Raw genomic sequence first — 57,671 nt, 5'->3', positions numbered from 1 at the left:
TGCTCAAAGGAATGGTGGGAAAGGCTGGTGTAGTGTGCGTGGGATGTGGTGTGCCAGAGTTGCTCATCTAAGACCTTCTGAGTTGGGTGTGTTATATAGGGCCATGGCTTGCGCAAATACATCGCCGTCGGGTGTCATAGGAATAAATTCATTGCCCAGGTGCATTTCTACCTCATCGCCCTTGGCAAGTAAGCAGATAATGCTGTCTTGCTCCTCGTTTTGGGCTACCTGTACTGCGCGTTGGATGGCGGCAGTACGGTCAGGTATGACTTCGTATGCAACTCCACAAGGCGTGTGAGCTGCCATTTCTGCACAGATTTTCTCGGTAGGCTCATTCCAGGGGTCCTCAGAGGTGTAAATGCTAAGGTCACACCATTTGGCAGCTTCTTCGGGTAATTCCTTGCGGCGCTCAAAGGCTTTGCCACCAGCACAACCATATACAGCAATAATCTTGCGGCCTGCAAACTCCTTTTTTACGGATGAGAAAAATTTTTGGAATGACAGGCGGTTGTGAGCATAGTCAATTAAACCTACAACATGCTTGGTAGAAGCAGGAGAGATTTCCATATGTCCAGGCACATGGCAGTTAGCTAAGCCATCACAAATTTCTTGCTTGCTGTAGCCCATGTGCTGAGCCATGCCAATGGCACACAGTGCATTATCCACATTAAAAAGCCCCGCCATGCTTAATAACACAGTGTCTGTCCATTGAGGGGTATGACATATAAAACGTATGCTTCCAAAGCTCGGTGCAATAGCTTCTGCCCAAATACTAGGAGCAAGGGCGTGTGTGCTGCCGTTAGCAGAGGTATAACTGTGGGCAGCGGGTCCTTGTGCGCTAAAGCCTGTGAGCTTCTGTACGTTTGACGCTGCATCCAATACGCGATCAAGCTGGTCTGTTTCTAGATTAATAACAGCGTTGTTAGTGAGCGAGAAGAGCTTGAGCTTGCTAGTAAAGTAGTCTTCAAAATCTGCGTGCTCGTTAGGAGAGATGTGGTCGCGACCAATATTAAGCCAGCCTGCAACGCTGAGGTGTAAGCCTAGCACGCGATCATACTTAAGAGCTTGGCTGGATACTTCCATAATCATAGGACTATGGTTAGATGTTTTGGCGTTAGCAAGATGACGCCACAAATCTGGTGCCTCAGGCGTGGTATTGTGGCTTTCTTCCCGCTCGATGCCATCATAAGTTTCTATAGACCCCATAATTGAGGTACGGGAGTAGGGGGTACCCTTATCGCAAATGCTGCGTAACATGTAGGCTACGGTGGACTTTCCCTTAGTGCCCGTTATACCAGCAATGTTAATGTCTTGGTCTGGGCTGCCCCAGGCAGCAGCAGAGACATAGGCCATGGCACGACGTACGTCATTAACCACTAAAGCAGGTACGTTGGGAGCAAGAGGAGCAAGCTCGTTGAACTTTTGTGCAGTACAGAGGTAAGCAACGGCACCCGAGGCCAAGGCAGATTGCAAGAACTGTGGCTTAAAGGCAGCGCCCTTACAAATAAAAAGGTTGCCTGCACGTACAGCACGAGAATCGCTGGCAGCACCAAAGATGGATAGAGGCGTTGTGGAGGAGCTTGGCGTAGCCTGCTCGAGCAGGTCATACTGTGCAAGGAGGCTAGCCAACTCTGCAAAGGTTAGTGTGTTCATAGTTGTAAGTATACGAATTGTTTGTATATGCTGCATGAAGGTAAAGGGAGTTTAATGGGACTTCAACAAAATTGTGGAGGAATGTAAAATAATTTTGCATGTGGCTCGCGTTTTATGGTAAGATTCTCTCCGCATTCGGGCGATTGGCGCAGCGGCTAGCGCAGGTGCCTTACACGCACAAGGTCGGGGGTTCAAATCCCTCATCGCCCACCATTTACATGTCTCGAGCCCGGTAGCTAAGCTATTGGGCTCGTTTGCTATTTGGGGGTACTGGTATGTTGCAGCCTAGTTTGCCCATTGGTGTATTTGATTCGGGTCTTGGTGGTCTTACCGTTGCGCGTGCGCTATCGGATTGCCTGCCGGATGAGTCCATTTGGTATGTGGGAGATACTAAACGTTGTCCGTATGGTCCGCGAAGCCAGGATGAAGTGCGTACATTTGCGCTACAAGTGGGTAAATGGCTTGCAAAGCATGATATTAAGCTCATGGTGATTGCTTGTAATACTGCTACAGCTGCTGCCTTTCATACTCTGCAAAAAGAGCTTCCCGTTCCCGTTATTGGTGTTATAGAGCCAGGAGCTCGTGCAGCCATTATGGCTTCTCGGTCGCGCAAAATTGGTGTGCTTGCTACGCAAGGTACTGTTGCTTCCAATTCTTACGTTCATGCCCTGCATTTTTTGGATGTCGGTGTTGAGGTTACACAGTGTGCGGCTCCGCGCTTTGTGCAAAAGGTAGAAGACGAGCTGGCTAATGGAGGGCATTTGCATCAAGACTGGAAGCAAAATCCAGAAATTTTTGATACGCCTCAGGTGCATGCCATGGTGCAAAAAGATGTAACTCCCCTCATGAATAAAGGTATTGATACAGTCGTGTTAGGCTGCACGCATTTCCCGCTGCTATCCACTCAAATTCAGGCGGCATGTGCAGATGGCGTGCGTATTGTTAATCCTGCGGAAGAGACTGCACGAGAGGTAAAAGAAACACTTAAACGACGTGGCTTACTGGCAGGGATGCATGATGCAACACGTGGGGTGCATGCCGAGCCTACCTATAGGTTTGCAACTACTTCTGATGACATTACCTCTTTTGCGGTGGCTGGAAAGTTTGTTTTTGGTCATGATTTGGATTCTGTTGAACATATCGAGCTTTCTGAGCTCGAGACGCTCTAGGAGATTGTTGTGGTAGATAGCTTTAAGCGCTCGTATGGACGCACATCAGATCAAATGCGTCCTGTAACCCTTACGCGCGATGTCATGAAAAATGCCCAAGGTTCTTGTATGGCGGAGTTTGGTGATACACGCGTGCTGTGCAGTGCCACTATTGAACAGTCGGTTCCCAAATGGCGCATGAACTCAAGAGCCGGCTGGGTTACGGCAGAATATGCCATGCTTCCTGCTTCTACCAACAGGCGTACTGCTCGTGAGTATAAGGGCCGTAAGGGTCGCTCTATGGAGATTGAGCGTCTGATTGGTCGCAGTTTGCGTACGGTTGTAGACATGCGCGCTCTGGGAGAGATTACCGTTACGGTAGATTGTGATGTTATTCAGGCAGATGGTGGTACCAGGACAGCTTCTATCACGGGTGCGTGGGTTGCTTTACACGATGCTCTTATGGCGTGGGTTGAGAAGGGCAATATAGCGCGTTTACCCCTTACGGATCAGGTAGCTGCGGTGTCTATGGGCAAGGTGGATAGTAAGTTGTTGCTCGACCTAGACTACTCAGAGGATTCTTGTGCGCAGGTAGATATGAACCTTGTTGGTACGAGCAAGGGTGGCATTATTGAGCTACAGGGTACAGGTGAGCAAACACCGTTTAATCGCGATGAGCTTACTGGTCTGCTTGATATGGGCCAAGCTGGTATTACCCAGCTTCTAGAGCTGCAAAATAAGGTAACTAATTTTAGGAATTAAAGGGAAGTAAGGACTGGCATGACTATAGACATCTTGGATCTTGATCCACAAAAAACTGTTGTGGTGGCAACGGGCAATGCTCATAAGGTAGTAGAAATTGAGGCCATTTTGAGTGAAGTCTTGCCTGGTGTACGTTTTGTTGCTCTGGGCGAGCTAGGAGATTTTCCTGAGCCTGTAGAAGATGGAGATACCTTTACTGCCAACGCACTCATTAAGGCGCGTGCTGCTTTAGAACAAACGGGTTTGTCGGCAATTGCCGATGACTCTGGTTTGGTAGTGGACGCATTAGACGGAGCGCCTGGTATTTACAGCGCTCGTTATGCGGGCAATCATGGTAACGATGAAGCAAATAACAATAAGCTTCTGAGCGAGCTTACCTTTGTGGATGAGGATAAGCGCACGGCACACTTCCACTCCAGCGTGGTATTTGTAAAGAAGGATGGCACGGTGCTGGTGGGTGAGGGCAACTGTCCTGGCAAGATTGGTTATGCACCTAAGGGCAAGAATGGCTTTGGCTATGACCCTCTGTTTTTGCCTGAAGCTCTGCAAGGTATGACTATGGCGCAGCTGACGCCCGAGCAGAAGAACAGCATTTCTCATCGTTTTTATGCACTTAAGGATTTGGCTTCTCAACTTTAATATGTTGTAAGTACGCGCATTGTGTCATGATGTGAGCGTATGTTTTTTGATGGCTGGTTATTTAGTATCTCAGCACCTGGTAAAGGAGTGCGTAATGAAGATTATCCCTGCTAAGGACTATCAGGATATGAGCCGTAAGGCAGCAAATATTATTTCTGCCCAGGTAATTCTTAAACCCGAATCTGTGATTGGCCTTGCTACGGGCACAACTCCTATTGGTGCTTACAGTCAACTTATTGAGTGGTACAAGAAAGGTGACGTAGACTTTTCTCAGATGCGTACCTATAACCTCGATGAGTATCGTGGACTTGAGCACGATGACCCTCAAAGTTATCACTACTTCATGAACGACAAGTTCTTTAATCACATCAATATTGATCCCAACAATGTGCATGTTCCCGATGGTGCTAACCCTAATATCGAGGAAGCATGCACCACTTACGATGACATGATTGAAGAGGCGGGTTTTTGCGATTTGCAGTTGTTAGGCATTGGCAATAATGGCCACATTGGTTTTAATGAGCCCGATACGGTTTTTTCCAAGGGTACGCACTGTGTAGATCTTACTGAGTCCACTATTCAGGCCAATTCTCGTCTATTCGAGAAAGCCGATGATGTACCTCGTCAGGCGTATACCATGGGTGTTCAAACCATTATGATGGCTCGCTCCATTTTGGTTGTAGCAAGCGGTGCTGCTAAAGCAGAGGCAGTATATGACATGTGCTTTGGTCCTGTTACTCCTCAGGTTCCTGCTTCCATTTTGCAATTGCATACCAACTGTGTTGTAGTTGTAGATGAGGAGGCTTTGGCACGCTGCCCGCGCTAAGGTGCTGCTTTGTACCTTCCTTGTGTAGAGAGGAGTTGAGTCTAATATGCTCCACGATGATGCAACTGTATCGAGCGTTCCAAACACCTCGAATGACTCGCAGCCTCTAACACCTTGGTTTGATAAGGCTACTCGTGTTGCATTTGTCTTTTTACTGGGTGGATGTATTGGCTGGTTGTACGAAGTCTTTATTTGTGCACCACTCAATGGTGTACCTATAGACCTTGGCCATGGCGGTTTAGGTATTCCTTTTTTGATGATATATGCGGTAGGTTCTGTAGTGATTGAACTTGCTTTTGGTCTGGGACGTCCACAGCCACATGCGTATATCCAGTTTTTAGAGTCCACCATTTTAGCAACAGCTTTGGAATATGCTTCGGGTCTTACCATGCTACATCTATTGCAGGTGCAAACATGGGATTATCGGATTCCTGGCTGGGATTTTCTTGTTACATCCGATGGGCTTATTTGTTTGCGTGCATCGCTTACTTTTGGTGTATTTGGTTTGTTGCAGTTGCGTGGTGTTTCTCGTTTATATGAGTATGTAGCTCGTAAAAACTTCCGAACATTAGCAGTTGTTATCTGGGTTTTGGTTGCAGTTGTGGTGTTAGCCCTGCTTAATGCCTTTGTTTTTCATGTCATAGATACGGGCGGTACCTGGCATTAGCAAGTACATCCTCAAAAGTAAGGCCCCGACAAATTAAGTGGCATACATCTAAGAAGAATAAAGCAAATATAAAAAGGCCAACCTATTGCTAGGCTGGCCTTATTGCTCTTGCTCTGTGTAACGTCTTTGAACGTTACGAGCGCATGCGACGAACCTTTACTGCAACAGCTGTGAGTACACAGCAGATGCCAAAAGTAACGGGTAGTGCGCTTAGACTAGCATCTCCGGTCTTGGGGAGCATATGTCCGCTGCGTACGCCATACGTACCGTGGTTGTTGGATGTACCTCCCGCAGTGTTTCCTCTGGTAAAGGGAGCATTATGATGACTGTGCGGACTATTGGGCGTAGCCAAAACGTTGATGGCAAACTCCATGTCACGCGTATGGCCAAAGTCATCGCTTATGCGTACCTTTATGACCTTCTCACCTGGTGTTGTATCAAGAGCTTCTAACAACTCAGCGTGATGGCCTTCAGTAAGCTCCAAGAGCGCTTCTACGCCCGTAAGCTCATTGGCATAGAAGCTTGTCTTCTTAAGACGGGCATCCAGCTGAGGAAGGATGCGTACTTCGTATTCAACCTCGTTGTACGAGCCTCGTCCGCCAGCGTTGCCCGCTTGGTAAAGACGAACCTTAAGCTTCTTATTGCCGGGCTGAGCTATCTCAAGTTTTTGCACCAGAGTAGCTCCCATACCTGCGGGCAAGTCAATAAGGTCACTGATAGAGCTTAGCTCACTGGGCAGATATGCCTTCTTTTTAAGAGGAGCTTTGAGTGAGCTATCGTGTGCCAACTCGCTGTCTTGCAAGATATGAATAGCAAAGGGCTTAGTTGTTTCATGACCATATTTGTCAACGAGCTTGATATATACCGTGGTATCAGGCTTGCTGGTATCAACATCACCTACAAATGATGCTTGTACGCCATCGGGAAGCTGTAGCATCTTTGCTGGATCGGTAAGCTCCGAGACATCAAACGCATTTTTGATAAGTTTAACGTCATCAAAATTAGCTGCAGGCGCATTGCCAACCTGAGCGGTTTTCTCGGTAACATTACCTGCCTTATCGCGTGCTACGGCTTGGATGTAGAAGTTGTCATCACCTGGTGCCGTACGGTAGTCGCTTAGTGGTGTATCGCTCAAATAGGTTTTACCGTTAACCTTGATGCTGGTTTCAAGCTGGGAGTTGTCGTTATTATCGCTAAACTCCGTCTTTAGTTTGGAGTCGGGCGTAAGTTCACCACCATCGGCAGCTTCAAGCACCACCTTTGGCGCTTCCTGGTCAAGCTTAACCTTAAGTTTTAGCCACATAGTGTTACCAGCAGTATCTTTGGCACTTACATGAATAATGTCTTCGGGCTGCGCGTCTAGGATGTGAGTGAAGGCTTTGCCCTGCTCACCAAACTGACCGAGCCTGTGCCAGCTGTCTACCTCATTGCCGTTAATTTCTAGCTGCCAGCCATCGAGGTTATCATTGATGTGGCCCTTAAGCTCCAGCTTTGAGGTGTTGGTGTACGCTTCGGCAAAGTAATCATCGTCATCATCGTCAAGGAATACTAGGTTTGTATCATCAAACTTGACCTGAGGAAGCTCGGTGTCAACAAACAGATGGAAACCCTTGTCAAAAATAAGATGCTCTTTGCCCTGCGCATCGGTTTCGTACACCTTTACGTTAATGGAGTTTGTTCCATCAGCAAGGTGCAGCTGCCCGCTTACATGTGCGCTATCGCTGTCGTCGCCACGCCTCAAGTCAAGGCTACTGAGGGGCTTATAGCGGTCGCTGATGTTATGAGTCTTGTTGTAATGAACGTTTACATTGTTCATCTCGGCGCGCTGATTTTTGCCAATATTAACGCCTGTGTCATACCAAAGTTTTGTTGGATCATTGTCGTCAACATGCACGCCATTGCCTAAGCCAGCACGGTATTTATCAATAACCATGCCGTTGGAAATGGCTACATCATTGGCAGATTCAAACTTATCGCTCTCATCATCAGAAGTGTCGTCATCCTCGTCTTCAAGATCATCATCTTCATCATGTGCATGAGCATGATGCGGCACCACAAATGAGTCGCTGTGTACCACATGGTCATCCGCGTCATAAAGCTTGAGGCTTATCTTTGGAGAGCCTGGGGTAAGTGCACTTAAATCTACGGTAAAGCTACCATCTGCTGTCTGGCTGGTGGTTATTTGTGTTCCGTCAGCATCGGTGACTTCGATTTTCTTAATGTCTTTATCAACGGTAAGATGCAGTTTATTGGTTTTACCCTGCTGCACGTCACTTAGATTTGTAAGACGGAAGTGAGCCTTGGAAACACTGGTCTCAAAGGGTTTGGCAGGGTTGCCTGCGCAGTCCATAGCTTCAATACGCAGCGTACCTTCACTTAAGGTAGAAGGATTTACTCCACGCACTTCCCAGTGCTTATCGTCAAGGCGGACAGTTTCAAGCTTGTTGCCATCGAGTGTTGCGCCAACATGCCAAATAGCATTTTCATCGCTCAGTTCTACAGATGCGGTGTGTGCATCCTTGTTAATCGTAACCTGCATGGTTGGAGCTTTACTGTCAACCTTAATGGGAATATAGGTGGTTTGGTAGTCTTCCGCAGAGGTGGTACGTGCTTTAATGCGGAAATAATACTGCCCGTCGGAAACAGTAACAAAGTCGTTTGTTTTAGGATCGTATACCTTACCTTCCCACTTTCCAAGCGGATCAGGCACGTTATATCCATTGCCATCGTAGTAGCGAGCTTCGCTCTCAAAGTATTTTGTTCCAAAATGTCCATGTCGCAGCGTGCGAATGGCAGGCGCATCTTCTTTTTCTTCTTTTACAACGGCTATTTCGTAATCCTCGGCTGTACGAAGGAATACCAACAGGGGTACCACATTACGAATACAGGTTGATCCGGCATTAATACCAGCGGTACTCAAGGCAAAGAGCTGGGGATCAGAGACGGTAGCGCCAGTCATACGACCTAAGGGTAGGTAGTTTCTTGTGTCGTGGTCATCACCGGGCTGCTCGTTGTACAGCGTTACCAACCCTGTTTTGTTTCCTTGTTCCCACTGTGGACGATCAAGAACATCTTCTTTGCCCCAGTCACCCTTAAAGCCCATGTAAGGGATGGTAAGGTCTGGTTGGTTACTATTGGAAGAAATGAGGCGCACATAACCCTCGACAAACTCATCTTGAGCCTGTCCTGTATCCAGATGAAGCTTTATTTGTGCCATACCACCAGCGGCGATCTCTACCGAGTCATCGCCAGTAAGACTTGCACCATCAATACGGTATTCATGCATAACATGCGAGGTGAAGGTATTTCCTTCGTTTTCGCGCTCGCGATCGATAAGACGCTCACCTAGTGGAGTGCCCTTGTCAATGGTAAAGCTTTGCGTGGTCTTACCAAGATTGTGAAGGGTAATGACAAAATCAGTAGTCTGTCCAATTTCATGAAGCTCTGCGGCAGGTTTATTCTCGCAAGTCGCAATAACCTCAGTTGCAAGAGCTCGGTCAAGGTTTGCGAGACCAGCACCTTGACGACGGACGGAATAATAGAGCTCTGTTCCAGACGCTTCTTTAAGTTCGCGGTCAATAAGGGGAGCAGAGGTATTCATGAGCAGGGTTTTTGTAAGGTCAACATTGGTGAGCTTACTGGCACCGTTTAGCTCCTTGACGCGCTGAGCCAATACCGTTGCCATGCCTGCAACATGGGGGGAGGACATTGAAGTGCCCGACATAATAACATGACTACCATGGTTGCCTGTGGACAAAATATCTTCACCGGGAGCAACAAGATCTGGTTTGATGGAAAGATTTGCTCCAGGTCCCACACTGCTAAAGCCAGATATGCCGGTAGCATCCTTCACTTCAAAGAGTTTATCGTCAGCTCCAAACAAGAAGGTACAGGTCTCGCCCTTCTCGGCCTTTGCACGTAAATGATCTTGTGCAGTGGATGGAACGCTTACAACCCACGCATGGCCAGTAATGTCAAAGTGCTCATATCCAATAATGGGATGGGTATCAAAATTACCCAAGCTTAAACCGGCAGGTGCATTGAGCACTACTACACCAGCAGCTTTCCTGGTAGTAAAGCGATTAATCTTTGTTTTAAGAGATTCTCCGCCGCGCACCAAAATGACAACCTTGCCCGTAAGATCCTTCAGATCTTCTCGGTCAGCGATATCTTTTTCCATACCTGTTCCGGCATATACAAGTGGGAAAGAAACCTCTTGAGAAGGGATGTATTTGTCGTTATGACGATTAACACTTCCCATGGGGTATTCGGTGCCATCAATAGTAAGAGGCTTGGTGGTAATGGCAGTGTTGTAGGCAGAACCTACGCCAATAACCTTAGGATGTGCAGCAACAGAAACCATAGTGGAGCTGTCTCGCACGCCAAGCTCGTTGTCGCTGTATTTATCATCGGTGTTGGTAGAGCCAGACGAAGCATAGTTTCCTACAGCTGCAACAATTACTACGTTTTTCTTTGTAGTGCGTTCAACAACTTCGGACCAAATATCTCCGTCCATACCTGAGCCTGGTTTGCCTACGCTCAAGCTAATGATGTCCGCTCCATGTTCAACGGCATCGTCCATGGCATCAAAAACAGCGTCATCACCAACAAACTCCCTTTCCTCCTCATGAGTAACGGGAGCGTCGGTAAAGACTTTGTAGGCAAGGAGCTGCGCATTAGGAGCAACACCTTCGGTACCCTTATCGTCTTTGGGATTTCCTGCCAAGATGCCTGCAATGTGCATGCCGTGAGGCTTTGCATTGTCATCAATAAGATTGGTATCACCACTCATATAGTTAAAACCCCAGGGGATTTTTTCCGTAAAGTGCTCGTGATCAAAATCTTTTATCTTTGCAGAAGCTTTAGCGTCATCATCAAGGCGCATTTCGGGACTTGTTATATCAACGCCCGAGTCGATAGTGGCAATAACCATGCCACGGCCGTCAAGATTGCCATAACGCTCTGCATGCTTTTTTCGAGCCTCGATAACACCAGAGAGCTCTTTTGCATTAATCATTTGTGGCTCAATGGGGCGGCTCAGCTCAACTTTTTGTACGCATGCAAGGGACTGCACATATTCCATATGCTCGGGTGCAATATCAAACGAGAATCCCTGCAAGATGGTTGTGTATTCACGACAAATTTGTACGGTAGGGATTTTGTTAAGTTCATCGCGCAGTTCACTGAGTTTGCCTGGTTTACATTCTGCAACAAGGCGAATACGCGTTTTTTCTTTATTGCTAAAGAGGTCTACGCGGGAGTTGTCTATAAATTCCCTCAAAATGGGATAGTTTTCTTGCTCTGTACTCTGCTTTTTGCCATCCGGAGTGCTTTGTGATGCATCAACCCTTGTGCTCTGTGATGGTAGAGCCTGTGCCAAGGGTACTCCCATACTATTGATGAGAAGTACGGCACTCATAAAAAATGCCAGCAATGATCTTTTTCTCATTCACCCACCTTCTTTCTGAGTTGCAAAAAAGTATGTGCAACTCGCTTGTCTGCGCTATTCACTTTGCATACATGTTGAATCCGCGTGTATTGCATGCACGATTGGCGTATGTCCTAAAGACATGGATCCAATCATCTAGGTTAAGTTAGTTAAGGGTAACACTAAATTTTATTTTGTGAACGGTGTTATAAATTTTATAAACGGTGTTATAAATTTTGTGAACGGTGGTAGGGAGTCAAAAAAATGCGTCATAAAAATACCACAGGTTGTACAGCTGTGTAAGCCTGGGGTAGTCGTATCAATGTGATTAAAGTACAGGTAAAAGTATATGATATAAGCAATAGCGTAGATAGTACGAGTAAAATTCTAGTGCAAAATAGTAAATTCCTTGGGATATGAGTTTAAAATTTCACAGCCGTCTTTGGTAACAATGAGCAGGTCTTCAATACGTACGCCTACCTTACCAGGGATGTAAATGCCAGGCTCAATCGAGAAGATCTGGCCTGCTTGTACGGGTTCGTCATGAGTGGAAGAAACATCACCAGGCTCGTGGTCTACCAGACCAATTTGATGGCCTAAACGGTGGGTAAAGTACTCGCCCCAGCCCTGAGCAGCAATGACGTCGCGAGCTGCTTTGTCAATTTCTGCAAAGGTCACACCAGGCCTGACAATTGCCTCTGCTGCTTCGTTTGCCTTACGTACCGTTTCGTATACACGGTAAGAAAGATCATCAGGCTCGATGTTTTTCTCGCCAGCAAACCAGAAGGTACGTGTCATATCAGAGCAGTAATCATCCTGTTTGCAACCCACATCAAACAGAACAATTTGGCCGTCTTGCAAAACGGTGTTATCGGGCTCGTGGTGTGGATCTGCTGCATTTGCGCCAAAACTCACAATGGGGTCAAACGAGTGATCTTGTGCACCCAAACGGCGATACTCGCCCAGCAGGCGCTCTGCAATGCTCAGCTCTGTAACACCAGCTTTTACCTGAGAACGAAGCCACTCCATGGCTTTATCGTTTGTGGTAGAAGCTACGCGCATAGCCTGTTTTTCCGCTTCGTCTTTGATGGACCGCGCATCGTCTACAGCGCTCGATGCCAGCACATAGTTTGCAGCTGCTTTTGAGTCCATAAGAGGGAGCAGCCACTTAGCAACCAACTCTTTATCTATGCCAAGTGTCTGGTCATGCAGGCAGTGTTGGGCAAGCAGTGGAATAGGATTGTCCGTATCATCAAATAAGACAATGTTGTTGCAGGCATCAGACGCATCTGGGAACAAACGATTGCAAAACATGAGGGGATTCTCGCCAGCTACCAGCAGCAAGCCAAAAAAGCGCTCCATGGGCATGGTGTAATAGCCCGACAGCCATTTAATGGACATGGGATCACAAATAAACATCTGCTTAAGCCCGCGCGCCTCCAAATTTGTCATTACGCGTGCTACACGAGCATCATTCATGGACATCCTTTCTGTAAGTTAGCTACGGCAATCTTACCCGTTTATCCAAAATGCGTACCGTTAGAAGGTCTGTTTAATTAGTGGGCGGGTTGAGGTCTATTAAACAGCCTAGTATCATTCATCTTTGGCTCATTATGATTATTCTCACATATCCGCAGTTAGGCGGACTTGGAGGTTTTTATGGAAAACGAGATGCCCCCCGCAAACAGGGTAGACCTGATTCGCGAGAAGCTCGAGGAGTTGCAGGGTCAGCGTTTGCGCGTGCGTGCAAACCTGGGTCGCAGCCGTATTGTCGAGCGCGCGGGTGTGCTCGTAGGCGTTCACCCATCTTTGTTTATCGTTGAGGTTGAGGAGCGTCGCGGTCGCACGGCTCGTCAATCCTATCAATATGTAGATGTTCTTACGGGCACGGTTGAGTTGTACGACAGCGATACGGGCGAGAAAATCTTCGACTTTGTAATCGAAGAATAAAGCATACGTTATTCATCGTACGACATCAAAACATAACTCGCATGACAGACGATACATATCCTGGTCAGTTGCGCTATGCTGCGCCTGCAAAAATTAATCTCTATTTAGGTGTCCACGAGGGACGCGATGCGCGCGGTTACCATACGGTAGATTCCGTTATGGCAGCCATAGATTTTTGTGACATCGTGACCGTTGCTCCTGCGTCTGAGCTTTCCATTGCGTGTACTCCAGACGTGGACTATGCGGATTCATCCAATACCTGTTGGCGAGCTGCTGTTGCCATGGGCAGGGCGTTTGGATTTGAGCCCAATTACGCCATTCACGTGCACAAAAACATTCCCTCACAAGCCGGTTTGGGTGGCTCTTCATCCGATGCCGTAGCTACTATTTTGGCCTTGTGCGAGTTTAATCACATTGATCCTGCGTCCGATAAGGTCGTGGAGGTTGCACGCTCTATTGGTGCAGACGTACCTTTTTTCCTACGCGGTATTCCATGTTATTTGGACGGTGCGGGAGATACCTTACGTGAAGAATTTGATGCTATGGAAGATGTGTCCGTGGCTTTGGTACGTCCTGCGGGCTTTGTGGGTGTTTCGACGCCCGAGGCCTATGCAGCTTTTGATGCTACTCCTGTCCCTGTGGGGGATTTGCAGGCGGTGCGTGAGGCGCTGCGTTCTAATAGGCACGATGCTCTGTGTGCAGCTATGGACAACAACCTTGGTCCCATTGCCTGTCAGTTGGTGCCCGCTGTTGCCTCCAGTATACAGTGGCTTAGGGAGCAAAACGGTGTGCTTGCTGCATTGGTAACGGGTTCGGGCAGCAGTTCGTTTGCTTTGTGTGAGTCTCACGAGGCAGCTCAACAAATCGCACAAGATGCACAGGCTCGCGGGTTCGATGGGCTTGCTACACGCATTATTAATCATGGCCCGCAAAGGATATAATTATCTGTTAGCATAACCTTGCTATTCATCGGGTTGTGGCTCAGCTTGGTAGAGCGCTCGGTTCGGGACCGAGAGGTCGTGCGTTCAAATCGCATCAACCCGACCAGTAACTGTTTAAGGCCATCGCATGTGCGGTGGCTTTTTTGTTAAGTTTACGCAGCTGTCTTGTTGTTAAGCCTGTGTGGCGTCATGTCATTATTAATATTAATAATGACATGACAGGCTAAGAACTAAGAGGAGGAAGACCCCAAAAACCCTCCCAAAACCTCCAGAAAAACTGTCAATGCTTTGTCTTGCCGTTTAGCACTATTGGACTATGCCACGATGCCGCATAATAAAGAGGTACAGGACACCTATGCTCATCAGGTGCGTAGGTTTAGCAGGCACATATACTCATCACTCTATACAGTTGGAGACACTATGAAAATCGCTGTTGTAGGAACCGGACTCATTGCAACATATGCGCTGCCTAACCTTGCAAGCTGGGGCTGGGATGTGGCAGCTATTGTGGGAACGGAGCGATCTGCGCAGAAGACTCGCGAGCTTGCACACACGTACCATGCCCAAGCGTTCAACAGCTACGATAGCTTCTTGAGCGCTGTCAACAATGGCTTAACCTGCGATGCTGTATATCTTGCGGTGCCAAACCACCTCCACCACCAGCTCACGTTACAAACAATTGCCGCTGGCCTTAACGTTATTCTCGAGAAACCCTTTGCGAGCAATGTCACACAGGCTTACGAGCTTGTGCAGGCCGCACGTCAGGCAAACGTCTTTTTGCTTGAGGCCATTACTACGTTATATCAGCCCAACTATCTTAAGCTGCAAGAATGGTTGCCGCGCATTGGGCAGGTTCGTATTGCGTCGGTTAATTACAGCCAGTACAGCAGCCGCTATGATGCATTTTGTGCGGGTACCATTTTGCCAGCATTTGACCCTGCAAAATCTGGCGGTGCACTTATGGACTTGGGCACCTACTGTATTTCTTGGCTGGTTGGTCTGTTTGGCAAGCCCACATCTGTGCAGTATCAGGCTAATATTGCGCGCAATATAGATACGTCGGGTATTACTACGCTGGACTATGGCAGGTTTAAGGCTGTAGCTATTGCAGCAAAGGATTGTGGTGCTCCAGCTATCAATACTATTCAGGGTGAGAAAGGCTATCTTACGCAAGAGCTTGCACCCAATGTGTGTGGTGCCGTTACTTTGCATCTTAATGATGGTACACAGCAGCATTATGATGTTGCTTTACCCAACCGTATGGAAGCAGAGTTTTGTGAGTTTGCTCGTATCATTGCACAAAACGATCGCGGTGTCTGCGAGCAGCGTCTTGAGCAAAGTCTAACCATTGCGCAGGTTCTTACTGATGCCCGAGCTAGTGCGGGGATTGTGTTTCCCGCGGATGAATGCGCAAACAAATGTACAAACATACGCGCAAACTAGGATAACTACATAAACAAGCGGCTAAGATACTGCATCTTTGCGTACTTCTTGATGCCCATAAGACACCTGCGTTTCTCGGCAAAATGTAACGATTGTGCGATGAATGCGCGTTCACGGCGTTGTTTTTGCCTAAGGCTTGTATCGTAAGGTATATGACTTCGTCGATAAAAGCAGCGTTTGCCAAAAAGGCGCACCAAACAACCGAAGAGAAGTACCACGAGATGATTGAGCGACCCATTGCTCCGCTCATTACCTCACTGGCAATTCCGTCCATCATGGCTAACTTAGTTACTGCGTTGTATAACCTGGTGGATATGTATTTTGTGGGTCACATCAGTACCGCTGCATCTGGTGCTATTGGCATTTCTTTTGTTGCCATGACAGCAATCCAGGCAACAGGATTTTATTTTGGTCAAGGTACCGGTAATGCTATTTCTCGCTATTTGGGAGCTCAGCAGCAGGAAAAAGCAAATATTATGGCTTCGACTGGTCTAGTGTGCACCTTTGTAGTTGGTCTGTGTATTGCATTGCTGGGCAACATATTCATTGAACCACTGTGCATCTTGGCCGGTGCAACATCCACCATTTTGCCGTATGCAAAGACGTTTATTGGTATTATTTTGTGTGGCGCCCCTTGGATGGCTGGGTCCATTTTGCTTAATATGCAGCTACGCTTCGAGGGCGAGTCGCTCTTTTCTATGCTGGCTATTACCACGGGCGCTGTGCTTAATGCGCTGCTCACTCCTCTTCTCATTTTTGGGTTTCATCTGGGCATTGCTGGTAGCGCAATCTCTACTATTAGCTGCGAGTTTATTGGCTTTGTCCTACTGCTATTTGAGGCTCAAAAAATTGGCCTTACCCCGCTGTCTTTTAAGTGGGTGCGTCCTACTACAGAGCTTTTTCGCGAGATAAACAACGGAGGTGTTCCCTCATTTATACGCCAGCTTATGCTGGGTATTGCAACTACGCTGCTAAATAATGCGGCTGCTCCTTTTGGCGACGCCGCTGTTGCTGCTATGGCCATTGTTCAGCGTATAACTGGATTTGCTAACTATATTCAAATTGGCATTGGTCAAGGGTACCAGCCAGTATTAGGGTATAACATTGGCGCTCGCCACCATGAACGCGTATTAGAAGGGTATACTTTCGCATTACGCGCAGCCACGATTTGCGTTCTTATCATTGGTGTAGGCACCTGTGTGTTTGCACCACAGCTTATTTGGATCTTCCGACAAGATCCTGATGTTGTAGCCATTGGTACGCTTACGCTGCGCGTAGCAAGCTTCTCTGCAGCGCTTACCGGCGTGGCTATGATTACCAACTTCATGCTGCAAACTTCGGGACATGTATGGGGTGCATCCATTTTAGGCGCATGTCGTCTGGGATTGGTTTTAGGGCCAGCCGTAGTAATCATGACGCATTTCTTTGGTTTATTGGGTGTGCAATTGGCACAGCCTGTGGCAGATCTCATTACGTTTTTTGTGGCAATTCCATACGCAAAGATTACGCTCTCACAATTTAATACCACGGCAAAGGTGGAAGAAAGCATCCGAGAAATTCAAGCTTGGATTTGGCAATAAAATTTCCCTACACCTCGCGCCCGCTAGCAAACTTGCTCATATCTAACTCAATATCGCATGCAATCATGACATTGTTTGCACGACGATTGGGTTGTGTAGTGTCTTCAGGTATAAGGTATACGTGCTCAAACTCTTGTTTAAAAATATCGAGCGTACGGTACAAATGCTCGGATTTCTTCCCTTCCAGCGGAGCAATAACATTGGCAAGATACAGGCCCTTCTCGCTAAGGTGCTCGTGAATAATACGAGCGCCCTTGTTGGTTCCCATAGGGCCAAGGGGTTTTACGCCAGAAAAAGCATCGTTAATTACAATATTAAACGTGCGGTTGCTATTGCGTAGCCACTCCCAACCATCAGTGTTTATCAGTTCAAGTCTGCCGGTTGTATCGGTATCAAAATCGTGGATAAGGTCATCCAAAAAAAAGTGCTCACGAGCAATGTTGGTAATAATCGGATCAATCTCTACGGCACTTACCTGCATGGTAGGGTAGTGCGAGATAAGGTATTTGGGAAGGGAATAGCCTCCGCCTCCAATAACTACGCAAGAATCTTGCGGAATGTTTTTCTCGGTAAGAATGAGGATACGTATAAAGCTACGGTGATACTCACATACCAACTCATTGCGCAGCTCGGGGTCAATGTAGCTAATGGACTGAAAAGCGTTATGTACATTGAGCAGCCTAATAGCCGTGCCGTCCTGATCTTCTGAATCAAAAATGAGCGCCTGACCAAACATGGTTTTAGGAATAAAAATGATGCCGCGTTTTTTAAGTCCCCAGGCTAGTAGACGCTTAAACATAAGCGCCATGACAATCCACAAGACAAGATTGCCGCCCCAAAATACCAGTGTGGATGTGTTCAAACCCATAAGTTTCTACTCTAACGTTAATAGTGAGAAAAATTACATGTTCTACGTGGTAGGATAACCCAATACGTAAGTAAAGTTTGTGTACTTGCGTGTATACCTTTTATACTGAAGGGTACCAAATTGAGTGTAGCGGGCCGTTGGGTCCATTTAAATGGAGGTATTTATGATTCTTGGAATGGGTCCTTTGGAGCTCGTTATTATTGCGGGAATTGTTCTTCTTATCTTTGGGCCTAAGAATCTTCCTAAGCTTGGTAGTACGGTTGGTAAGACCGTCAAGAACATCCGTGAGGGCATGGATGAGGACACTAAGTCCAGCAAGGATGAGGCTACCGAGGCTGAGGTTGTTGATAAAGACGCTGAGTAATTCATCTGCGTTTGTATGTCCTAGTATTTTTCCGGATTAGTTTTCGATGTAGAGAGTAGAGCATGGATAAAGAAATCATCCTTACTCCCGAAGGCCGACAGAAGCTTGTAGACGAGCTTGAGTGGCGCGAGGGCGAGAAGCACGCCGAGATTATTGTCGCCATTAAGGAAGCGCGCGAGCAGGGCGACCTTTCGGAAAACGCTGAGTATGATGCCGCTAAGGAAGAGGAAGCTCAGAACGCAGCACGCATTGCCGAGATTCGCAAGATTTTGTCTACCGCAAAGCTTGCAGAAGCTACTACAGGTCGTGCAACCATCGTATCCATTGGTTCTACCGTTGAGGTTTCTAACGAGAAGGGCAAGAAGTCTTCTTACACCATTGTGGGTACTACAGAGACTGATTCGCTGTCCAACCGCATTTCTAATGAGTCTCCCGTTGGCGCTGCTCTTATTGGTGCCAAGATTGGCGAGACGGTAGAGTATGTAACTCCTTCCGGTAAAACTCGTACTCTTAAGGTTGAGAAAATCTCAAGGTAATGAGCCGCTCACTTTAAGTCTTTGCGCGTTTTGGGTAGACGGCTTATGTCGCTCCCAAAGCGCGTTTATTTTTTGATATCGCAACAGAGTGTACTTGACGATATATTGCCCATTCACTGCCGAGCGAAAGGAATCTCATGGCAGCAACAGATCAAGAGACCCCGGTAAACATTAACGACGAGCGTGCAATTCGTCGTTCTAAGCGCCAGGCTCTTATCGATGCCGGCATCGACCCCTATCCTGCCCGCTCTAAAGTGACCGCGCATGCAGCAGATCTTATTGCTCAGTATGCAAATCTTACAGATGGCGAGGATACGGATGATGTTCAGTCCCTAACGGGTCGTATTCGCGCATTCCGTCGTCAGGGTAAGCTGGCTTTTATCGTGCTACAGGATGTAACTGAGTCTATCCAACTTTTTTGTCGTCACGATGTGTTGGGCGATGCGGCGTGGGAGTTGCTTAAGCAGTTTGATGTAGGCGATATTATTGGTGTGACTGGTCCTGTGGTGCGCACTAAGCGCGGTGAGCTTTCCATTGCTGCTCAAGAGATTCAGATGCTTGCTAAATCCTGCCGCCCTCTTCCTAACAAGTGGAGTGGTCTTACGGATAAAGAAACTCGTTACCGTCAGCGCTACGCAGATCTTATCGTCAACCCAGACGTTATGACTACATTCCGCAACCGCTCACGTATTATCTCTGCTATTCGTCGTTACATGGAGGAGAGCCAAGGCTACATTGAGGTGGAAACTCCCATTTTGCAAGAGACCTTGGGTGGAGCCAATGCCCGTCCTTTCATTACTCACTTTAATGCGCTTGACCAGGAATGCTACCTGCGCATTGCTACCGAGTTGCACCTTAAGCGCTGCATTGTTGGCGGTATGGAGCGTGTGTTTGAGATTGGTCGTCAATTCCGCAATGAAGGCATGGATCAAACACACAACCCTGAGTTTACTTCTATGGAAGCTTACTGCGCGTACTCTGATCTTGAAGGTATGAAGCGTCTGACCGAAGGCTTGTTCCAGGCAGTAGCTACAGCTGTTGGTAAAGGTGATGTTATTACCTATCAAGGTAAGGAGATTAGCCTTAAGACGCCGTTCCGTTCCGCACCCATGAGTGAGCTGGTAAGCGAGGTAGTGGGTGAAAAAGTGTCTATGGAGACGCCCGTCGAGCAGCTTCGTGAGCTCCTTGATGCGCGTGGTTTGCATTATGAGCAGGAGTGGGGCGTAGGTAGGCTTATCTTTACGCTGTACGATGAGCTGGTAGAGCAAACTTTGGTTAACCCCACCTTTGTATGTGATTATCCCGTTGAAGTGTCACCTTTAGCTAAGCGCAAGCCCGAAGATCCGCGTTTGACCGAACGCTTTGAGATGGTTGTTGCTGGTCACGAGTATGCTAATGCCTTTACAGAGCTCAATGACCCTGTGGATCAAGAGTCGCGCTTCCAGGCACAGGTGGACGCAAAAGCTGCTGGTGACGATGAAGCCATGGAGTACGACTACGACTACGTTCGTGCTCTGGAGTACGGCATGCCTCCTGCAGGTGGTATTGGTTACGGCATTGACCGCATGGTTATGCTGTTTTGTGATGAACCTTCCATTCGTGACGTACTTCTCTTCCCGCATATGCGCCCAGAGGATTTTGGTGGTTCCAACAAGAAGCAGGAGAAGAATATGGCAGCAGAAGTTTTGGATGCAGGTATTACTCGTGAGAAGGCCTTTGAGTTGCTCAAACAGTACAACGAGGATGAGTATCACATTTTGCATGGCCAGCAGGTAGAGGCACTTATGCGCTACTTTGCCAAGCAGTACGATCCTGCAAATGAAGAATTCTGGGGTCTGGTTGGCCTGTTGCACGATTTGGATTGGGAGAAGTGGGAGGATGACCAGCTGCACACCGTTAAAGCAGCAGAGTTGCTTGCAGAGGCTGGCGCCAATCCTGCATTGGCTCATTCCATTCAAACACACAACTACGACATGAATCCCGAGCTACCTACTCCCACTCACAAAATGGAGTGCGTCTTGTTTGCAGTTGACGAGCTTTCTGGTCTTATCAATGCGTGTGTCCGCATGCGCCCCAGTCACTCGGTTATGGATTTTGAGCTCAAGAGCCTTAAGAAGAAGTTCAAGACCAAGAGCTTTGCTGCTGGTTGTGACCGTGATGTTATTAGGCACGGTGCTGAGCTTATGGGCATGGAGCTTGATGAATTGTTTACCTCAGTTATTAATGCCGAGAAACAAATGGTGCCCACTACCGAGTGCTTTGAGTAAGCCTGATTGTACGTACAGCTGTTTACTATACGGCGCCCATAACAGTTAAAACGAGCAGCTTCGATGGTTGTCGAGGCTGCTTTTGTGTGGAGAAGTGCTTATGGTATATGTCTGTTACCTACTAGGAGGTATTGCAAGACCGCATACGGGGTACACAACAAAGCAGAAAATCAGGCCATTGCATGCAATGGCGGGAAGGGGTTATCCCATATGTTTGAGAAGTTTACCGATAAGGCCAAAAAAGTTATGTCGCTTGCACAGGACGAAGCACGTGGTCTTGGTCAGATGTATGTAGGTACCGAGCATTTGCTGCTGGCTCTTATTAAAGAGGGCGACGGAATTGCAGCTCAAGCGCTTGATAAGCTAGAAATTACCTACGAGGAAACCTTGGCTACCATTAAGGAGTTGTCCAAGTCTGAGGAAGAGGAAGTTCCTGGCGGTCATATTCCTTTTACGCCGCGCACCAAGCGTGTTTTAGAAAATGCATATCGTGAGACCATGCTGCACGGTCAAACCTATATTTCCACAGAGCATTTGCTGTTGGGCATCGTTCGAGAGGGTAATGGCAGTGCCATGACGGCATTAGCTCGCTTGGGTGTCTCGTCAGATGCTATTCGTAATGCCGTTAATGATCTTATCGATAAGAGCCCGGAGTCTACTCGTCCTACCGCGCAGGTGCGCATGGGTGGCGATCCCATGATGATGGGGTCCCAGGCTGGCGAAGGCTCCATGCTGGAAGAGTATGGCCGCAACCTTACCAAGTATGCAACCGAGGGCAAGCTTGATCCTGTAGTTGGTCGTGACCGTGAAATTGAACGTGTCATGCAAATTTTGGCTCGTCGCCAGAAAAACAATCCTCTTATCCTGGGTGATCCTGGCGTTGGTAAGACAGCCATTGCAGAGGGCTTAGCGCAACTTATTGCCAACAATGAGGTGCCTGATATTTTGCGCGGTAAGCAAATTTGGACCTTAGATGTGTCTGCGCTCGTAGCGGGCTCCAAGTATCGTGGCGAGTTTGAGGAGCGTCTTAAAAAGGTTGTTGCTGAGGTTGCTGAGTCTAATAACGACATCTTATTTATTGATGAGATGCACACCATCATTGGTGCTGGCGCTGCAGAAGGTTCCATTGATGCTGCATCTATTTTGAAGCCTCCGCTGTCTCGTGGCGAGATTCAGATTATTGGTGCTACCACGGCAGAGGAATATCGCAAGCATATCGAGAAGGACTCTGCACTCGAGCGTCGTTTCCAACCCGTTATGGTGGGTGAGCCTTCCATCGAAGATGCTATAGAGATTATCCGTGGCTTGCAGGATCGTTATGAGCACCATCACCATGTGCGTTTCTCGGATGGAGCCATTGTGGCTGCGGTTACCCTGGCAGATCGTTATATTCAAGATCGCTTTTTGCCAGATAAAGCCATTGATGTTATTGATGAAGCAGGAGCGCGTACGCGCATTCATACCATCAAGACACCGGACAATATTGTGGATGTACAAAATCAGCTCAAAGAGGTTACCGCCAAAAAATCCGAAGCGGCATCCGCTCAAGAGTTTGAGGAAGCAGCTCGTTTGCGCGATCAAGAGCGTGAACTTACGTCTCAGCTAGAGGATTTGGAAAAAGCCTGGCGAGAAGAACTTGATTCCAATATTGTGGACATTACAGAGGACGATATTGCAGATGTAGTAAGTAGCATTTCCCATGTGCCTGTCTCTACGCTTACCGAGACTGAGGCTTCTAAGTTACTGCGCTCCGAAGAAGTGCTACATCAGCGTGTTATTGGTCAAAATGAGGCGGTTACTGCGGTTTCTAAGGCAATTCGCCGTAGTCGTTCTCCGCTCAAAGATCCTCGCAGGCCTGGTGGCTCGTTCATTTTCCTTGGTCCTTCTGGTGTAGGTAAGACTGAGCTTGCAAAATCACTTGCGGAGTTCTTGTTTGGTAGCCAGGATGCGCTTATCAGCTTTGACATGTCTGAGTTTATGGAGAAGCACAGTGTCTCCAAGCTTGTTGGTGCTCCTCCAGGATATGTGGGTTACGACGAGGCGGGCGAACTTACTAAGGCTGTTCGTCGTCGTCCTTACTCTGTTGTTCTGTTTGACGAGATTGAAAAGGCTCATCCCGATGTCTTTAATGTCTTGCTGCAGATTTTGGACGAAGGTCGTTTGACTGACGGGCAGGGCCGTAAGGTAGATTTTTCCAATACGGTAGTCATTATGACTTCAAACATTGGTGCTCGTCAGATCGCCACTACCACTACCATGGGCTTTAGTGCTTCTGGCTCTAATGGCCTGTCCGATAAAGAAATCAACTCGCGCGTTATGAGTGAGCTTAAAAAACTTTTCCGTCCCGAGTTCCTTAATCGTGTGGACGAGATAGTGGTATTTAAGTCCCTTACCACAGAGCAGCTGCGCGGTATTGTGGACCTTATGGTGCTTGACCTGCGTGATCGCATGATTAAAAACGGCATGTCTATTGAGTTGACGGACGCTGCTCGCGATCTTATTTCTAAGGAGGGTACCGATCCTATTTATGGTGCTCGCCCCTTGCGTCGTGCAATTCAAACTATGATTGAGGACCAGCTTGCAGAAGAAATGCTTCAAGGTAAGTGGAAGTCGGGCGACATTGTGCTTGTAGATTCCGACGGCGAGAAACTCACCTTTACGCATACGGAAGGTAGCATTCCACAACTTTCTAAGCGCGTTCACATGGAGCTTCCAAGTGCCCGTACTAGTTGGACAGCGGGAGCGCCTAGTGTGTCTAAGCCAGCAGGTTCTGGTGCAAGTGGCTCGGGTTTATCGGCAGCCAGCGAATAGCGTAACTTGTACGCATAGGTTTTAAAGAGAGATACCGTCTGGGGGCAGTAATAAGGCTCCTAGGCGGTATACTTACTTTTATCTGTCTGTATATGATGGTCGTGCGTAAGGTGCGGCAGCGGTAAAGCAAAGGAGCGATTATGGATATGCCTACGGACTGCTCAGTTGTTGCTTCCTTAGACGAGGCAATTCGCCTTACTGCCCCTGGAACCGCATTGCGACATGCCTTGGACATGATTATTGCGGGTAATTTGGGTGCCCTTATTTGCGTGGGGGATTCTGATCGTGTGCTTGCTGCTGGTAATGATGGCTTCCCACTCCATATTTCTTTTACAGCTAATCGTTTGTTTGAGCTGTCCAAGATGGACGGCGCCATTGTTATTGACCGTGATTTAACGCAAATCATGCGTGCAAATTTCCATCTTAATCCAGACGCTTCTTTGCCTACTACCGAGACGGGTATGCGTCATCGTACCGCTGCACGCATGAGTTTGCTTACCAACGCAATGGTTATCTCGGTATCTGAGCGTCGCCAAGTAGTTAACATTTACGTGAATGGTCGTTCATATCAAATTCGTACAGTAGCCGAGCTCATGACTCGTGTAAGTCAGTTGTTGGCAACCTTGCAAACTACGCGTCAGTTGTTGGATCGCAGTCTTTTGCGTTTGACTTCGCTCGAGTTGGATAACTATGTAACGCTTGGAGATATTGCTAGTATTTACAGCCAATTTGAGCTTCTCAGCGCTACCGATCAAAACTTGCAGGACATTATTGCGCAGCTTGGTGTGGAGGGACGCACGGTAGAGATGCAGCGCATGCAGCTTGTGGGCGACATGGACAGCGAATACAGCCTTATGATTCGTGATTATGCGAGCAGTTCTACCGTAGAACAAGCCCACAAAATCCGTGAACAATTCCAGTCTTTGGCAGCCAAAAACGAGCTGGATATCAAAAATATTGCCTATGTATTGGGCTATGAGGACCGTAAAGAGGACAGTGTTATGGTTCCGCTGGGCTTGCGTACCTTATCGCGTATTTCTGTTGTGCGCGAGGGTATGGCCGATAAAATTGTGGATGAGTATGGTTCCTTGCAAGAGCTACTTGACGATATTCAGCAAAATCCCGAGCGCTTGGACGAGATTGGCGTTCGTAACTCAGTCATTTTGGCAGATAGTCTTCTTAAGATGCATGGAAGGCAGTAATCTATCGTGAAGTGCACGTTGGAAAAGCCGGCTACAAGCTCTGGATTTGCACCCACAGCACAAGCCCAACTTCAAGAACTTGATGAATTTCAAATCACGCCAGATACCTGCGCTATTATTGCTGCCGGTGGTTCGGGTGTGCGCTTTGGAGACCCTCGTGGTAAACAGTTTGTAGACCTATGCGGCCTTCCTCTTATTAGTTGGTCCCTTTTAGCCTTTGATGAGGCACCTTCCATCTCTTCTATTGTTATTGTTTGTGCTACAGAACGTATGGATGAGATGCGTTCTCAGACGGTGGACATTCTCATCCTACATACACCCGTGTATTTTGCTCCTTCGGGTACTACGCGCCAAGAGTCCTGCTATTCAGGCTTGCTACGTGCTCCACAAACGGCAAAATACGTGGCCATTCATGATTCTGCGCGTCCCCTCATTACGCCCGAGGGCATAGAAGATACCATTGCGCGTGTACGTGCTGGTGCAGATGGTGCACTGCTTGCTCATCCTGCAACGGATACCCTTAAAGTTGTTAAGAAGGGCTGTGTTGTGCAAACGCCTGACCGATCACCCTATTGGTATGCGCAAACACCACAGGTATTTGGTCGAGAAGCTATTTTAAAAGCACATAAACAAGCACGCACTCACCATATTGTTGCGACGGATGACGCTTCGCTTATGGAGCATCTTGGTGCCCGTGTGGAGGTAGTGTCTACGCCAGCTGCTAACCTTAAGGTGACGGTTCCCGAAGATCTTATTCTTGCGGAAGCTGTTTTACTTGATCGTTTTGCCAAAGCTGCAACAGGTGGTGAATTGTAGTGCTTCGTATTGGACATGGGTATGACGTGCATAAACTTGTTCCCAACCGCGAACTTGTTTTGGGTGGTGTAACCATTCCTCACTCCAAAGGGCTTCTCGGTCACTCGGACGCGGATGTGCTTACTCATGCATTGGCGGATGCCATTTTGGGTGCGCTCCGCGAAGGAGATATGGGCAAGCTGTTTCCAGATACAGATCCGGCATATAAGGATGCTAATTCTCTTGAACTATTGCGTCACGTTGCAAAGCTCATGCGTTCTTATGGGTTTGAATTGCTCGACTGCGATTGTACTATTGCGGCTCAGGCACCAAAACTTGCATCGCATAGGGAGGAAATGCGATGTAACCTGGCCGCTGCCATGGGCGTTTCTGTAGACTGCGTAGGAATTAAATCTACTACTACCGAGAAACTCGGTTTTGTTGGACAGGAACAAGGCATTGCAGCATGGGCCGTTGCACTTTTGGAAAAGTAACACCTCATACGCTTGCAAAAAGCGTATAAGCATAACCAAGGAGAAGTCATGCTTGTATATAACAGCCAGCACCATAAAAAAGAAGAGCTCACGCCCATCGAACCAGGTAAAATCCGTATGTATGTGTGTGGACCAACCGTGTATGACCAAATCCATATTGGCAATGCACGCACCTTCTTATCTTTTGATGTTATCCGTCGCTACCTGCAGTACAAGGGTTTTGACGTTACTATGGCTCAAAATCTTACCGATGTGGACGACAAGATTATTAACCGTGCTCATGAAGAAGGCCGTAGCTCTGCAGAAGTGGCCGAAGAATACTCCAACGCATTTATCGATATTATGCGTAAGTTTGGCGTGGCAGACCCCGATATCCGTCCTCGCGCAACGCAGGAAATTACAGCCATGCAGGACATGATTCTTACGCTTATCGATAAGGGACATGCTTATGCAGCTAACAATGGTGACGTGTACTTTTCTGTTCATTCCGATAAAAACTATGGCATTCTTTCTGGACGTGACCTTGATCAGTTGCGTGCGGGTGAGCGTGTAGAGGTCAACGAGGATAAACGCAACCCCTTTGACTTTGCTTTGTGGAAGGCTGCAAAACCTGGTGAGCCTAGTTGGCCCAGCCCTTGGGGAGATGGACGTCCTGGTTGGCATACTGAGTGCTGTGCCATGATTCATCGCTATCTAGGTACTCCCATTGATATTCATGGTGGCGGCCAGGATCTGGTATTTCCTCATCATGAGAACGAGACTGCTCAAGCTATGTGCGCTTGGGATGCGGCACTTGCAAACACGTGGATGCATACGGGTATGTTGCGCGTAGACGGAGAAAAGATGTCCAAGTCTTTGGGTAACTTTTACACGCTTAAAGAGGTGTTGGATAAGTACCCCGCACATGCTGTACGCTTGCTTATGCTCCAAACACACTATCGTGCTCCGTTGGACTTCTCGTTTAGCCGCCTTGATGGTACCCTGGGCACGCTTGAGCGCCTGAGTGGTTGCGTACGCAACCTTATGTGGGCGGCCAATAATTCTGCAAGTCCTGCGCATGAACTTGCGGAATCAGATAATGTGCTGGTAGCAGCTACCACGCAGGCCAAGGCAGACTTTGTGGCGCAGATGGATGATGACTTCAACACGGCTGGTGGATTAGCTGCAATCTTTGCACTTACCACTGCGGCCAATACCTATCTTGACCAAAATGCAGGCAATGTTGTTGCTTATGTGGCAACAGATGCTGCAAATATGCTGGTAGAGCTACTGGCTGTCCTAGGTATTGATCTTTCTGCGTCTACTCAAAATGAGCTTCCTGCACAGCTTATTGATCTGTCTGCCAAGCTTGCAAACTATGCTGGCGAGTCTACAGAAGAAGCCGCTCAAGCTCTTCTTGATGCTCGTCAACAGGCACGTGCCGAGAAAAACTGGCCGCTTGCAGACTCTATTCGCGATGCCATTGCCGAGCTTGGACTCACCATCGAGGACACCGCTGCAGGTCCACGCCTCACCACAAAGGGGCGTGCTGTTCGTGGCTAAACCAAATTCGTCCAAGCGCGCCAGCGCCTCCCGCGCTGGCGGCAGCGCTCGCCCAGACTCGCGCTTTGGCAATTCCGCACGTGGTAACGGTTGTAATGCAAAATCTTCAACAGGTCGCTCTGATCGTAATGAGCGTTCCGGTCGTCGTACCAAATATTCCAATGGTGTACGACGTTCTGCAGGGCATCCTCAGCGCTCTGCTCGAGGCTCGGTGCGTGATACCTCTCAACTGTATGACCTTATCGAGGGTCGTCGCGCTTGTACAGAAGCACTGGATACCGGTGTTCCTATTGCAAAGGCACTGGTACTGTCTGGTGCTACTTCTGCTCATAGTGCGGCTGATGCTTCTCTTAAAGAACTGGTAGATCGCCTTAATACAGCTGGCATTTCTGTGGAAGAGGTGCCTCGCGCAATTCTTGACAGCATGTCTTCGCACGGAGCGCACCAGGGTATTATGCTGCGCACACGTCCATTTCAGTATGCGGAACTCAATACCATTATTCAGCGTGCTACCAGCAAAAACGAACTTGTCATCGTGCTTGATCACGTAACGGATGAAGGAAACTTTGGCGCTATTGTGCGCAGTGCAGAAGTTGTTGGCGCTGCAGGTGTAGTTATTGCAAAGGCTCGTGCTGCTCGTGTGGGCACTGCGGCCTATAAAACTTCTGCAGGTGCTGTATTGCATCTGCCCATTGCTCAGGTTTCTAATCTTGCTTCTGCGCTTGATGAGCTCAAAAAGGCGGGCTTTTGGGTAGTTGGCTCTACGGAACATGCTACTCAAAACGTTTGGGAGTCCCCCATGAATGGCCGTCTTGCGCTTGTTATGGGTTCAGAAGGTAATGGCATTTCTCAGTTGGTGCTTAAGAAGTGTGACTTTAGCTGTAAATTGCCTCAACGTGGTTCGGTAGAGTCTCTTAATGTGGCTCAAGCTGCAACAGTCATGTGCTATGAATGGATGCGTCAGGTTACCTGCAAGCAAGCTGCCTTAGGTGAGGCGCATGAGTAAAAAGCCTCTTGAGCTGCTTGTGGTGGATGGTTATAACGTCATCTTTAAAACTCCTCGCTATACCAGTCTCATGGATACACCATCTACAAAATCGCTTTCTGCAGATCCCTTTGATCGCGCACGTGAGCTGCTTATATCGGATGTTGCTGCCTACGCTCAGCACCGTTTTACTCCCGTCATCGTGTTTGACGGTTCTGGCAATGTAAGTCCAGACCGACCCAATCTTAAGCGTGCAGGAGTGCAGCTTATCTTCTCTAAAACGGGTGAGAGTGCAGATAGTGTTATTGAGCGTCTGGTAACGCAATGCCGCTTGGAGGAGCGCGACGTAACAGTGGTAACTTCCGATAACACCATCAGGGCTACTGTTGGTGGAATTCCTGTTACGCGCATTTCGAGTACGGCTCTTATTAGCGATGTTCAAATAAGCGAGGTGGAATCTCGACAGACCATGGTAGACCAAGGTCGCAAGCGTTTAACTGTTGCAGATCGTCTAGACGCATCTACTATCGAGAAACTCAATAAGCTGTTGGGTAAATAAGGTTTTTCACTCATATGCAAAGGCTGTGGCAGCAAAAATACGACGAGAAGCAGCTATAAAGATTCCGCAGCATATAAAGGCAGGTTTTTCATCCAGCCTTGTTCTTCGTAGCCAGCAAGAGAAAAACGGATGCAATGAGAAAGAGAAAATTCCTTTGCAAATTGTGCAAGACTTTTGCTCTTAACATTAATTCCGGCCTTTACCTCCAAGGGGATGACTTCTCCATTATGCTCGCAAATAAAATCGATTTCATTTTTGCTTTGTTTTCCATCTGCTGACCAATATGCAGGTAATTTTTTTGAGGCTATAAGTTGCTGACAAACAAATTGTTCACTATAAGTACCCTTTGCATGGGTAAACAGAGCGTCTCCACTAAAGAGAGTCTTTTCATTAAGATGTAATGCTGCGCCCAAAAGACCAACATCAAGAAGATATAGTTTAAAACTGGTAGGGTCTGTATAAGCAGACAAAGGAACTCCTGGTCTTGTAATTCTATTAACCTTTGTTACAAGGCCAGCATCTGCAAGCCAGCTGATGGCATCTTTATAATCTCGTCCACGGCCGCCAGGACGTACTTGAGAGTAAATAAATTTTTTACTTCCGTTTTCTCGGGCAATTTGTAGAGGAACCGAACGCCATGTTTCTCTAATATGTTCTGCTTCAAGTGGTGAAGAAATATGTTTTGAAAAGTCATGTTCATAATCAATGAGGAGTGCATCCTGGATTTGGCGTGCTTCACTCAACAATCCTGTGGAGATATAGGCCTGTACTGCAGCTGGCATGCCACCAACATACAAATAACTACGAAGCCTATCTTCAAATGATTCTCCCATGGCGCTTATGAGTTCATAGTCCTTCTCAATAATCAGGTCTGCCAAGCTGTTATCGCCCAAGGCTCTAAGAAACTCCGAGAAAGTCATGGGAAAAAGGTCAAGGTAGTCTACTTTACCAACGGGCCATGAAATACGACTCATGCTTTTTGTAGCGTCGTCTCTGTTGAGAGCTACACCTAATAAAGATCCTGCGGCAATAACTGGTATTTGGGGGGTCTGTTCACAAAACATTTTAAGAGCTGTGATGGCACGAGGACATTCTTGAATCTCATCAAGAAAAAGAAGTGTTTCTCCATCAAGCAGATTTGTATTCGTGTAGGCACCCAAGGCGGCAAGCGTGCGTTTTGGTTCTAACGATCCTGAGAAAAACTGTTGAACTATCTCATTATTGAGGAAGTTGATAGAGGCAAAATGCTTAAAGCTCTGTCGAGCAAATTCTTCTACCAGCCAGGTTTTTCCAACCTGTCGTGCGCCCCTAATAATAAGAGGTTTACGATTTTTTGAGGTATTCCAAGTTTTAAGCTTCTCAAGTGCGTATCTTTGCATGAAATCTTTCCGTTCGCAGTTTTTTGTTCTTTAGTATACATAACTTTCGGAATCAACCAAAATTGGCGGTTTCCGACATCGGAATCAACCAAAATTGGCGGTTTCCGACATCGGAATCAACCAAAATGGTCAGATTGAAGAGATAAACGACAAAGATAGAAGTTCTTCTCGCCAGATGCTTTAAGATACGCTATTATTACTCACGCACAGTTTGTGCGCACTGATGTGCTGGTGTAGCTCAATGGTAGAGCCCTGGTTTTGTAAACCAGTTGTTGTAGGTTCGATCCCTATCACCAGCTCCAGGCAATTTTCGGAGCCTTTGGCATTGTCACTAAAGGCTCCGTTTTTATGCTCGCGACAAGCCGTGATTGGCTGCAATTGTGCAGGAAACGTGACAAGGCTACGCCCGGCTGGGTGGTTTGTATTGACAACCCATCAAAACGGTCGTAATATTTCCTCCGCTTGCAAGGCAAATCACCAAGCAAGTCGCTTGAAAATATATGGGGATATGGCACAGCGGCAACTGCGGCGGACTGTAAATCCGCTCCCTCTGGGTTCCCTGGTTCGAGTCCAGGTATCCCCACCATGCCCGTGTAGCTCAGTAGGTAGAGCACTTCGTTGGTAACGAAGAGGTCACCGGTTCAAATCCGGTCGCGGGCTCCATCTTTTCAAGCAATCGCCATGCCGGCGTAGCTCAGCTGGTTAGAGCACACGGCTCATACCCGTGATGTCACTGGTTCGAATCCAGTCGCCGGTACCATGAATTCTTGCGGCCCTCCAGGGCCGTTTGGAATATATAAGCAAGTTATTCGTTGGATAGCACACAAAGCTAGTTCCAAGAGGAGGATGGCAATGGCCAAGGAGAAGTTTGATCGTTCCAAGCCACACGTAAACATTGGTACCATTGGTCACGTAGACCACGGTAAGACCACTCTTACCGCTGCAATCACCAAGGTTCTCTCCGAGACCGAGGGTTGCCATGCAGACTACACCGCATTCGAGAACATCGATAAGGCTCCCGAAGAGCGTCAGCGTGGTATTACCATTTCCGTATCTCATGTTGAGTACGAGACTTGGGAGCGCCATTACGCTCACGTAGACTGCCCTGGTCACGCTGACTACGTAAAGAACATGATTTCCGGTGCTGCACAGATGGACGGCGCCATTCTTGTAATCGCTGCTACCGATGGTCCTATGGCTCAGACCCGCGAGCACATCCTTTTGGCTCGTCAGGTAGGTGTACCTTACATCATCGTATTCCTCAACAAGTGCGACATGGTTGACGATGAGGAGCTTATCGACCTCGTAGAGATGGAGACCCGTGACCTCCTCTCTGAGTATGACTTCCCCGGTGATGACCTGCCTATCGTTCGTGGTTCCGCTCTTGGTGCACTTAACGGTGAGCAGAAGTGGGTTGACTCTGTAGTAGAGCTCATGAAGCAGGTAGACGCTTACATCCCCACCCCCGCTCGTGATAACGAGAAGCCCTTCTTGATGGCTATCGAGGATGTTATGACCATTTCCGGTCGTGGTACCGTTGCTACTGGTCGTGTAGAGCGCGGTCAGCTCAAGCTGAACGAGCCCGTCGAGATTGTTGGTATCAAGGATACCCAGAGCTCCGTCTGCACCGGCATCGAGATGTTCCGTAAGACCATGGACTTCTGCGAGGCTGGCGACAACGTGGGTCTGTTGCTTCGCGGCATTAAGCGCGAGGACATCGAGCGCGGTCAGGTACTCTGCAAGCCCGGTTCTGTAACTCCTCACAAGAAGTTTACCGGTGAGATTTACGTACTGACCAAGGAAGAAGGCGGCCGTCACACCCCATTCTTCAATGGTTATCGTCCTCAGTTCTACTTCCGCACCACTGACGTAACCGGTTCCATCGAGCTCCCCGAGGGCGTAGAGATGGCTATGCCTGGCGACCACGTCACCATTAACGCTGAGCTTCTTTACCCCATCGCTATGGAGGAGGGCCTGCGCTTCGCTATCCGCGAGGGTGGCCACACCGTAGGTGATGGTCGTGTAGCTACCATCGTTGAGTAAACGATTTAGCTGACTTAATCGGACCCGGCGTCTTCGCAAGAGGGCGTCGGGTTTCTTTTCTCTATTGGTTCTACCGTTTGTTTTGATTGTTTTGTCAAGGATATTCGCATGCTTGCCGTGTTGCTTGACAAGATAGGAAGCAAGATGGTAACGTATCCCACCGCGTATAACTGAGAAACGATCTCAGTTATTTGGGTAACTGGGAGGTTTCATGCGTACTATGGTCACCCTCGCATGCACCGAGTGCAAGCGCAGGAATTACACCACAGATAAGAACAAGAGCAACAACCCCGAGCGTATGGAGTTGAAGAAATATTGCCCTTGGTGCCACAAGCACACTGTTCATAAGGAAACCCGCTAGGTTTTTCTAATACGCCAGTAGTTCAATTGGTAGAGCATCGGTCTCCAAAACCGACTGTTGAGGGTTCGAGTCCTTCCTGGCGTGCCAGATAACACACCGGCCCGTCCCCTACGGGGCGGGCCGGATTTATGAGATAGGGTCATATACCCGAAGGGATGAGTTCATGGCGAACAAGGAGCGCAATAAGAGGAGTGCCCGCAAGGCTCGCGCACAAGAGCGTGCTGATCGCGAGGCTATCCAGGCTGATGCCGCTTCCGATTCCCAAACCAAGGTGTCGGCTAAGTCTGAGATGGCAAAGGCAGAGACAAAAGCCAAGGCAAATAAGCGTCCTGGCTTTATCAAGCGTTCGCTTGGTTGGTTTGGTGATGTCCGCACGGAGATGCGTAGGGTTACATGGCCCGCTAAGCCAGAGCTTAAGAATTACACTGTTGGTGTATTTGCAATGCTTATTGTATTTGGTATCGCAATCTGGGCGATTGACTTAGGCATCGTTGCACTTCTCTCTGCTTACGCAGGTTTGGGGGCATAGCAATGGCTAAGCGTTGGTATGTAGTTCACACTTATTCTGGTTACGAGAATAAGGTAAAGGCTGATCTTGAGCATCGTATCGAGACTTTTGGTCTAGAAAACGTTGTTGTGGATATCCAGATTCCTACTGAGGAAGTAACTGAGCTCAAAGAAGGCGGCAAGCGTGAGACCAAGGAAACCAAAGTATTCCCTGGTTACGTACTTGTTCGTATGGAGATTGACGATAACTCTTGGGCGGTTGTTCGCAACACTCCAGGAGTTACAGGTTTTGTTGGTATAGATGGCAAGCCAACGCCGCTTTCTCGTGAAGAGTTCAACAAGATTATGCGCCGCTCTAATAAAAGTGCAGATGCTCCTCGTCCTACCTCTACTGATCTTGAGGTTGGACAGTCCATCCGCGTTGTTTCTGGTGCACTTGCAGATTTTGACGGCACAATTTCCGAGATCATGCTTGCTTCGGGTAAGGTTAAGGTTATGCTTGCAATCTTTGGTCGCGAGACACCCGTTGAGCTTGACATAGATAAGGTAGCTGCAATTAACTAGCTTATTCACCTCTTGTCTCTTTCGGTGAGGAATGCTTCTGAGGCAAGGGCGTTTATAGAATTTATTACAGGTAACTAAAGGTACACAGGAGAACATCATGGCTGAGAAGAACGTAGTTAAGTTCATTAAGCTTCAGATTCCTGCTGGTCAGGCAAACCCTGCTCCTCCAGTAGGCCCCGCCCTGGGCGCTGCACAGGTAAACATCATGCAGTTCTGCCAGGCATTCAACGCAGAAACTAAGGATAAGGCTGGCGACATCATCCCCGTTGAGATTTCCGTATACGAGGATCGTAGCTTCAGCTTTGTTTGCAAGACCCCTCCCGCAGCTAAGCTCATCATTAAGGAGCTGGGCATTAAGGGCGGTTCTGGTGTTCCTCAGCGTGACAAGGTTGGTCAGCTTACTCAGGATCAACTTCGTAAGATTGCTGAGATTAAGATGCCTGACCTCAATGCTAATGACGTTGAGGCTGCAATGAAGATTGTTGCTGGTACTGCTCGTTCTATGGGCGTTACCATCGCTGAGTAATTTACGCGATTCATTGTTTTTATGCTTGTCTCACAGGGAGTACAAGCTTTACGTGGGAGGGCATGCTGCCCGTATGTACCACAAAGGAGGATTTATGGCAAAGCACGGTAAGAACTATCGCAACGCTTCCGAGAAGGTCTCTGCAGAGCTCTACAGCCCCAAGGCTGCTCTTGAGCTTGTAAAGGAGCTCGCAAGCGCTAAGTTCGACGAGACCATTGACGTTTCCATTCGCTTGGGTGTAGATACCCGTAAAGCAGATCAGAACGTTCGTGGCTCCATTTCCCTTCCTAATGGCACCGGTAAGACTGTTCGTGTTGCAGTATTTGCGGAGGGCGAGAAGGCCCGTGAGGCAGAGGCTGCTGGCGCAGACATTGTAGGTGCAGATGATCTGGTTGCTTCCATTCAGGCTGGTAACTTTGATTTTGATGCTGCTATCGCAACCCCCAACATGATGGCTAAAGTTGGTCGCATTGGTAAGCTTCTTGGACCTCGTGGTTTGATGCCTAACCCCAAGCTTGGCACCGTAACCATGGATGTTGCAAAGATGGTTGGCGAGCTCAAGGCTGGTCGTGTAGAGTACCGTGCTGATCGTTATGGTATCTGCCACGTACCTCTGGGCAAGGCTTCTTTTGAGGTTGCTGCACTGGTAGAGAACTACCAGGCTCTTATCACCGAGATTTTGCGTGTTAAGCCTGCAACCGCTAAAGGTCGCTATGTTAAGTCCGTTGTAGTTTCTTCTACCATGGGACCTGGCGTTAAGGTAGATGGCACCAAGGTTCGTGCCCTCATGGAGGACTAGTACTACTTAGATATACCTGTTTATTCTTAAAGCACCTCATCTCACCGATGGGGTGCTTTTTTGTACGAAAAGCTGCATCCTATAAAAGCAATGCTTAGTTATGATTGACAGTAAATCGGGGGGGGTATATTCAACAAGCTTTTATTTATTAAACGATAAGAGGTAAAAATGGCTGAGACCAGATTCGCACTTCTCATTGATGCAGAAAACATTCCTGCAAAGTATGCTCAAAACATACTTGCAGAAGTGGAAAAGCATGGAACATGCTTGTATAAGAGGATTTATGGAAATCCTGACTGCATTGTCAATAGTGATTGGCAAGACGCAGTTAAAGAGTATTCGCTTACACCAAGGATTCAAATAAATAATACTCGTGGTAAAAATGCATCTGATTCAGCGCTTATCATAGACGCAATGGATATCCTACATGCAGGTAATGTTACTGGCTTTTGTATTGTTTCGTCTGATAGCGATTATACATATTTGGCAAGAAGGATTAGCGAGTCTGGTTGCAAAGTATGGGGTATGGGTGAATCAGAAAAAGTAACTGAAGCATTAAAAAATGCCTACGAGAAGTATATCTATATAGATTTGTTGGCGCAGCAAGCTGAGGAAGAGAAGTGCGCAGCTAAAGCCGTGGAGGATGCAAAAGCTAAAAATACTCAGCAGAAGCAAAAAGCTACAAGCAAAGATGCAAAAGCGACAGCCAATATTCCTGGGAAGAAAACCATTGAAGCATATATTCAACAGCTTATTAAGGAATGTAACGATAAAAACAAGCCAGCAAATTTAGGATTTATTGGTAGCGAGCTTAATCGCATCTATAAGAATTTTGATGTGAGATATTATGCGAAAAAGGGTGGAACTCGCTACAAATACCTTAAAGATTTCGTTAACGATTTTAATTCTCTTAAAGTGGATAAAAATAATAATGTCGTACCTATCGCATAGGTATTTATAAACAATAGTGTTGAACTCAATCATTTCCTAAAACACCTCGTCTTACACCGACGGGGTGTTTTTTATTGATAAAAAATAATAATATAATTCAAATATATTTTGCTTTAGCTAGGGCAAAAACCGGAAGGAGTAATATGAAAAATAAAACTTGGGCAATTGTTCTCGCACTGTTTTTGGCAGTATTGTTGCCTGGCTGTGGAAATAATTCAGCGCCTACGACTGATGGAGATAGTGCTGCTACGAGCGATAAGGCTGCAACAAAAGCAGAAGAAATCAACTTCTATGGTGATCATGAAACAGGTTTTATAAAAATGGGCTCCAGTGTTGATGGTGTACAAACGGAGCTCTTACAGTTCAAAGTTTCTGATGTTGCTGCGGATAGCTGTGGATATACCGATGAAAATGGTGAAGGACAGAGCCTAGGTTTTGGGCGTGGTAAATTACTCAAGAGTCACCAAACGGGAGATCTGTACAAAATTATTCGAACAGGCGAGCAGGTGTTTCCCTCTTCTATTTCTAACTTGATGGTAGATAAAGATGATGTTTATCGCACTGCAGGTGTTTGGCTGCAAAAAACAGATGCTTCCGATCCTGAGCTTTCTATCGATGCTGCCAAAAAGGCTTATCCTAATGGTGTTGAGCTAAAAAATGATACAAAGCATCCCGCATATTTTTACAGGGGACAAAAAGGCGATGCAGCTTTTGATGCTGGTCTTAAGGACTATGCACTTATCTACAAAGTTGATGATAGCTTTACACTTTTAATACGTGTCTCCGATAAGGGCGATAAGGAAAAAGATATCAAGTCTGCTGTGGATACATATGGAGACGAGGCTGTAGCTAACTACCTTTACAGTTTGATAGCCGAGCCAAGTGCATAAACTCCGTGGCAATCCTGTGAATCGTATCTTACGCTTGACGAGAAGTTTGTCTCGTTGCAAAATATTCAATTGCTAAAGCATAAGTTTTAGCAGACGTTTAGCACGTCCACTGCCAGAGACAGCTGGTGCCCAAAAGGGCCTAAGGGGAGCATCTGCACCCGCCCGCCGAGGTGGTCTAAAGAGCTTGTATCTTCTGACCCCGTCTGGCATGAGCTGGCGGGGTCTTTGCATGCAAGGGCCCACCGTGCAGGTGGTTCGTGCCCGAAGACATGCATAAAGGAGGTGTCACATGCCAGCACAGTCCAAGTTCGATATGCTCGAGAAGGTATCTGCCTCTCTCGAGAATGCCGCAGGCCTTTTTGTAATCGACTATCGCGGTCTCTCCGTAAAGGAGGCACAGCAGCTTCGTCGTAATCTGCGTGAAGCTAACGCAGAAATGAAGGTCTACAAGAACAACATCGTAAAGATTGCTCTCGAGAAGGCGGGTCTGCCTGCTATCGACGAAGTACTCGTCGGTACATGCGCATACGTTTTCTACGAGAATGATCCTGTAGATGCAGCTAAGGTAATCAAAGAGGCAAACAAGTCTCTTAAGAAGATTGAGTTCCTCGGCGGTATCGCAGACGGTAAAGCAGTTAACGCAGCTGAGGCAAATGCTATCGCAGATCTTCCTTCTCGCGAGGAGCTTATTGCCAAGTTCGTTGGTTGCATTTCCAATCCTCTCTCCGGCGTTGTCCGTGTACTCAATGGCCCCGCACAGGGTCTTCACACGGTTCTCTCCGCAGTGGAGGAGCAGAAGAACGCCGCATAACGCAGCGGGGTTCACCCAAACTTTTACATTGAGCTAAGGGCATCAAAAATGACGCCCCTAACAAAGGAGAATTGACATGGCTGTCACCAAGGATGAAATTATTGAGGCTCTCAAGGAGATGCCAGCACTCGAGCTTTCCGAGCTTGTACACGAGCTTGAGGACGTATTTGGCGTATCCGCTGCTGCTCCTGTAGCAGTTGCTGCTGCTCCTGCTGCTGCTGAGGCTGCTGAGGAGAAGACCAACTTCGACGTAGTTCTCGAGGGCTTTGGCGAGAACAAGATTGCTGTTATTAAGGTAGTTCGTGAGCTCACCTCTGCTGGTCTTAAGGAGGCCAAGGAGATGGTCGAGGGTGCTCCTAAGGCAATCCTCGAGGGCGCTAAGAAGGACGACGCTGAGGCTGCTAAGGCTAAGCTCGAAGAGGCAGGCGCTGCTGTAACCCTTAAGTAAATTCCCTGTAAGGTATTTACTTAAGTACTCTTAACAACTGTTTAGAGTTATGAGGACTCCTGGTTATATGCCAGGAGTCCTTTTTTTGTTTTACCTACGTTTTTGGATGTAAAACCCTTCCCAATTTGCTTGGTTTATTGGATACTAATAGGTCCACATGTTCCCTACATATTCTATTTTCGGATTTCACCAGGTAAATAGGGTAGATAGCTTTCTTTACTGTAAAAAACAGTCAAAGTCAAGTATTTTAATTGACCAAGCCTCCTTTTTTAGGTAGATTGTTACATTGCGATATTTGTCGCATTATGTCGTTCCGAAGGAGGAAACACCTGGTGCCTACCACAAAGATTTCCACTACTACCTCCGCAAATGCACGTGAGCGCGTGAGCTTTAGCAAAATTCGCTCTAACGTCGAGCCACCCAACCTCATTGAAGTTCAGAAGGAGTCCTTCCATCGTTTTATGACGACTGGTTTGGACGAGGCCTTCGCAGAAGCATCTCCTATCGAGAATGCTGCTGGAACCATGGAGGTTTCGTTTGGCGAGCATCAGTTTGGAGATCCTGCACACACGATAGCTGAGTGCCGAGCAAAGGATATTTCTTATCAGGCTCCTATGCTCGTAGAGGTTCGCTTTGTCAACAAAGAGACGGGCGAGATTAAGGAGCAGCTCGTATTTATGGGTGATTTCCCACTCATGACCGAGCGCGGTACTTTTATTATCAATGGCTCCGAGCGCGTTGTGGTTTCTCAGCTCGTTCGTTCCCCAGGCGTCTACTTCTCTGCGGAGACGGACAGTGGCGTTTTGGTACACCGTGTCCAGTTCATCCCTGCTCGTGGTGCATGGCTGGAGTTTGAGGTCGATAAGCGCGGTCAGCTTGTCGTATCTATCGATCGTAAGCGTCGTCAGTCTGCAACTTTGCTGCTTCGTGCGCTGGGTATTGCAGAGTCCGATGACGAGATTCTTAACCTTTTGGGTGATTCTGACGTTGTCCGCTCAACCATCGAGCGTGACTCTGTACAGACCCGTCAGGGTGCTTTGGAAGAGATTTATCGTCGTCAGCGTCCCGGTGAGCCTGTTACGGCAGACTCCGCACGTTCTTTGCTCGATGGTCTTTTCTTCAACCCTGCGCGCTATGACCTTGCTAAGGTTGGCCGTTACAAGATTAACAAGAAGCTTGAGCTCGATACCGAGGCAGATATTGTTACTCTTACTGAGGAAGACATCGTTGTTGCCCTTCGCTACTTGCTTGCTCTTCATGCTGGCGATACCACCAAGAAGGTTGATGATATTGACCACTTTGGTAACCGTCGTGTTCGTACGGTAGGCGAGTTGGTACAAAACCAATTCCGTATTGGTATGAGCCGCATGGAGCGCGTCATCCGTGAGCGCATGGCTTCTCAGGATGCTGACGACATCACTCCACAGTCTCTTATCAACATCCGTCCCATTGTGGCAGCAATTAAGGAGTTCTACGGATCTTCTCAGCTGTCTCAGTTTATGGATCAGTCCAACCCGCTTGCTGGTCTTACCAACAAGCGTCGTCTTTCTGCTCTGGGACCTGGTGGTCTTGCGGGTCACAAGTCTGGCTCGAGCCGTCGTACCAATGTTCCTACCGCAGTTCGTGACGTTCATAACTCTCACTATGCGCGTATGTGTCCTATCGAGACGCCAGAAGGCCCCAACATTGGTCTTATTGGTTCCTTGGCACTGTATGCACATGTAAATGAGTATGGCTTTATTGAGTCTCCCTACCGTCGCGTAAAGGATGGCAAGCTTACAGGCGAGGTTGTATGGATGACAGCGGACGAGGAGGAGCAGCACAACATTGCCCCTGCTAATACTCCTACCGATCCTAAAACTGGTGAGTTTGTTGAGGTAGACCCTGCAACCGGTAAGCTTACTAAGCCCACTCGTGTTGTAGCTCGTACCCGTGACTTTGACGGTTCCTTTGGTGCTCCTGCACAGGTTCCTGTAGAAGACATTGACCTCATGGACGTTTCTGCCCGTCAGCTTTTGTCGGTAGCAGCAACGCTCATTCCATTCCTTGAGCATGACGATGCTAAGCGTACCCTCATGGGCGCAAACATGCAGCGTCAAGCAGTGCCTCTGATTAAAGCTTCCGCACCTTTGGTGGGTACCGGTATGGAAGCACGTGCGGCTTTGGACTCTGGCGAGATGGTATGCGCCAGCGAGGATGGTCGCGTTGTAGAGGTAGATGCTCTTCATGCAGTTGTTAAGGGCGCAAGTGGCGATATTACCTATGAGTTCCCTAAGTTTGAGCGCTCCAACCAATCTACCTGCATTAATCATCGTCCCGTTGTTAAGGTTGGTGACGATGTAGTAGCTGGTCAGCCTTTGGCAGACGGTACGTCTATCGATAAGGGCGAGCTTGCTTTGGGTAAGAACCTGCTTGTGGCGTATATGCCATGGGAGGGTTTCAACTACGAGGATGGTATCGTTGTTTCCGAGCGTGTGGTAGAGGAAGACCTTCTTACCTCCATTAACATTTCTCGCCATGAGATTGACGCTCGTGATACCAAGCTTGGTGCCGAGGAAATCACTCGCGAGATTCCTAACATGTCCGAGGACATGATTGCCAACCTTGATGAGGACGGCATTATCCGTGTGGGTGCAGAAGTTGGTCCTGGCGACATTCTGGTTGGTAAGGTCACTCCTAAGGGAGAGACTGCTCTAACTGCAGAGGAGCGCTTGCTGCGCGCCATCTTTGGTGCCAAGGCTCACGATGTGCGTGATACTTCACTCAAGATGCCTCATGGCTCCTATGGCCGTGTTGTAGAGGTAGTTCGCTTTAGTCGCGAAGCTGGCGATGATCTGCCCCCAGGAGTAAACGACTTGGTTCGCGTCTTTGTTGCTCAGCGTCGTAAGATTCAGCAGGGCGATAAGATTTCTGGCCGTCATGGTAACAAGGGTGTTGTATGCCGCGTTCTTCCTGTTGAGGATATGCCTTATATGGCAGATGGTACGCCAATCGACGTACTGCTTGACCCACTGGGCGTTCCTTCTCGTATGAATGTTGGTCAGCTGCTCGAGTGTCACCTTGGTTGGGCTGCAAGCCACGGCTGGGACATTACCTCGGACAAATCTGACGCTTATGTACCAGGCCCCATGTTTGTCTCGACGCCCGTCTTTGACGGCGCTAACGACGAGGAAGTGTCAGAGGTACTACGCCGCACTAACGTAAACCTGGTTAACAAGGCCAAGCAGGAGTATGGCGAGCATGTAAACGAGGCATTTATTCCTCAGCTCAACGAGATGGGTAAGACTACTTTGTACGATGGCCGTACTGGCGAGCCTTTCCGTGATCAGATTACCGTGGGCACCAGCTACATCTTAAAGCTGGGTCACATGGTTGACGATAAGATCCACGCTCGCTCCACTGGCCCTTACAGTCTGGTAACTCAGCAGCCTTTGGGCGGTAAGGCACAGTTTGGTGGTCAGCGTTTTGGTGAGATGGAAGTTTGGGCACTGTACGCATACGGTGCAGCTAACGTCCTCCAGGAGATTTTGACCGTCAAGTCCGATGATACCGTTGGTCGTGTTAAGACTTATGAGTCCATCGTTAAGGACGAGAACGTACCTGCAGCAGGTACACCTGAGTCCTTCAAGGTTCTTGTTAAGGAAATGCGTTCCCTTGCACTTTCTGTTGAGCCTATCAACTATAAGAAGGCTCCTAAGAACGTCGCAGCTCCCGCTGCATCTAACCATTCCGTCGACGACGTTTTTTCTGCAGTAGATGAGGCTGCCAATTTGGTAGAGGATTTGTCTAACACCGCAGACGTCGAAGTTCTTGTCGGCGACGTCCAGGACGATAAGGAGTAACGAACGTGGCAGATTTCGATACCACCGACTTCGATGCCATTAAGATCTCGCTTGCTTCTGCCGATCAGATCCGTAGCTGGTCTTTTGGCGAGGTAAAGAAGCCCGAGACGATTAACTACCGCACGCTTAAGCCCGAAAAAGACGGCTTGTTTTGCGAGAAAATCTTTGGACCTGTAAAGGACTGGGAGTGCTCTTGCGGTAAGTACAAAGGTATTCGTTTTAAGGGCATTGTCTGCGAGCGCTGTGGCGTAGAGGTAACCAGTGCTAAGGTTCGTCGTGACCGCATGGGTCACATTGAGCTGGCTGCTCCTGTAAGCCATATTTGGTACTTCAAGTCTCCCAACAGCTTCCCTCTGGCTCGCTTGCTTGACGTTAAGGGCAAGGACCTCGAGAAGATTCTGTATTTTGCGAGCTATGTTATTACCGAGGTAGATACCGAGGCTCGTGAGGCCGATAAGGACGATTTGCGCGAGGAGCTTGCTGCAGACATTGAGGAACTCGATGCAGAGCGCGACGAGCAGATTGCTCGTGTACGTGAGCAGGGCGAGGACTCCGGCAACACCTTTGATGATGTTGAGCCTCTTACTGCAGATGAGGTTCGTGCAGAAGTAGCAGACATCGAGGAAGAGTACGAGGAAGAGAAGACGCTTCGTCGTGAGGCTTACGAGAAGTTCATGCAGCTTTCCAAGCGTGATCTTATTTCTGATGAGTCTTTGTTCCGTGAGATGAAGCGCTACTACTCCATCTACTTTAAGGGCGGCATGGGTGCCGAGGCCGTACGTGACCTTCTTCGCTCTATTGACCTGGAGAAAGAATCCAAGGAGCTGCGCGAGATTGTAGCAGACGTAGAAGGCCAGAAGGCAAAACGCGAGAAGGCCGTAAAGCGTCTGGAGATTGTTGATGCCTTCCTTGAGGGTCACAACGATCCAGCGGACATGATTTTGGATGTAATCCCTGTTATTCCACCAGATCTTCGTCCTATGGTTCAGCTTGACGGTGGTCGTTTTGCTGCGTCTGACCTCAATGATTTGTACCGTCGTGTTATTAACCGCAACAACCGTCTTAAGCGCTTGCTTGACCTTGATGCTCCCGCAATCATTGTTAATAACGAGAAGCGCATGCTGCAGGAAGCCGTAGACGCACTGTTTGATAATGGTCGTCGTGGTCGTCCTGTCACCGGCCGTGGTGGACGTCCTCTGAAGTCTCTTGCCGAGGCCCTAAAGGGTAAGCAAGGTCGTTTCCGTCAAAACCTTTTGGGTAAGCGTGTAGACTACTCTGGTCGTTCGGTAATCGTAGTAGATCCCCAGCTTAAACTGCACCAGTGCGGCCTTCCTAAGGCTATGGCGCTCGAGCTGTTTAAGCCCTTTGTTATGCGCCGTCTTGTTGAACTCAACAAGGTCGAGAACATCAAGGGTGCTAAGCGTGCCATCGATCGTGCCATCCCCGCAGTATGGGATGTGTTGGAGGAGGTCATTCAGGATCGCCTCGTACTTCTCAACCGCGCACCAACGCTGCACCGTTTGTCCATCCAGGCATTTGAGCCCGTCCTAGTAGAGGGTAAGGCAATTCACCTGCATCCTCTGGTCTGCGCACCATTCAACGCAGACTTCGACGGTGACCAAATGTCTGTACACGTACCTCTTTCTACGCAGGCTCAGACCGAAGCTCGCGTTCTTATGCTTTCGTCCAACAATGTTCGAAGCCCAGCCTCTGGTAAGGTTCTTACCGTTCCTTCTCAGGATATGGTCTTTGGCGTGTACTTCCTTACAACTGCTAAGGATGATGTAGCAGGTCAGGGTCGTGTATTCTCCAACTTCAACGATGCCATGAGCGCCTACGACTCTCGTAGCGAGCTTGACATCCAGGCAAAGATTACCGTTCGTGTATCTGCTGCTGATGCCAATGTAGAGCAGGATGGCAAGAAGTTCTTCCGCGTGCGTACTGGCCGTGGTGAAACCGTAGATTACGATGTTACCAATAGCGCCGCTCGTTTCGAGACCACCGTTGGTCGCATTATCTTTAACCGTCAGTGTCTTCCCGCAGATTATCCCTTTATCAACTACAAGATGGTAAAGAGCGATATGGGCAAGTTGGTTAACGATTGCTGTGATCGCTACTCGCTTACGCAGGTAGAGGATATTCTCGACAGCATTAAGTACGCTGGTTTCCACTTTGCAACCCGCGCTGGCCTTACTGTTTCTGTATGGGATGCTGTTATTCCTGACGATAAGGAGCAGATGCTCGAAGAGGCACAGGCTGCTGTTAATGAAATTAACGAGAACTACGAGGACGGCCTTTTGTCCGAGCGCGAGCGTCATGCCGAGGTAATTCAGGCTTGGACCTCTTGCACCGAAGAGCTGGGCTCCAAGATGCTCGATGGCTTTGCTGAGGATAACCCCATCTACATGATGGCCGACTCTGGTGCCCGTGGTTCTAAGACGCAGTTGCGTCAGCTTGCTGGTATGCGTGGTTTGATGGCAGACATGTCTGGTGATACCATCGACCTTCCTATTAAGGCTAACTTCCGTGAGGGCCTTGAGCCTCTGGAGTACTTCATCTCCACCTATGGCGCTCGTAAGGGCCTGGTAGATACTGCGTCCCATACCTCCGACTCCGGTTATTTGACCCGTCGTCTGGTAGACGTAGCTCAGGACGTTATTGTTCGTGAGGAAGACTGTGGTACTGATGAGGGTGTAACCTACAACCTCATTAAGCCTGGTACTACTGAGCTCAACACCGATCTTATCGGTCGCTGTGCGCTCAATGACATTGTGGACGAGCAGGGTAGTGTGCTTCTTGCTAAGGATGCATACCTTGAGTCCGCTCAGGACATCCAGAAGCTTGTTGATGCTGGTCTTAAGAAGGTTGAGCTTCGTGCTCTGCTTACCTGTCGCTCTAAGTACGGTGTATGCCAGAAGTGCTATGGCTGGGATCTTTCCACCCGTCGTCCCGTTAACATTGGTACAGCAGTTGGTATTATTGCAGCTCAGTCCATTGGTGAGCCTGGTACTCAGCTTACGATGCGTACCATTCACTCTGGTGGTGTAGCAGGTGCAGACGATATTACGCAGGGTCTTCCTACTGTTGCTCGTATGTTTGACGTTGTAGGCAACGTTAACGAGAAGATCTTGGGTCGCGAGGCAGATTTGGCAGAGAACTCCGGCATCCTTAAGATTACGCCCGAGACTACCGATTATGTCTTGCAGATTGTGGATCCCGAGGATACCACTCGCGTTATTGTCGAGAAAAAGGTTCCCGTATCCGTCCGTTTCATGCCTGGTATTGAGGATGGTTGCGTCGTTCGTGCTGGTGACCAGATTACTAAGGGCTTTGTAAACTTCCGTCGTTTGCGTACGCTTACGGATATTGAGTCTACGATGCACATCTTCGTAGAATCTGTTAAGGATGTTTACACCAGTCAGGGTGTAGATTTGGACGATAAGCACATCGAGGTAATTGCTCGTCAGATGCTGCGTCGTGTTCAGATTACAAACCCCGGCTCTTCTCGCTATTTGCTCAACCAGTACGTTGATCGTTATGAGTTTGCGGATACCGTTAAGGAAATCCAGCTTGCTGGTGGCACGCCTCCCGAGGCAACCCCTGTTATTCTGGGTACTTTGCGCGTTGCAAGCTCCATTGATTCTTGGTTGTCCAGCGCTTCGTTCATCCGTACCGCTGGCGTTCTTACGGACGGTGCTATTAGGGGCGAGGTTGATAACCTGCTCGATCTCAAGTCCAACGTTATTGTTGGTAAGCAGATTCCTGCAGGTACTGGTCTTTCCGCCTACAACGATGTTGAGCTTACGTATCACGGTATGCCTATTACCAAGGCTTCTAACGAGAAGACCTTGCCTGAATGGGCACCAGATATGCTTAAGGACCTTGAAGAGAAGCTTCCTCAGCAGCTTGATTGGGTTGGCGATGAGTACCCCATGGGTGGCGTTTACTCCAAGAATGGTCGTACGCTTTCCAGTGAAGAAGCGAAGCTCTACTTATTTGACGATTTGGGAGTATCTCAGCGTTGGACCAATAAGTTTAGCGAGGTAGGCATCGAGACCGTAGGCGATCTTATCGGCAAGTCTGAGGATGAGTTGCTGCGTATTGATGGTATTGGCGCAAAGGCCATTGAGGAGCTTCGTGATGGTCTTGAGGCTCGTAACCTGCTTTACATCCTTGAGCCTGAGGATGATGTAGCAGATGACGAGGATTTGGCACAGCTGCTTAACATGGTATTTAGTCCCGACGATGACGGTGACATTATGCTTGGCACTGCAGCTCCCGCAACTCACCACTATACCGATGAGTTGATTGGCGCCCCTTCCACCAGCGCTGCCCCTTCTGGTATGGAGGCTATTAACGAGGATCTTGATTCTCTTGATGACCTTCTCAGCCAGGTAGTTCGTCAGGAAGATGCAGCTGCTGCAGCTGACGAAGAAGAGTAACTGTTGTAACCGTTACTGGTTATAAAACGTTAATGGCCTGTCCGATTTATTTCGGTCAGGCCATTTTTCTTGCTACTAGATAAAATCTGTGAATATTTCCTTCAATTACGCCATTCTTTTCAAGTACTTTCTGCGCTTTATGTAGCTGTTCAAGACAACTATCAACAGAGAAACCAGGAAATTCCCACTCAATAATTTTCGCAAACCAAACAAGGGCACCAACGTCAAAGAATCGGATTGGCTGGTACACTTCTCCACTCTCTAGCACTTCAAAATTATGTTCAAGAAACTCTTCTTTTCTCACATCAAGATATTGTTTTGGATAAGGATCTTCCGTGATATGGGGGAGTAAAAGTCGGACTAATTCACGGTCATTTTTTGCTCCAACTTGCTGGGTAAGAAAAAGTCCTCTTGGTTTTAAGGTGCGCTGTAACTCAGCAACACGATAGTCGCCGTGACGATTTGTAATGATATCAAAACACTTGTCAGAAAAAGGCAATGTGTCATTTCCGTCCGCTTCCTTAAAGTTAATCCCCAGCGGTAATAAAACATCTTTACAGAGTTTTACGTTGGGAGGGTAACCCTCGATTGCTGCTGTATTTTTGCTAGGATGATTGAGGGTAAGTAAAAACTCACCGCCACCGGTTTCCATATCTAATAGTTTCATACTATCTTTTCGATAGCTCTGAATAACCTTTCCAAAGTCCCACGGTAAGAGGTCTTCTTCCATGTATCTATCGTGAATATGAGAGAAGTCCCATCCATGAATATGAGCGAGTTTTTCTTCTTTTTTCCAGATCTTTTCTAGCTCTTTCTTGTTCATGCACTAACGGCCTCTCTGGTTATCTTGCAGCCTGCTTCTTTCCCATACAATAAGTTTACATTGACAAAACTATTGAAAATATCAAGTTATGGAAATGCTGACCTGTATGTCTTAAGCAAAATAAGTAGCAATCAACATAGTAAGTCTGTAGTAAATGTGCATGTGATGTGAAGTAAGGATACGCCCGGTACCGTGGTGTGTTGACGCTCAAGCTTGAGCGTTGTATTGTTCCACATTGCGACAATTCTAGGTGATGGTGCTGCGTCGCCTTTGAGGGTTAGCATATTTGTTTATCAATAGGTAAGAAGGAGAAAGCTTTGCCTACAATTAATCAGCTCGTCCGTCAGGGCCGTGTGAGCGTTAAGGCCAAGTCCAAGAACGCTGCTCTCCAGCACAACCCACAGAAGCGTGGCGTATGCACTCGTGTATTCACCACCACCCCTAAGAAGCCTAACTCGGCTCTTCGTAAGGTTGCTCGTGTACGCCTTGTAAATGGCATTGAGGTAACCGCCTATATTCCTGGTGAGGGCCACAACCTTCAGGAGCACTCCATCGTTCTTATCCGCGGTGGCCGTGTTCGTGACCTTCCTGGTGTTCGTTACAAGATTGTCCGTGGTGCTTTTGACTGCGCAGCAGTTCAAAACCGTAAGCAGGGTCGTTCCCGCTATGGTGCTAAGCGTGGCTAATTAACCAAGGATTAAACGTTCGTTCCCTAAAGTTCTGAGGAGAAAATAATGCCGCGTCGTGCAGCAGCAGTTCGTCGTGAGGTTCAGCCTGACGCCGTTTACAACAACAGGCTTGTAACCCAGCTCATTAACAAGATTTTGCTTGACGGTAAGAAATCTACCGCTGAGCGCATTGTATATACCGCTTTTGACCTCGTAGCTTCTAAGACTGGTGAGGATGCTCTTACCGTATTTAAGAAGGCTATGGACAATGTACGTCCTACTCTTGAGGTTAAGCCCAAGCGTGTTGGTGGCGCTACCTATCAGGTACCTATGGAGGTTAACTCCCGTCGTGCTACCACTCTTGCAATTCGTTGGCTCGTTGGTTTTTCTCGTTCTCGCAAGGAGAAGAGCATGGCAGAGCGTCTTGCAAATGAGATTGTAGATGCTTCCAATGGCGTAGGTGCATCCATCAAGAAGCGTGAGGACGTATTCAAGATGGCAGAGGCCAACCGCGCCTTCTCTCACTACCGCTTCTAATTGGAAGGTCTGGAGTAATTTATGGCAAAGGTTAAGTATAAACTCGAAGATCTTCGTAATATCGGCATCATGGCTCACATCGATGCAGGTAAAACGACAACTACCGAGCGTATTCTTTACTACACGGGTAAGACCCACAAAATTGGTGAGGTTCACGATGGCGCAGCTACCATGGACTGGATGGTTCAGGAGCAGGAGCGTGGCGTAACCATTACCTCCGCTGCAACTACGTGCTTCTGGAAGGATCACGTAATTCAGATTATCGATACCCCAGGTCACGTAGACTTTACCGCTGAGGTAGAGCGTTGCTTGCGTGTTTTGGATGGTGCAGTAGCAGTCTTCGATGCTGTTGCAGGTGTACAGCCTCAGTCCGAGACCGTTTGGCGTCAGGCTTCCAATTACAACGTCCCTCGTATTGCGTTTATCAACAAGTATGACCGCATTGGTGCAGACTTCTTCCATGCAATCGAGACCATGAAGGAGCGCCTGTCTGCTAATGCAGTTGCAATCCAGGTTCCCATGGGTGCCGAGGATCAGTTCTGGGGTCTTGTTGACCTAGTAACCATGGAAGCATGGGACTTCAAAGAGGATGCTAAGGGCATGATTTTCCCCGAGAAGATGGATGCCATTCCTGAGGAGTTTACAGACATCGTAGAAGAGAAGCGCGAGGAGCTTCTTGAGGCAGCAGCTACCTATGATGATGAGCTCATGGAGATGATTCTTGAGGAGCAGGAGATTCCTGCCGAGAAGCTCAAGAATGCAATTCGTGCGGGCGTTCTTGCCAATGATCTCAACCCTGTATGCGTTGGTTCTGCATACAAGAATAAGGGCGTTCAGGAGTTGCTCGACGCAGTTATCGACTACTTGCCCAGTCCTTTGGACATTCCTGATGTTGAGGGCACCGATCCCAAGTCTGGTGATACGCTTACCCGTAAGGCAGACACCAAGGAGCCTTTCTCTGCTCTTGCCTTTAAGGTTATGACTGACCCATTCGTAGGTAAGCTTACCTACTTCCGCGTTTACTCTGGCCAGGCAGAGGCTGGTAGCTATGTCTACAACTCTGTTAAGGATGGTCGCGAGCGTCTTGGCCGCATCCTCGAGATGAACGCCAATGATCGAGTAGACCGTGAAGAGTGCTCTGCAGGTGACATTGTTGCCGCTGTTGGTCTAAAGAACACCACTACTGGTGACACCCTGTGCGACGAGCACCACAAGATTATTCTTGAGTCCATTGAGTTCTCTGACCCCGTAATTGACGTTGCAGTAGAGCCCAAGACCAAGGCAGAGCAGGACAAGATGTCCGTTGGTCTTGCTAAGCTTGCAGAAGAGGATCCAACCTTCCAGGTTCATACCGATCACGAGACCGGCCAGACCATCATTGCTGGTATGGGCGAGCTTCACCTAGAGATCATTGTTGATCGTCTGCGTCGTGAGTTTAAGGTTGATGCAAACGTTGGTAAGCCTCAGGTTGCATACCGCGAGACTGCAGGTCATGCAGTACAGCATGCTGAGGGCAAGTTCGTACGTCAGTCCGGCGGTCGTGGTCAGTATGGTCACGCTGTTATCGACATGGAGCCAGCAGAGCCTGGTACCGGCTACGAGTTTGTTAACGCAATTGTTGGTGGTGTTATTCCTAAGGAGTACATTCCTTCCATCGACAAAGGCATCCAGGAAGCTTTGGATAGCGGTGTAGTTGCTGGCTACCCAGTAGTAGACATTAAGGTAACCCTGGTTGATGGTTCTTACCACGAGGTTGACTCCTCTGAGGCAGCATTTAAGATTGCTGGTTCTATGGCAATCAAGGATGCTCTTAAGAAGTCCGATCCCGTTTTGCTTGAGCCTATCGAGGACGTAGTTGTCGAGACTCCCGAGCAGTACATGGGCGATGTAATGGGCAACCTGTCCAGCCGTCGCGGCAAGATTGAGGGCATGGAGGATCGCAAGGATACCAAGATTATCCGCGCTAAGGTTCCTCTGGGTGAGATGTTTGGTTATGCAACCGATCTTCGCTCTCAGACGCAGGGTCGTGCTAGCTATACCATGCAGTTCGGCTCTTATGAGGCAGTCCCCAAGGCTGTTGCCGAGGAGATTGTAAGCAAAGCCGGCGGTAACGCCTAAGAGACAAACCCTTACGAGCTCATAGCTCAATGATGGAGGTACTTAAAGTGTCAAGCCAGAAGATTAGGATTCGCCTCAAGGGCTACGATCACGAGGTAGTAGATCAGTCCTCGAAGCTTATCGTTGATACCGCACAGAAGACTGGTGCCCGTGTTTCCGGTCCCATTCCTCTGCCTACCGAGCGCAATCTGTATACCGTTATTCGCTCACCACACAAGGATAAGGACAGCCGTGAGCAGTTTGAAATGCGTACTCACAAGCGTCTTATCGACATTCTAGAGCCTACGTCCTCTACTGTTGATTCGCTTATGCGTCTTGATTTGCCTGCAGGCGTAGATATCCAGATTAAGCTCTAAGCAATACATCACAGCTTAGCAATAGCTTATAGTACAAGAGCCCTTGGGAAGCTAGGGGCTCTTGTTGTATGTATAGACCATGCGTTGGAACAAGAACATTTCTACACTTTATGTGGTTAGGTATACTCAAGTTCAAAGATTATACTCATGCAACTCTAAAAGGAGTGGCTATGTTTTGTTCGCACTGTGGTGCCCAAAATTCTGATAATGCAAAGTTTTGCACAAGCTGTGGGGCCTCTCTTGACTTAACAAAAATCCAGTCAGATGCCTCTACGTCTCAGCCAGGCTCAGCGTACCAAGGCAATCCCGTCATGCAAAACGCTGCTCCTAGCGCCACACAGCAAGAAAAGACATCAGCAAATCAGATGTTTGATGCTGCCGAGAAGAGCGTTCATCAGGTAACAGAAAACTTTGCAAAGAAGCGCTATCGCATGTTCCAAGAGCTTAAAACTAAAAAGAATATATGTGTGCTTGTGGGCACTATTGCCTGTATTCTTGGCTGTCTTACGCCGTTTGTCTCTGTCAGCGCTTTTAGCCTCTTCCACAATACAGTGCTTATCCAAAGTACAAATGGTGCGATTCTTGTTCTTAATGCGGTTGCTGCCCTCATTGCTTACAACAAGCGCACAGATCAGTATGCTGCAATTTTTAGTGGCATTACTGCTGTATGGGGCCTTGCCAATATCTGGGATATAAATCTCACTATTAATGATCCAAAGATAGGTATGTTTTTTAGCCATGGGATTGGATATTACTTTTTGGTTGTTGGCGTAGGTGCTTTTGCGGCTGCAACCTATTTGCTCTATAAAGACTGGAAAAAGTATGGTAATACCATACCAAATTAAAACTTTAAACTTATGGATACGCCCGAGTACGTGGGTGTTTAATTCCCAGCTAGATGCCAAACTTTTTATACGTAGACATTGTGAAGTGAGCAAAATCCGTCTACAATAGATAGGCTGCATCACTGGGGCAATTGTGTCTCAAGGATGCAATCACACAAGTTGTGGTCCGCTGGGGAAGGGCGTAGGGTGCGCTCTTTAGGTCCTATGACCACCGAAGGTAAGGATTAGTATGGTCAGCACGATTCTCGGCCGCAAGCTTGGGATGACGCAGGTATTTGACGAGAATGACAACGTCGTACCTGTAACCGTAATCCAAGCAGGCCCCTGCGTTATTTCGCAGGTAAAGACGAAGGCAACTGACGGCTATGATGCTGTACAGATTGGCTTTGGTGACATCAAGTCCAAGCACGTAAACAAGCCTATGGCAGGTCACTTTGCTAAGGCTAGCGTTGAGCCTATGCGTACGCTGCGCGAGGTTCGCGTTGAGGATGGTTCTCAGTTCAACACAGGCGACGTAGTTTCTGTGGCCGATTTTGCTGAGGTTGCTTCTGTAGACGTTACTGGTACCTCTAAGGGTAAGGGTTTCCAGGGCACCATCAAGCGTTGGAACTTCCACCGTGGACCTATGACTCATGGTTCTCGTAACCAGCGCAAGCCCGGTTCTATTGGCCAGTGTGCATATCCTGCACGAGTCCGTAAGGGCCTCCACATGGCAGGTCACATGGGCGATGAGCGTGTAACCGTTAAGAACCTTAAGCTGGTTCAGGTTGACGCCGAGCAGAACATCATGCTCGTAAAGGGTGCTGTCCCTGGCGGTAAGAACGCTATCGTCTCTATCCGCATGGCCTAAGGCCACACAGTACCAAGTCTTTAGGCTAACAAGGAGAACATGATGTCCAAGATTGAAATCAAAAACGCTGAGGGGAAGGCTGTAGATACAGTCGAGCTCTCCTCTGACGTTTATGGCATTGAGCCAAACATTCCTGTAGTACACCAGGTTGTTGTTTGCCAGGCTGCTTCTATGCGCCAGGGCACTCATGCAACCAAGAATCGTTCTGCTGTTTCTGGCGGCGGCGTTAAGCCTTGGCGTCAGAAGGGCACTGGTCGCGCTCGTCAGGGTACCATCCGTGCTCCACAGTGGGCAGGCGGTGGCGTAGTCTTCGGACCTACCCCTCGCTCTCATGCACGTCGTACCAATGCTAAAGAGGTAAAGCTTGCACTTCGCTCTGTGCTTTCTGGCAAGCTTGCAGATGGTGAGCTCGTAGTTGTAGATAGTCTCAACTTTGATGCTCCTTCTACTAAGCAGGCCGTTGCTCTTCTCAAGAACCTTGAGCTTGCTGGTAAGCGTGTTACTGTCGTTGTTTCTGACGAGGACGTAAACACTTTCTTGTCCTTCCGCAATGTTGAGAAGGTCAATGTAATTGGTGCTTCTGAAGCAACCGCTGCATCCCTCATTGACAACAAGGCACTTATCATGAGCGCTGATGTTGCTAAGTACTTTGGGGAGGTGCTCGCATAATGAACTCTGTTTATAACGTAATTATCCGCCCAGTAGTTTCTGAGCGTTCTTTTGACCTTATGAGCCAGCACAAGTACACCTTTGAGGTTGCACAAGGTGCTGCTAAGGAAGAGATTGCCGCTGCAGTTGAGAAGCTTTTCAACGTTCGTGTTGTAAAGGTTAATACTATGTCGGTAAAGCCTAAGAACAAGCGTGTCCGCTATGTTACCGGCAAAACTCGCAGCTGGAAGAAGGCAATCGTTACCCTCGCTGAGGGCGATTCCATCGAGATCTTCGGCAACCAGCAGGTAGCCGAGGCTTAAGTTTGGTACTAAAGCCCCCGCACTAGCGGGGGCGTACGTAGTGTGCTGTGCGTTATATGGATACGCTCGGCACCGTGGTATTCCGGTGTTGCTTCGTTTGAGGCATAGGCCTCAATCCCTTAAACGAAGTAGCTAACGGATATAGAAAGGGAAAGATTTATGGGAGTTAAGCACCTTAAGCCCACGAGCGCGGGCCGTCGCTTCCAGACGATTTCGGACTTTGCCGAGATTACGACGGATAAGCCAGAGAAGTCCCTTCTCGCCCCGCTTTCTAAGCATGCAGGTCGCAACAACAATGGTCGCATTACCACCCGTCACCAGGGTGGCGGCCACAAGCGTCAGTACCGCATCATTGATTTCAAGCGTAACAAGGATGGCATTCCTGCTAAGGTTGCCACTATCGAGTACGATCCTAATCGTTCTGCTCGTATTGCGCTTCTTCACTATGTGGATGGTGCAAAGGCATACATCCTTGCACCTAAGGGTCTCAATGTAGGCGACACGGTAGTTTCTGGTTCCGATGCAGACATTAAGCCTGGCAACTGCCTTCCTTTGGCTGATATTCCTGTAGGTACTTTGGTACACGCTGTAGAGTTCCAGCCTGGTAAGGGTGCTGCTATTGCACGCTCTGCTGGTACCTCCATTCAGCTCATGGGTAAGGACAACGGCTACGCAGTTCTTCGTATGCCATCTTCCGAGCTTCGTCGTGTTCTTCTCACCTGCCGCGCAACCGTTGGCGAGGTTGGCAATGCTGATCACTCCAACATTACGGGCGGCAAGGCCGGTCGTAGCCGTTGGCGCGGTATTCGTCCTACCGTTCGTGGTACGGTCATGAACCCTGTTGACCACCCACACGGCGGCGGCGAGGGCAAGAACCATACTTCTGGTCGTCCTTCTGTATCTCCTTGGGGCAAGCCATCCAAGGGTGCAAAGACGCGTGACCCGAAGAAGGCTTCCAACCGTCTGATCATTCGTCGTCGTAAGACGAAGTAAACACGAGTAGTAGGAGATATTAAATGAGCAGAAGTCTCAAGAAGGGCCCGTTTGTGGAGACTCGCCTCCTTGCGCGTGTTGCTGCACAAAACGAGGCTGGCACCAAGGACGTAATCAAGACCTGGTCGCGTTCTTCTACCATCTTCCCCGAGATGGTTGGTCATACCATCGCTGTTCACGATGGCCGCAAGCATGTACCTGTATATGTGACCGAATCTATGGTTGGTCACAAATTGGGCGAGTTCGCACCAAGCCGCACATTCCGCGGTCATAAGGTTAAGTAGGGGAGGTAACGACAAATGGCAAACAACACCACCTCTAACGAGGTTCGCGCAACCGCCAAGTACGTCCGCGTCGCCCCCCGCAAGGCTCGTCTCGTGGTTGGTACTATTCGCAACTTGTCTATTGACCGCGCATTGGAGAAGCTCGCCTTCACCGAGCGTGCCGTTGCTGTTGATGTAGAGAAGGTACTACGCTCTGCTATTGCTAACGCCGAGAATAACAACGGTCTTCGTCGTGAGAACCTTGTTGTTAAGGCAGCATTTGTAGACGAGGGTCCTACGCTTAAACGCATTCGTCCTCGTGCCAAAGGCTCCGCATCACGCATTAACAAGCGTACGAGCCATATCACTGTAGTTGTTGCTCCACGAAAGGAGGCATAAGAGCATGGGTCAGAAAGTTCAACCTACTGGCTTCCGTCTCGGTATTACCGAGAACTGGCGTTCCCGCTGGTTTGCAGGCAACAAGAACTATGCCCAAAACCTTGGTAACGACCTCGAGATTCGTCGCTTCCTCGAGAAGCGCCTCGCTCGTGCTGCTCTCTCCCGCGTGGAGGTCGAGCGTGCTGGCGATAAGGTAAAGATCATCATCTTTACCGCTCGTCCTGGTATTGTCATCGGCAAGAAGGGTTCCGAGATTGACGTATTGCGCGGCGATCTTGAGAAGCTCTGCCAGGCCAAAAAAGGCCAGGTTTCCGTTGATGTTGTAGAGGTAAAGCGTCCTGAGCTTGACGCAAACCTCGTTGCTCAGTCTATTGCTGAGCAGCTTGAGCAGCGTATTGCTTTCCGTCGTGCTATGCGTAAGGCTGTTCAGTCTGCACGCAAGGCCGGCGCAAAGGGCATTCGTATTCAGTGCTCCGGTCGTCTTGGTGGCGCCGAGATGGGTCGTCGTGAGTGGTACCGCGAGGGTCGCGTACCTCTGCACACCTTGCGCGCAAAGATTGACTATGGCACCAACACTGCTCGCACCACCATGGGTGCTTGTGGTGTAAAGGTCTGGATTTATCTTGGCGAGAAGCTTCCTGGTCAGCCTGCACCTAATCCTGCACTTGAAGGCACCAGCCGTCCTCGCCGTCGTGGCGAAAGGAGGAGCAAATAATGCTAGCTCCTAAGCGCGTACTGCACCGCAAGGTTCAGCGTGGCTCCATGAAGGGTGCTGCCAAGGGGCACACCAAGCTCAACTTTGGTACCTATGGTATCCGTGCTGAGGAAGCCCACTGGATTACCAATCGTCAGATTGAGGCTGCCCGTATTGCTATCACCCGTCGCATGCGTCGTGGTGGTAAGGTTTGGATTACCATCTTCCCTGACAAGCCAATCTCTAAGAAGCCTGCCGAGACCCGCATGGGTAAGGGTAAGGGTAACCCCGAGGAGTGGGTAGCTGTAGTAAAGCCCGGTCGTATCATGTTTGAGATTACCGGCGTTGCTGATGACGTTGCTCGTGAGGCACTTCGTCTTGCACAGCACAAACTTCCTATTAAGACCAAGATTGTTACCCGCGCCGATCAGGACGGGGAGGATAAGTAACCATGAAGTCGACTGAACTCCGCGAGCTCTCTGATGAGGAGCTCACTCAAAAGCTAGAGGACGGCCGTGCCGAGCTGTTTAACCTCCGCTTCCAGATGGCTACCAGCCAGTTGGACAATACAGCGCGTGTAACCACCGTCAAGCGTGACATTGCCCGCGTCCAGACCGAGATGCGTGCTCGTCAAATCGCAGCACAGTCTAAGTAGATCGCAGGAGATAAAATATGAGCGATATCGAAACCAGGAATTCGCGCAAGCTCCGCACTGGCGTCGTTACGTCTATCTCTGGCGAGAAGACCGTGACCATCCAGATTGTGGACCGCAAGCGTCATCCTAAGTACGGCAAGATGATGACCATCACCAAGAAGCTTCACTGCCATGACGAGGAGGGTGTTGCCGGTTTGGGTGATACCATCCGTGTAATGGAGACTCGTCCTCTGTCTAAGACCAAGAGGTGGCGTGTCGTTGAGGTCGTTGAGAAGGCCAAGTAAGCACGATCTTTAAGTATTCCACTCCATGCCATGTGTGTCGCTCGATGGACACACCTCTGGCAGGATATGTTCGGAGGATCTGATGATTCAAATGGAGACCATGCTCGCAGTTGCCGATAACTCCGGCGCGCGACGCGTGAAGTGCATCAAGATTCTGGGTGGTTCCAAGCGTCGTTATGCCGGTATTGGCGA

Annotated in this window: 54 protein-coding genes and 7 tRNA genes (2 of these 61 only partly in view); 54 read left to right on the top strand and 7 right to left on the bottom strand. The window is 48.5% G+C overall.

Going from position 1 to position 57,671, the window contains the following annotated elements; translation table 11 throughout:
- Both G469_RS0101410 and G469_RS07970 read right to left on the bottom strand, forming a co-directional pair.
- A protein-coding gene (locus G469_RS0101410) for an HAD family hydrolase (protein ID WP_028263525.1) crosses the window boundary here: on the bottom strand, positions 1–67 show its beginning. The gene continues 881 nt to the left of window position 1, outside the view; 67 of the gene's 948 nt are visible here — the first part of the coding sequence; the start codon lies at positions 65–67; its stop codon lies beyond the left edge, outside the window.
- Positions 64–1,653 carry a Mur ligase family protein gene (locus tag G469_RS07970; protein ID WP_245579098.1) on the bottom strand — a complete coding sequence of 530 codons (1,590 nt, stop codon included), beginning with the start codon at positions 1,651–1,653 and terminating at the stop codon, positions 64–66. Before G469_RS07970 ends, G469_RS0101410 begins: the two co-directional genes overlap by 4 nt.
- Before the next feature lie 137 nt (positions 1,654–1,790).
- Between G469_RS07970 and G469_RS0101400 the strand changes: the two genes are divergently transcribed.
- The 6 genes from G469_RS0101400 to G469_RS0101375 all read left to right on the top strand — a co-directional run bounded on the left by G469_RS0101400 (position 1,791) and on the right by G469_RS0101375 (position 5,695).
- Positions 1,791–1,866: transfer RNA gene (locus tag G469_RS0101400), tRNA-Val, on the top strand.
- Between the two features lie 62 nt (positions 1,867–1,928).
- Positions 1,929–2,822, top strand: coding sequence for a glutamate racemase (murI, locus tag G469_RS0101395; protein WP_028263524.1), 894 nt, complete (start codon positions 1,929–1,931; stop codon positions 2,820–2,822).
- A gap of 9 nt (positions 2,823–2,831) precedes the next feature.
- Positions 2,832–3,563: a ribonuclease PH gene (gene rph / locus G469_RS0101390; protein WP_281171028.1), complete on the top strand. Its 732-nt coding sequence runs from the start codon at positions 2,832–2,834 to the stop codon at positions 3,561–3,563.
- Positions 3,564–3,581: 18 nt separating this feature from the next.
- A complete protein-coding gene (rdgB, locus tag G469_RS0101385; protein ID WP_028263522.1) occupies positions 3,582–4,202 on the top strand; it encodes an RdgB/HAM1 family non-canonical purine NTP pyrophosphatase in 621 nt (206 codons plus the stop codon).
- Positions 4,203–4,296: 94 nt separating this feature from the next.
- Positions 4,297–5,028, top strand: a complete 732-nt coding sequence (nagB, locus tag G469_RS0101380; protein ID WP_028263521.1) for a glucosamine-6-phosphate deaminase — start codon at positions 4,297–4,299, stop codon at positions 5,026–5,028.
- 46 nt (positions 5,029–5,074) lie between these two features.
- Positions 5,075–5,695 carry a putative ABC transporter permease gene (locus G469_RS0101375; protein WP_028263520.1) on the top strand — a complete coding sequence of 207 codons (621 nt, stop codon included), beginning with the start codon at positions 5,075–5,077 and terminating at the stop codon, positions 5,693–5,695.
- 133 nt (positions 5,696–5,828) lie between these two features.
- Here G469_RS0101375 and G469_RS0101370 read toward each other — a convergent pair whose 3' ends face one another.
- Both G469_RS0101370 and G469_RS0101365 read right to left on the bottom strand, forming a co-directional pair.
- Positions 5,829–11,144, bottom strand: a complete 5,316-nt coding sequence (locus tag G469_RS0101370; protein ID WP_028263519.1) for a S8 family serine peptidase — start codon at positions 11,142–11,144, stop codon at positions 5,829–5,831.
- 366 nt (positions 11,145–11,510) lie between these two features.
- Positions 11,511–12,602 (bottom strand): M24 family metallopeptidase, encoded by a 1,092-nt coding sequence (locus G469_RS0101365; RefSeq protein WP_028263518.1) that lies wholly within the window; start codon positions 12,600–12,602, stop codon positions 11,511–11,513.
- Between the two features lie 180 nt (positions 12,603–12,782).
- Here G469_RS0101365 and G469_RS0101360 point away from each other — a divergent pair, with 180 nt between their 5' ends.
- From G469_RS0101360 to G469_RS0101340, 5 genes are all read left to right on the top strand, one after another.
- A complete protein-coding gene (locus tag G469_RS0101360; RefSeq protein ID WP_028263517.1) occupies positions 12,783–13,073 on the top strand; it encodes a Veg family protein in 291 nt (96 codons plus the stop codon).
- A gap of 41 nt (positions 13,074–13,114) precedes the next feature.
- Positions 13,115–14,014 (top strand): 4-(cytidine 5'-diphospho)-2-C-methyl-D-erythritol kinase, encoded by a 900-nt coding sequence (locus tag G469_RS07965; RefSeq protein ID WP_245579097.1) that lies wholly within the window; start codon positions 13,115–13,117, stop codon positions 14,012–14,014.
- 29 nt (positions 14,015–14,043) lie between these two features.
- A tRNA-Pro gene (locus tag G469_RS0101350) sits at positions 14,044–14,120 on the top strand.
- Positions 14,121–14,434: 314 nt separating this feature from the next.
- Positions 14,435–15,457: a Gfo/Idh/MocA family protein gene (locus G469_RS0101345; protein ID WP_028263516.1), complete on the top strand. Its 1,023-nt coding sequence runs from the start codon at positions 14,435–14,437 to the stop codon at positions 15,455–15,457.
- Between the two features lie 152 nt (positions 15,458–15,609).
- The gene (locus G469_RS0101340) at positions 15,610–17,037 is read left to right on the top strand and encodes an MATE family efflux transporter (protein WP_035425221.1); all 1,428 of its coding nucleotides are present in this window, start codon (positions 15,610–15,612) and stop codon (positions 17,035–17,037) included.
- Between the two features lie 7 nt (positions 17,038–17,044).
- On the opposite strand, the gene G469_RS07960 is transcribed toward G469_RS0101340, so the two are convergent.
- A complete protein-coding gene (locus G469_RS07960) occupies positions 17,045–17,905 on the bottom strand; it encodes a spermidine synthase (RefSeq protein ID WP_051353679.1) in 861 nt (286 codons plus the stop codon).
- 163 nt (positions 17,906–18,068) lie between these two features.
- Between G469_RS07960 and G469_RS0101330 the strand changes: the two genes are divergently transcribed.
- From G469_RS0101330 to G469_RS0101285, 10 genes are all read left to right on the top strand, one after another.
- Positions 18,069–18,269 carry a Sec-independent protein translocase subunit TatA/TatB gene (locus G469_RS0101330; protein ID WP_028263514.1) on the top strand — a complete coding sequence of 67 codons (201 nt, stop codon included), beginning with the start codon at positions 18,069–18,071 and terminating at the stop codon, positions 18,267–18,269.
- A 62-nt stretch (positions 18,270–18,331) separates the two neighbouring features.
- The gene (greA, locus tag G469_RS0101325) at positions 18,332–18,805 is read left to right on the top strand and encodes a transcription elongation factor GreA (protein WP_028263513.1); all 474 of its coding nucleotides are present in this window, start codon (positions 18,332–18,334) and stop codon (positions 18,803–18,805) included.
- Positions 18,806–18,942: 137 nt separating this feature from the next.
- Positions 18,943–21,072 carry a lysine--tRNA ligase gene (gene lysS, locus G469_RS0101320; RefSeq protein WP_028263512.1) on the top strand — a complete coding sequence of 710 codons (2,130 nt, stop codon included), beginning with the start codon at positions 18,943–18,945 and terminating at the stop codon, positions 21,070–21,072.
- Positions 21,073–21,282: 210 nt separating this feature from the next.
- Positions 21,283–23,883 carry an ATP-dependent Clp protease ATP-binding subunit gene (locus G469_RS0101315; protein WP_028263511.1) on the top strand — a complete coding sequence of 867 codons (2,601 nt, stop codon included), beginning with the start codon at positions 21,283–21,285 and terminating at the stop codon, positions 23,881–23,883.
- A 140-nt stretch (positions 23,884–24,023) separates the two neighbouring features.
- Positions 24,024–25,085 (top strand): DNA integrity scanning diadenylate cyclase DisA, encoded by a 1,062-nt coding sequence (gene disA, locus G469_RS0101310; RefSeq protein ID WP_084522260.1) that lies wholly within the window; start codon positions 24,024–24,026, stop codon positions 25,083–25,085.
- A gap of 18 nt (positions 25,086–25,103) precedes the next feature.
- A complete protein-coding gene (gene ispD, locus G469_RS0101305; protein ID WP_245579095.1) occupies positions 25,104–25,901 on the top strand; it encodes a 2-C-methyl-D-erythritol 4-phosphate cytidylyltransferase in 798 nt (265 codons plus the stop codon).
- Entirely contained in the window at positions 25,901–26,374 is a 474-nt protein-coding gene (ispF, locus tag G469_RS0101300; RefSeq protein WP_028263508.1) for a 2-C-methyl-D-erythritol 2,4-cyclodiphosphate synthase, read from the top strand. Before ispD ends, ispF begins: the two co-directional genes overlap by 1 nt.
- A 48-nt stretch (positions 26,375–26,422) precedes the next feature.
- Positions 26,423–27,916 (top strand): cysteine--tRNA ligase, encoded by a 1,494-nt coding sequence (gene cysS, locus G469_RS0101295; protein WP_028263507.1) that lies wholly within the window; start codon positions 26,423–26,425, stop codon positions 27,914–27,916.
- Positions 27,909–28,922 (top strand): 23S rRNA (guanosine(2251)-2'-O)-methyltransferase RlmB, encoded by a 1,014-nt coding sequence (gene rlmB / locus G469_RS07955; protein ID WP_051353678.1) that lies wholly within the window; start codon positions 27,909–27,911, stop codon positions 28,920–28,922. The genes cysS and rlmB overlap by 8 nt, the downstream gene beginning before the upstream one ends.
- Positions 28,915–29,460 (top strand): NYN domain-containing protein, encoded by a 546-nt coding sequence (locus G469_RS0101285; protein WP_028263506.1) that lies wholly within the window; start codon positions 28,915–28,917, stop codon positions 29,458–29,460. The genes rlmB and G469_RS0101285 overlap by 8 nt, the downstream gene beginning before the upstream one ends.
- 53 nt (positions 29,461–29,513) lie before the next feature.
- Here G469_RS0101285 and G469_RS0101280 read toward each other — a convergent pair whose 3' ends face one another.
- The gene (locus G469_RS0101280) at positions 29,514–30,839 is read right to left on the bottom strand and encodes an ATP-binding protein (protein WP_028263505.1); all 1,326 of its coding nucleotides are present in this window, start codon (positions 30,837–30,839) and stop codon (positions 29,514–29,516) included.
- Between the two features lie 227 nt (positions 30,840–31,066).
- On the opposite strand from G469_RS0101280, the gene G469_RS0101275 reads away from it, so the two are divergent.
- From G469_RS0101275 to G469_RS0101200, 17 genes are all read left to right on the top strand, one after another.
- Positions 31,067–31,141, top strand: a tRNA-Thr gene (locus G469_RS0101275).
- A gap of 200 nt (positions 31,142–31,341) precedes the next feature.
- Positions 31,342–31,425, top strand: a tRNA-Tyr gene (locus tag G469_RS0101270).
- A 1-nt stretch (position 31,426) separates the two neighbouring features.
- A tRNA-Thr gene (locus G469_RS0101265) sits at positions 31,427–31,502 on the top strand.
- A gap of 20 nt (positions 31,503–31,522) precedes the next feature.
- A tRNA-Met gene (locus G469_RS0101260) sits at positions 31,523–31,599 on the top strand.
- 92 nt (positions 31,600–31,691) lie between these two features.
- Complete coding sequence (gene tuf / locus G469_RS0101255; protein ID WP_028263504.1) at positions 31,692–32,882, top strand: elongation factor Tu; 1,191 nt, start codon at positions 31,692–31,694, stop codon at positions 32,880–32,882.
- Positions 32,883–33,093: 211 nt separating this feature from the next.
- Positions 33,094–33,243, top strand: a complete 150-nt coding sequence (rpmG, locus tag G469_RS09015) for a 50S ribosomal protein L33 (RefSeq protein WP_084522258.1) — start codon at positions 33,094–33,096, stop codon at positions 33,241–33,243.
- 11 nt (positions 33,244–33,254) lie between these two features.
- A tRNA-Trp gene (locus G469_RS0101250) sits at positions 33,255–33,330 on the top strand.
- A gap of 76 nt (positions 33,331–33,406) precedes the next feature.
- On the top strand, positions 33,407–33,772 hold the full coding sequence (gene secE / locus G469_RS0101245) for a preprotein translocase subunit SecE (protein ID WP_028263503.1): 366 nt from the start codon (positions 33,407–33,409) through the stop codon (positions 33,770–33,772).
- Between the two features lie 2 nt (positions 33,773–33,774).
- Positions 33,775–34,314 (top strand): transcription termination/antitermination protein NusG, encoded by a 540-nt coding sequence (gene nusG / locus G469_RS0101240; RefSeq protein ID WP_028263502.1) that lies wholly within the window; start codon positions 33,775–33,777, stop codon positions 34,312–34,314.
- A gap of 97 nt (positions 34,315–34,411) precedes the next feature.
- Positions 34,412–34,840, top strand: a complete 429-nt coding sequence (gene rplK / locus G469_RS0101235) for a 50S ribosomal protein L11 (RefSeq protein WP_035425220.1) — start codon at positions 34,412–34,414, stop codon at positions 34,838–34,840.
- A gap of 94 nt (positions 34,841–34,934) precedes the next feature.
- The gene (gene rplA, locus G469_RS0101230; protein WP_028263500.1) at positions 34,935–35,639 is read left to right on the top strand and encodes a 50S ribosomal protein L1; all 705 of its coding nucleotides are present in this window, start codon (positions 34,935–34,937) and stop codon (positions 35,637–35,639) included.
- A gap of 168 nt (positions 35,640–35,807) precedes the next feature.
- A complete protein-coding gene (locus G469_RS07950; protein WP_035425218.1) occupies positions 35,808–36,590 on the top strand; it encodes an NYN domain-containing protein in 783 nt (260 codons plus the stop codon).
- A gap of 143 nt (positions 36,591–36,733) precedes the next feature.
- Positions 36,734–37,480 carry a hypothetical protein gene (locus G469_RS0101220; RefSeq protein WP_028263499.1) on the top strand — a complete coding sequence of 249 codons (747 nt, stop codon included), beginning with the start codon at positions 36,734–36,736 and terminating at the stop codon, positions 37,478–37,480.
- A 289-nt stretch (positions 37,481–37,769) separates the two neighbouring features.
- Positions 37,770–38,291 (top strand): 50S ribosomal protein L10, encoded by a 522-nt coding sequence (rplJ, locus tag G469_RS0101215; protein ID WP_028263498.1) that lies wholly within the window; start codon positions 37,770–37,772, stop codon positions 38,289–38,291.
- A gap of 76 nt (positions 38,292–38,367) precedes the next feature.
- Positions 38,368–38,739: a 50S ribosomal protein L7/L12 gene (gene rplL / locus G469_RS0101210; RefSeq protein ID WP_028263497.1), complete on the top strand. Its 372-nt coding sequence runs from the start codon at positions 38,368–38,370 to the stop codon at positions 38,737–38,739.
- 332 nt (positions 38,740–39,071) lie between these two features.
- A complete protein-coding gene (rpoB, locus tag G469_RS0101205) occupies positions 39,072–42,581 on the top strand; it encodes a DNA-directed RNA polymerase subunit beta (RefSeq protein WP_035425217.1) in 3,510 nt (1,169 codons plus the stop codon).
- 5 nt (positions 42,582–42,586) lie between these two features.
- Positions 42,587–47,023, top strand: a complete 4,437-nt coding sequence (locus G469_RS0101200; RefSeq protein WP_028263495.1) for a DNA-directed RNA polymerase subunit beta' — start codon at positions 42,587–42,589, stop codon at positions 47,021–47,023.
- 55 nt (positions 47,024–47,078) lie between these two features.
- Here G469_RS0101200 and G469_RS0101195 read toward each other — a convergent pair whose 3' ends face one another.
- A complete protein-coding gene (locus G469_RS0101195; protein ID WP_028263494.1) occupies positions 47,079–47,846 on the bottom strand; it encodes a class I SAM-dependent methyltransferase in 768 nt (255 codons plus the stop codon).
- 317 nt (positions 47,847–48,163) lie between these two features.
- On the opposite strand from G469_RS0101195, the gene rpsL reads away from it, so the two are divergent.
- The 16 genes from rpsL to rplN all read left to right on the top strand — a co-directional run.
- The gene (gene rpsL / locus G469_RS0101190) at positions 48,164–48,532 is read left to right on the top strand and encodes a 30S ribosomal protein S12 (RefSeq protein ID WP_028263493.1); all 369 of its coding nucleotides are present in this window, start codon (positions 48,164–48,166) and stop codon (positions 48,530–48,532) included.
- A gap of 48 nt (positions 48,533–48,580) precedes the next feature.
- A complete protein-coding gene (gene rpsG, locus G469_RS0101185) occupies positions 48,581–49,051 on the top strand; it encodes a 30S ribosomal protein S7 (protein WP_028263492.1) in 471 nt (156 codons plus the stop codon).
- 21 nt (positions 49,052–49,072) lie between these two features.
- A complete protein-coding gene (gene fusA / locus G469_RS0101180; RefSeq protein ID WP_028263491.1) occupies positions 49,073–51,169 on the top strand; it encodes an elongation factor G in 2,097 nt (698 codons plus the stop codon).
- Between the two features lie 47 nt (positions 51,170–51,216).
- Positions 51,217–51,525 (top strand): 30S ribosomal protein S10, encoded by a 309-nt coding sequence (gene rpsJ, locus G469_RS0101175; RefSeq protein ID WP_002563157.1) that lies wholly within the window; start codon positions 51,217–51,219, stop codon positions 51,523–51,525.
- A 170-nt stretch (positions 51,526–51,695) separates the two neighbouring features.
- A complete protein-coding gene (locus tag G469_RS0101170) occupies positions 51,696–52,370 on the top strand; it encodes a zinc ribbon domain-containing protein (RefSeq protein WP_028263490.1) in 675 nt (224 codons plus the stop codon).
- Between the two features lie 229 nt (positions 52,371–52,599).
- On the top strand, positions 52,600–53,220 hold the full coding sequence (rplC, locus tag G469_RS0101165) for a 50S ribosomal protein L3 (protein WP_028263489.1): 621 nt from the start codon (positions 52,600–52,602) through the stop codon (positions 53,218–53,220).
- 42 nt (positions 53,221–53,262) lie between these two features.
- Positions 53,263–53,889, top strand: coding sequence for a 50S ribosomal protein L4 (gene rplD / locus G469_RS0101160; RefSeq protein ID WP_028263488.1), 627 nt, complete (start codon positions 53,263–53,265; stop codon positions 53,887–53,889).
- Positions 53,889–54,191 (top strand): 50S ribosomal protein L23, encoded by a 303-nt coding sequence (gene rplW, locus G469_RS0101155; RefSeq protein WP_028263487.1) that lies wholly within the window; start codon positions 53,889–53,891, stop codon positions 54,189–54,191. Before rplD ends, rplW begins: the two co-directional genes overlap by 1 nt.
- Positions 54,192–54,350: 159 nt before the next feature.
- Entirely contained in the window at positions 54,351–55,184 is an 834-nt protein-coding gene (rplB, locus tag G469_RS0101150; protein WP_028263486.1) for a 50S ribosomal protein L2, read from the top strand.
- A gap of 23 nt (positions 55,185–55,207) precedes the next feature.
- Entirely contained in the window at positions 55,208–55,468 is a 261-nt protein-coding gene (gene rpsS, locus G469_RS0101145) for a 30S ribosomal protein S19 (RefSeq protein ID WP_002563163.1), read from the top strand.
- Between the two features lie 15 nt (positions 55,469–55,483).
- Positions 55,484–55,846 carry a 50S ribosomal protein L22 gene (rplV, locus tag G469_RS0101140; protein WP_028263485.1) on the top strand — a complete coding sequence of 121 codons (363 nt, stop codon included), beginning with the start codon at positions 55,484–55,486 and terminating at the stop codon, positions 55,844–55,846.
- A gap of 4 nt (positions 55,847–55,850) precedes the next feature.
- Positions 55,851–56,561, top strand: coding sequence for a 30S ribosomal protein S3 (gene rpsC, locus G469_RS0101135; RefSeq protein WP_028263484.1), 711 nt, complete (start codon positions 55,851–55,853; stop codon positions 56,559–56,561).
- The gene (rplP, locus tag G469_RS0101130; protein ID WP_028263483.1) at positions 56,561–56,989 is read left to right on the top strand and encodes a 50S ribosomal protein L16; all 429 of its coding nucleotides are present in this window, start codon (positions 56,561–56,563) and stop codon (positions 56,987–56,989) included. The genes rpsC and rplP overlap by 1 nt, the downstream gene beginning before the upstream one ends.
- A gap of 2 nt (positions 56,990–56,991) precedes the next feature.
- On the top strand, positions 56,992–57,195 hold the full coding sequence (gene rpmC / locus G469_RS0101125) for a 50S ribosomal protein L29 (protein ID WP_028263482.1): 204 nt from the start codon (positions 56,992–56,994) through the stop codon (positions 57,193–57,195).
- Between the two features lie 17 nt (positions 57,196–57,212).
- On the top strand, positions 57,213–57,479 hold the full coding sequence (rpsQ, locus tag G469_RS0101120) for a 30S ribosomal protein S17 (RefSeq protein WP_028263481.1): 267 nt from the start codon (positions 57,213–57,215) through the stop codon (positions 57,477–57,479).
- An 82-nt stretch (positions 57,480–57,561) separates the two neighbouring features.
- Positions 57,562–57,671, top strand: the start of a protein-coding gene (rplN, locus tag G469_RS0101115) for a 50S ribosomal protein L14 (RefSeq protein ID WP_002563169.1). The gene runs 259 nt beyond the window's last position; 110 of the gene's 369 nt are visible here — the first part of the coding sequence; the start codon lies at positions 57,562–57,564; its stop codon lies beyond the right edge, outside the window.

It is taken from the genome of Atopobium fossor DSM 15642 (assembly GCF_000483125.1).
In the GTDB taxonomy this organism is placed as follows: Bacteria; Actinomycetota; Coriobacteriia; order Coriobacteriales; family Atopobiaceae; genus Atopobium; species Atopobium fossor.
The sequence above is the reverse complement of the archived record's forward strand: the minus strand, read 5'-3'. Positions and strand labels throughout refer to the sequence as shown.

What these genes read in the sequence shown, in the direction of transcription:
- G469_RS07970 (WP_245579098.1), bottom strand. Translation starts at nt 1,653, where the DNA reads ATGAACACACTAACCTTTGCAGAGTTGGCTAGCCTCCTTGCACAGTAT.
- murI (WP_028263524.1), top strand. Translation starts at nt 1,929, where the DNA reads ATGTTGCAGCCTAGTTTGCCCATTGGTGTATTTGATTCGGGTCTTGGT.
- rdgB (WP_028263522.1), top strand. Translation starts at nt 3,582, where the DNA reads ATGACTATAGACATCTTGGATCTTGATCCACAAAAAACTGTTGTGGTG.
- nagB (WP_028263521.1), top strand. Translation starts at nt 4,297, where the DNA reads ATGAAGATTATCCCTGCTAAGGACTATCAGGATATGAGCCGTAAGGCA.
- G469_RS0101375 (WP_028263520.1), top strand. Translation starts at nt 5,075, where the DNA reads ATGCTCCACGATGATGCAACTGTATCGAGCGTTCCAAACACCTCGAAT.
- G469_RS0101370 (WP_028263519.1), bottom strand. Translation starts at nt 11,144, where the DNA reads ATGAGAAAAAGATCATTGCTGGCATTTTTTATGAGTGCCGTACTTCTC.
- G469_RS0101365 (WP_028263518.1), bottom strand. Translation starts at nt 12,602, where the DNA reads ATGAATGATGCTCGTGTAGCACGCGTAATGACAAATTTGGAGGCGCGC.
- G469_RS0101360 (WP_028263517.1), top strand. Translation starts at nt 12,783, where the DNA reads ATGGAAAACGAGATGCCCCCCGCAAACAGGGTAGACCTGATTCGCGAG.
- G469_RS07965 (WP_245579097.1), top strand. Translation starts at nt 13,115, where the DNA reads ATGACAGACGATACATATCCTGGTCAGTTGCGCTATGCTGCGCCTGCA.
- G469_RS0101345 (WP_028263516.1), top strand. Translation starts at nt 14,435, where the DNA reads ATGAAAATCGCTGTTGTAGGAACCGGACTCATTGCAACATATGCGCTG.
- G469_RS0101340 (WP_035425221.1), top strand. Translation starts at nt 15,610, where the DNA reads ATGACTTCGTCGATAAAAGCAGCGTTTGCCAAAAAGGCGCACCAAACA.
- G469_RS07960 (WP_051353679.1), bottom strand. Translation starts at nt 17,905, where the DNA reads ATGGGTTTGAACACATCCACACTGGTATTTTGGGGCGGCAATCTTGTC.
- G469_RS0101330 (WP_028263514.1), top strand. Translation starts at nt 18,069, where the DNA reads ATGATTCTTGGAATGGGTCCTTTGGAGCTCGTTATTATTGCGGGAATT.
- greA (WP_028263513.1), top strand. Translation starts at nt 18,332, where the DNA reads ATGGATAAAGAAATCATCCTTACTCCCGAAGGCCGACAGAAGCTTGTA.
- lysS (WP_028263512.1), top strand. Translation starts at nt 18,943, where the DNA reads ATGGCAGCAACAGATCAAGAGACCCCGGTAAACATTAACGACGAGCGT.
- G469_RS0101315 (WP_028263511.1), top strand. Translation starts at nt 21,283, where the DNA reads ATGTTTGAGAAGTTTACCGATAAGGCCAAAAAAGTTATGTCGCTTGCA.
- disA (WP_084522260.1), top strand. Translation starts at nt 24,024, where the DNA reads ATGGATATGCCTACGGACTGCTCAGTTGTTGCTTCCTTAGACGAGGCA.
- cysS (WP_028263507.1), top strand. Translation starts at nt 26,423, where the DNA reads ATGCTTGTATATAACAGCCAGCACCATAAAAAAGAAGAGCTCACGCCC.
- G469_RS0101285 (WP_028263506.1), top strand. Translation starts at nt 28,915, where the DNA reads ATGAGTAAAAAGCCTCTTGAGCTGCTTGTGGTGGATGGTTATAACGTC.
- G469_RS0101280 (WP_028263505.1), bottom strand. Translation starts at nt 30,839, where the DNA reads ATGCAAAGATACGCACTTGAGAAGCTTAAAACTTGGAATACCTCAAAA.
- tuf (WP_028263504.1), top strand. Translation starts at nt 31,692, where the DNA reads ATGGCCAAGGAGAAGTTTGATCGTTCCAAGCCACACGTAAACATTGGT.
- rpmG (WP_084522258.1), top strand. Translation starts at nt 33,094, where the DNA reads ATGCGTACTATGGTCACCCTCGCATGCACCGAGTGCAAGCGCAGGAAT.
- secE (WP_028263503.1), top strand. Translation starts at nt 33,407, where the DNA reads ATGGCGAACAAGGAGCGCAATAAGAGGAGTGCCCGCAAGGCTCGCGCA.
- nusG (WP_028263502.1), top strand. Translation starts at nt 33,775, where the DNA reads ATGGCTAAGCGTTGGTATGTAGTTCACACTTATTCTGGTTACGAGAAT.
- rplK (WP_035425220.1), top strand. Translation starts at nt 34,412, where the DNA reads ATGGCTGAGAAGAACGTAGTTAAGTTCATTAAGCTTCAGATTCCTGCT.
- rplA (WP_028263500.1), top strand. Translation starts at nt 34,935, where the DNA reads ATGGCAAAGCACGGTAAGAACTATCGCAACGCTTCCGAGAAGGTCTCT.
- G469_RS07950 (WP_035425218.1), top strand. Translation starts at nt 35,808, where the DNA reads ATGGCTGAGACCAGATTCGCACTTCTCATTGATGCAGAAAACATTCCT.
- G469_RS0101220 (WP_028263499.1), top strand. Translation starts at nt 36,734, where the DNA reads ATGAAAAATAAAACTTGGGCAATTGTTCTCGCACTGTTTTTGGCAGTA.
- rplJ (WP_028263498.1), top strand. Translation starts at nt 37,770, where the DNA reads ATGCCAGCACAGTCCAAGTTCGATATGCTCGAGAAGGTATCTGCCTCT.
- rplL (WP_028263497.1), top strand. Translation starts at nt 38,368, where the DNA reads ATGGCTGTCACCAAGGATGAAATTATTGAGGCTCTCAAGGAGATGCCA.
- G469_RS0101195 (WP_028263494.1), bottom strand. Translation starts at nt 47,846, where the DNA reads ATGAACAAGAAAGAGCTAGAAAAGATCTGGAAAAAAGAAGAAAAACTC.
- rpsG (WP_028263492.1), top strand. Translation starts at nt 48,581, where the DNA reads ATGCCGCGTCGTGCAGCAGCAGTTCGTCGTGAGGTTCAGCCTGACGCC.
- fusA (WP_028263491.1), top strand. Translation starts at nt 49,073, where the DNA reads ATGGCAAAGGTTAAGTATAAACTCGAAGATCTTCGTAATATCGGCATC.
- G469_RS0101170 (WP_028263490.1), top strand. Translation starts at nt 51,696, where the DNA reads ATGTTTTGTTCGCACTGTGGTGCCCAAAATTCTGATAATGCAAAGTTT.
- rplC (WP_028263489.1), top strand. Translation starts at nt 52,600, where the DNA reads ATGGTCAGCACGATTCTCGGCCGCAAGCTTGGGATGACGCAGGTATTT.
- rplD (WP_028263488.1), top strand. Translation starts at nt 53,263, where the DNA reads ATGTCCAAGATTGAAATCAAAAACGCTGAGGGGAAGGCTGTAGATACA.
- rplW (WP_028263487.1), top strand. Translation starts at nt 53,889, where the DNA reads ATGAACTCTGTTTATAACGTAATTATCCGCCCAGTAGTTTCTGAGCGT.
- rplB (WP_028263486.1), top strand. Translation starts at nt 54,351, where the DNA reads ATGGGAGTTAAGCACCTTAAGCCCACGAGCGCGGGCCGTCGCTTCCAG.
- rpsS (WP_002563163.1), top strand. Translation starts at nt 55,208, where the DNA reads ATGAGCAGAAGTCTCAAGAAGGGCCCGTTTGTGGAGACTCGCCTCCTT.
- rplV (WP_028263485.1), top strand. Translation starts at nt 55,484, where the DNA reads ATGGCAAACAACACCACCTCTAACGAGGTTCGCGCAACCGCCAAGTAC.
- rpsC (WP_028263484.1), top strand. Translation starts at nt 55,851, where the DNA reads ATGGGTCAGAAAGTTCAACCTACTGGCTTCCGTCTCGGTATTACCGAG.
- rplP (WP_028263483.1), top strand. Translation starts at nt 56,561, where the DNA reads ATGCTAGCTCCTAAGCGCGTACTGCACCGCAAGGTTCAGCGTGGCTCC.
- rpmC (WP_028263482.1), top strand. Translation starts at nt 56,992, where the DNA reads ATGAAGTCGACTGAACTCCGCGAGCTCTCTGATGAGGAGCTCACTCAA.
- rpsQ (WP_028263481.1), top strand. Translation starts at nt 57,213, where the DNA reads ATGAGCGATATCGAAACCAGGAATTCGCGCAAGCTCCGCACTGGCGTC.